This window comes from Halorubrum sp. B53 (assembly GCF_059752395.1).
Genome location: NZ_MWTH01000012.1, coordinates 199,822 through 254,638 on the forward strand (window position 1 = coordinate 199,822; position 54,817 = coordinate 254,638).

At 69.4% G+C, this 54,817-nt stretch carries 59 protein-coding genes and 1 tRNA gene (1 of these 60 cut by a window edge); 32 read left to right on the plus strand and 28 right to left on the minus strand.

Annotated features, from left to right (window positions below):
- Positions 1–11: 11 nt before the first annotated feature.
- Positions 12–194: an HVO_0416 family zinc finger protein gene (locus B4V06_RS10190; protein WP_092565639.1), complete on the minus strand. Its 183-nt coding sequence runs from the start codon at positions 192–194 to the stop codon at positions 12–14.
- Positions 195–581: 387 nt separating this feature from the next.
- A complete protein-coding gene (locus tag B4V06_RS10195) occupies positions 582–1,124 on the minus strand; it encodes a CDP-2,3-bis-(O-geranylgeranyl)-sn-glycerol synthase (protein WP_123113760.1) in 543 nt (180 codons plus the stop codon).
- Positions 1,125–1,266: 142 nt separating this feature from the next.
- Here B4V06_RS10195 and B4V06_RS10200 point away from each other — a divergent pair, with 142 nt between their 5' ends.
- The gene (locus B4V06_RS10200; RefSeq protein ID WP_123113761.1) at positions 1,267–2,106 is read left to right on the plus strand and encodes a proline dehydrogenase family protein; all 840 of its coding nucleotides are present in this window, start codon (positions 1,267–1,269) and stop codon (positions 2,104–2,106) included.
- Between the two features lie 128 nt (positions 2,107–2,234).
- Entirely contained in the window at positions 2,235–2,939 is a 705-nt protein-coding gene (locus tag B4V06_RS10205) for a DUF502 domain-containing protein (protein WP_123113762.1), read from the plus strand.
- A gap of 99 nt (positions 2,940–3,038) precedes the next feature.
- Here the strand turns inward: B4V06_RS10205 and B4V06_RS10210 are convergent, their stop codons facing one another.
- The 3 genes from B4V06_RS10210 to B4V06_RS10220 form a co-directional block, all read right to left on the minus strand.
- Positions 3,039–3,968, minus strand: a complete 930-nt coding sequence (locus B4V06_RS10210) for a branched-chain amino acid transaminase (protein WP_498169625.1) — start codon at positions 3,966–3,968, stop codon at positions 3,039–3,041.
- Between the two features lie 548 nt (positions 3,969–4,516).
- Positions 4,517–5,281 carry a 3,4-dihydroxy-2-butanone-4-phosphate synthase gene (gene ribB, locus B4V06_RS10215; protein WP_498169628.1) on the minus strand — a complete coding sequence of 255 codons (765 nt, stop codon included), beginning with the start codon at positions 5,279–5,281 and terminating at the stop codon, positions 4,517–4,519.
- Positions 5,281–6,060: a DUF120 domain-containing protein gene (locus tag B4V06_RS10220; RefSeq protein ID WP_498169631.1), complete on the minus strand. Its 780-nt coding sequence runs from the start codon at positions 6,058–6,060 to the stop codon at positions 5,281–5,283. The genes ribB and B4V06_RS10220 overlap by 1 nt, the downstream gene beginning before the upstream one ends.
- Before the next feature lie 246 nt (positions 6,061–6,306).
- On the opposite strand from B4V06_RS10220, the gene B4V06_RS10225 reads away from it, so the two are divergent.
- Positions 6,307–6,378 (plus strand) — tRNA-Ala (locus B4V06_RS10225).
- Between the two features lie 769 nt (positions 6,379–7,147).
- Here the strand turns inward: B4V06_RS10225 and B4V06_RS10230 are convergent.
- The gene (locus B4V06_RS10230) at positions 7,148–7,639 is read right to left on the minus strand and encodes a type IV pilin domain-containing protein (RefSeq protein WP_498169633.1); all 492 of its coding nucleotides are present in this window, start codon (positions 7,637–7,639) and stop codon (positions 7,148–7,150) included.
- 161 nt (positions 7,640–7,800) lie between these two features.
- Between B4V06_RS10230 and B4V06_RS10235 the strand changes: the two genes are divergently transcribed.
- The gene (locus tag B4V06_RS10235; protein ID WP_498169636.1) at positions 7,801–8,577 is read left to right on the plus strand and encodes a hypothetical protein; all 777 of its coding nucleotides are present in this window, start codon (positions 7,801–7,803) and stop codon (positions 8,575–8,577) included.
- A gap of 116 nt (positions 8,578–8,693) precedes the next feature.
- On the opposite strand, the gene B4V06_RS10240 is transcribed toward B4V06_RS10235, so the two are convergent.
- Both B4V06_RS10240 and B4V06_RS10245 read right to left on the minus strand, forming a co-directional pair.
- The gene (locus B4V06_RS10240; RefSeq protein ID WP_255212566.1) at positions 8,694–9,053 is read right to left on the minus strand and encodes a type II toxin-antitoxin system VapC family toxin; all 360 of its coding nucleotides are present in this window, start codon (positions 9,051–9,053) and stop codon (positions 8,694–8,696) included.
- A gap of 22 nt (positions 9,054–9,075) precedes the next feature.
- Complete coding sequence (locus B4V06_RS10245) at positions 9,076–9,324, minus strand: antitoxin VapB family protein (protein WP_123113802.1); 249 nt, start codon at positions 9,322–9,324, stop codon at positions 9,076–9,078.
- A gap of 183 nt (positions 9,325–9,507) precedes the next feature.
- Between B4V06_RS10245 and B4V06_RS10250 the strand changes: the two genes are divergently transcribed.
- From B4V06_RS10250 to B4V06_RS10265, 4 genes are all read left to right on the plus strand, one after another.
- Entirely contained in the window at positions 9,508–10,362 is an 855-nt protein-coding gene (locus B4V06_RS10250; protein ID WP_498169639.1) for a hypothetical protein, read from the plus strand.
- 103 nt (positions 10,363–10,465) lie between these two features.
- A complete protein-coding gene (locus B4V06_RS10255; protein ID WP_255212565.1) occupies positions 10,466–10,600 on the plus strand; it encodes a hypothetical protein in 135 nt (44 codons plus the stop codon).
- Positions 10,601–10,663: 63 nt separating this feature from the next.
- A complete protein-coding gene (locus B4V06_RS10260; protein WP_123113804.1) occupies positions 10,664–11,227 on the plus strand; it encodes a MaoC family dehydratase in 564 nt (187 codons plus the stop codon).
- An 85-nt stretch (positions 11,228–11,312) separates the two neighbouring features.
- A complete protein-coding gene (locus tag B4V06_RS10265; RefSeq protein WP_498169644.1) occupies positions 11,313–12,707 on the plus strand; it encodes an MFS transporter in 1,395 nt (464 codons plus the stop codon).
- A gap of 28 nt (positions 12,708–12,735) precedes the next feature.
- On the opposite strand, the gene B4V06_RS10270 is transcribed toward B4V06_RS10265, so the two are convergent.
- The 3 genes from B4V06_RS10270 to B4V06_RS10280 form a co-directional block, all read right to left on the minus strand.
- On the minus strand, positions 12,736–13,140 hold the full coding sequence (locus B4V06_RS10270; protein WP_498169647.1) for a hypothetical protein: 405 nt from the start codon (positions 13,138–13,140) through the stop codon (positions 12,736–12,738).
- 58 nt (positions 13,141–13,198) lie between these two features.
- Positions 13,199–14,500, minus strand: coding sequence for an RNB domain-containing ribonuclease (locus tag B4V06_RS10275; protein WP_498169650.1), 1,302 nt, complete (start codon positions 14,498–14,500; stop codon positions 13,199–13,201).
- Between the two features lie 71 nt (positions 14,501–14,571).
- Positions 14,572–14,922: a DUF7562 family protein gene (locus B4V06_RS10280; RefSeq protein ID WP_498169653.1), complete on the minus strand. Its 351-nt coding sequence runs from the start codon at positions 14,920–14,922 to the stop codon at positions 14,572–14,574.
- Between the two features lie 141 nt (positions 14,923–15,063).
- Between B4V06_RS10280 and B4V06_RS10285 the strand changes: the two genes are divergently transcribed.
- A complete protein-coding gene (locus B4V06_RS10285) occupies positions 15,064–15,543 on the plus strand; it encodes a cation:proton antiporter regulatory subunit (protein WP_498169655.1) in 480 nt (159 codons plus the stop codon).
- A 61-nt stretch (positions 15,544–15,604) separates the two neighbouring features.
- Positions 15,605–16,840 (plus strand): cation:proton antiporter, encoded by a 1,236-nt coding sequence (locus tag B4V06_RS10290; protein ID WP_498169658.1) that lies wholly within the window; start codon positions 15,605–15,607, stop codon positions 16,838–16,840.
- Between the two features lie 490 nt (positions 16,841–17,330).
- Here B4V06_RS10290 and B4V06_RS10295 read toward each other — a convergent pair whose 3' ends face one another.
- The 3 genes from B4V06_RS10295 to B4V06_RS10305 all read right to left on the minus strand — a co-directional run bounded on the left by B4V06_RS10295 (position 17,331) and on the right by B4V06_RS10305 (position 19,654).
- Positions 17,331–17,777: a DUF302 domain-containing protein gene (locus B4V06_RS10295; protein WP_123113811.1), complete on the minus strand. Its 447-nt coding sequence runs from the start codon at positions 17,775–17,777 to the stop codon at positions 17,331–17,333.
- Between the two features lie 51 nt (positions 17,778–17,828).
- On the minus strand, positions 17,829–18,116 hold the full coding sequence (locus tag B4V06_RS10300) for a DUF5789 family protein (RefSeq protein ID WP_123113812.1): 288 nt from the start codon (positions 18,114–18,116) through the stop codon (positions 17,829–17,831).
- 416 nt (positions 18,117–18,532) lie between these two features.
- Positions 18,533–19,654, minus strand: a complete 1,122-nt coding sequence (locus tag B4V06_RS10305) for an aminopeptidase P family protein (protein WP_498169661.1) — start codon at positions 19,652–19,654, stop codon at positions 18,533–18,535.
- Positions 19,655–19,750: 96 nt separating this feature from the next.
- Between B4V06_RS10305 and B4V06_RS10310 the strand changes: the two genes are divergently transcribed.
- Together B4V06_RS10310 and B4V06_RS10315 are read left to right on the plus strand one after the other, a co-directional pair.
- Positions 19,751–19,891: a hypothetical protein gene (locus B4V06_RS10310; protein ID WP_176329368.1), complete on the plus strand. Its 141-nt coding sequence runs from the start codon at positions 19,751–19,753 to the stop codon at positions 19,889–19,891.
- A 91-nt stretch (positions 19,892–19,982) separates the two neighbouring features.
- A complete protein-coding gene (locus B4V06_RS10315) occupies positions 19,983–20,213 on the plus strand; it encodes a DUF7543 family protein (protein ID WP_498169665.1) in 231 nt (76 codons plus the stop codon).
- A gap of 34 nt (positions 20,214–20,247) precedes the next feature.
- Here the strand turns inward: B4V06_RS10315 and B4V06_RS10320 are convergent, their stop codons facing one another.
- Positions 20,248–20,634, minus strand: coding sequence for a VOC family protein (locus B4V06_RS10320; RefSeq protein ID WP_498169668.1), 387 nt, complete (start codon positions 20,632–20,634; stop codon positions 20,248–20,250).
- A gap of 45 nt (positions 20,635–20,679) precedes the next feature.
- Complete coding sequence (locus tag B4V06_RS10325) at positions 20,680–22,173, minus strand: TiaS agmantine-binding domain-containing protein (RefSeq protein ID WP_498169671.1); 1,494 nt, start codon at positions 22,171–22,173, stop codon at positions 20,680–20,682.
- A gap of 196 nt (positions 22,174–22,369) precedes the next feature.
- Here B4V06_RS10325 and B4V06_RS10330 point away from each other — a divergent pair, with 196 nt between their 5' ends.
- Complete coding sequence (locus B4V06_RS10330) at positions 22,370–23,341, plus strand: transcriptional regulator (protein WP_123113817.1); 972 nt, start codon at positions 22,370–22,372, stop codon at positions 23,339–23,341.
- Positions 23,342–23,413: 72 nt separating this feature from the next.
- On the opposite strand, the gene B4V06_RS10335 is transcribed toward B4V06_RS10330, so the two are convergent.
- Entirely contained in the window at positions 23,414–24,901 is a 1,488-nt protein-coding gene (locus B4V06_RS10335; protein WP_123113818.1) for a nucleotide-binding protein, read from the minus strand.
- 154 nt (positions 24,902–25,055) lie between these two features.
- Between B4V06_RS10335 and ahaH the strand changes: the two genes are divergently transcribed.
- The 10 genes from ahaH to B4V06_RS10385 all read left to right on the plus strand — a co-directional run bounded on the left by ahaH (position 25,056) and on the right by B4V06_RS10385 (position 34,614).
- Entirely contained in the window at positions 25,056–25,412 is a 357-nt protein-coding gene (gene ahaH, locus B4V06_RS10340) for an ATP synthase archaeal subunit H (RefSeq protein WP_123113819.1), read from the plus strand.
- Between the two features lie 4 nt (positions 25,413–25,416).
- Positions 25,417–27,633 carry a V-type ATP synthase subunit I gene (locus tag B4V06_RS10345; RefSeq protein WP_123113820.1) on the plus strand — a complete coding sequence of 739 codons (2,217 nt, stop codon included), beginning with the start codon at positions 25,417–25,419 and terminating at the stop codon, positions 27,631–27,633.
- 258 nt (positions 27,634–27,891) lie between these two features.
- Entirely contained in the window at positions 27,892–28,143 is a 252-nt protein-coding gene (locus B4V06_RS10350; RefSeq protein WP_066412079.1) for an ATP synthase subunit C-like protein, read from the plus strand.
- 21 nt (positions 28,144–28,164) lie between these two features.
- The gene (locus tag B4V06_RS10355) at positions 28,165–28,740 is read left to right on the plus strand and encodes a V-type ATP synthase subunit E (protein ID WP_498169676.1); all 576 of its coding nucleotides are present in this window, start codon (positions 28,165–28,167) and stop codon (positions 28,738–28,740) included.
- The gene (locus B4V06_RS10360; RefSeq protein ID WP_123113822.1) at positions 28,737–29,783 is read left to right on the plus strand and encodes a V-type ATP synthase subunit C; all 1,047 of its coding nucleotides are present in this window, start codon (positions 28,737–28,739) and stop codon (positions 29,781–29,783) included. Before B4V06_RS10355 ends, B4V06_RS10360 begins: the two co-directional genes overlap by 4 nt.
- Positions 29,780–30,109, plus strand: a complete 330-nt coding sequence (locus B4V06_RS10365; protein ID WP_123113823.1) for a V-type ATP synthase subunit F — start codon at positions 29,780–29,782, stop codon at positions 30,107–30,109. Before B4V06_RS10360 ends, B4V06_RS10365 begins: the two co-directional genes overlap by 4 nt.
- A gap of 1 nt (position 30,110) precedes the next feature.
- Positions 30,111–31,889 (plus strand): ATP synthase subunit A, encoded by a 1,779-nt coding sequence (locus tag B4V06_RS10370; RefSeq protein ID WP_123113824.1) that lies wholly within the window; start codon positions 30,111–30,113, stop codon positions 31,887–31,889.
- A gap of 1 nt (position 31,890) precedes the next feature.
- On the plus strand, positions 31,891–33,312 hold the full coding sequence (locus B4V06_RS10375; protein ID WP_123113825.1) for a V-type ATP synthase subunit B: 1,422 nt from the start codon (positions 31,891–31,893) through the stop codon (positions 33,310–33,312).
- A 122-nt stretch (positions 33,313–33,434) separates the two neighbouring features.
- Positions 33,435–34,136 (plus strand): V-type ATP synthase subunit D, encoded by a 702-nt coding sequence (locus B4V06_RS10380; protein ID WP_123113826.1) that lies wholly within the window; start codon positions 33,435–33,437, stop codon positions 34,134–34,136.
- A gap of 73 nt (positions 34,137–34,209) precedes the next feature.
- Positions 34,210–34,614, plus strand: a complete 405-nt coding sequence (locus B4V06_RS10385; RefSeq protein WP_498169681.1) for a DUF6276 family protein — start codon at positions 34,210–34,212, stop codon at positions 34,612–34,614.
- 45 nt (positions 34,615–34,659) lie between these two features.
- Here B4V06_RS10385 and B4V06_RS10390 read toward each other — a convergent pair whose 3' ends face one another.
- Entirely contained in the window at positions 34,660–35,022 is a 363-nt protein-coding gene (locus tag B4V06_RS10390; RefSeq protein ID WP_498169683.1) for a hypothetical protein, read from the minus strand.
- A 123-nt stretch (positions 35,023–35,145) separates the two neighbouring features.
- Between B4V06_RS10390 and B4V06_RS10395 the strand changes: the two genes are divergently transcribed.
- From B4V06_RS10395 to B4V06_RS10410, 4 genes are all read left to right on the plus strand, one after another.
- Positions 35,146–36,531, plus strand: coding sequence for a cryptochrome/photolyase family protein (locus tag B4V06_RS10395; RefSeq protein ID WP_498169685.1), 1,386 nt, complete (start codon positions 35,146–35,148; stop codon positions 36,529–36,531).
- Positions 36,532–36,595: 64 nt separating this feature from the next.
- Complete coding sequence (gene ilvA, locus B4V06_RS10400; protein ID WP_498169688.1) at positions 36,596–37,867, plus strand: threonine ammonia-lyase; 1,272 nt, start codon at positions 36,596–36,598, stop codon at positions 37,865–37,867.
- 482 nt (positions 37,868–38,349) lie between these two features.
- The gene (gene cysS, locus B4V06_RS10405; protein ID WP_498169690.1) at positions 38,350–39,855 is read left to right on the plus strand and encodes a cysteine--tRNA ligase; all 1,506 of its coding nucleotides are present in this window, start codon (positions 38,350–38,352) and stop codon (positions 39,853–39,855) included.
- A gap of 102 nt (positions 39,856–39,957) precedes the next feature.
- The gene (locus tag B4V06_RS10410) at positions 39,958–40,941 is read left to right on the plus strand and encodes a hypothetical protein (protein WP_498169693.1); all 984 of its coding nucleotides are present in this window, start codon (positions 39,958–39,960) and stop codon (positions 40,939–40,941) included.
- Positions 40,942–41,036: 95 nt separating this feature from the next.
- On the opposite strand, the gene B4V06_RS10415 is transcribed toward B4V06_RS10410, so the two are convergent.
- From B4V06_RS10415 to B4V06_RS10435, 5 genes are all read right to left on the minus strand, one after another.
- A complete protein-coding gene (locus B4V06_RS10415; protein ID WP_123113833.1) occupies positions 41,037–41,318 on the minus strand; it encodes a DUF8036 family membrane protein in 282 nt (93 codons plus the stop codon).
- A gap of 55 nt (positions 41,319–41,373) precedes the next feature.
- Positions 41,374–41,649 (minus strand): ArsR/SmtB family transcription factor, encoded by a 276-nt coding sequence (locus tag B4V06_RS10420; RefSeq protein ID WP_123113834.1) that lies wholly within the window; start codon positions 41,647–41,649, stop codon positions 41,374–41,376.
- Positions 41,650–41,752: 103 nt separating this feature from the next.
- Complete coding sequence (locus B4V06_RS10425) at positions 41,753–42,247, minus strand: fasciclin domain-containing protein (protein ID WP_498169697.1); 495 nt, start codon at positions 42,245–42,247, stop codon at positions 41,753–41,755.
- A 197-nt stretch (positions 42,248–42,444) separates the two neighbouring features.
- Complete coding sequence (pheA, locus tag B4V06_RS10430; protein ID WP_123113836.1) at positions 42,445–43,251, minus strand: prephenate dehydratase; 807 nt, start codon at positions 43,249–43,251, stop codon at positions 42,445–42,447.
- A 42-nt stretch (positions 43,252–43,293) separates the two neighbouring features.
- Positions 43,294–43,845 carry a DUF7523 family protein gene (locus B4V06_RS10435; RefSeq protein ID WP_498169700.1) on the minus strand — a complete coding sequence of 184 codons (552 nt, stop codon included), beginning with the start codon at positions 43,843–43,845 and terminating at the stop codon, positions 43,294–43,296.
- A gap of 127 nt (positions 43,846–43,972) precedes the next feature.
- On the opposite strand from B4V06_RS10435, the gene B4V06_RS10440 reads away from it, so the two are divergent.
- The 4 genes from B4V06_RS10440 to B4V06_RS10455 all read left to right on the plus strand — a co-directional run bounded on the left by B4V06_RS10440 (position 43,973) and on the right by B4V06_RS10455 (position 50,332).
- Entirely contained in the window at positions 43,973–44,842 is an 870-nt protein-coding gene (locus B4V06_RS10440) for a CbiX/SirB N-terminal domain-containing protein (protein WP_123113837.1), read from the plus strand.
- A gap of 2 nt (positions 44,843–44,844) precedes the next feature.
- Positions 44,845–46,038: a DR2241 family protein gene (locus B4V06_RS10445; protein ID WP_123113838.1), complete on the plus strand. Its 1,194-nt coding sequence runs from the start codon at positions 44,845–44,847 to the stop codon at positions 46,036–46,038.
- Positions 46,039–46,167: 129 nt separating this feature from the next.
- The gene (locus B4V06_RS10450; protein ID WP_498169703.1) at positions 46,168–48,762 is read left to right on the plus strand and encodes a DNA topoisomerase I; all 2,595 of its coding nucleotides are present in this window, start codon (positions 46,168–46,170) and stop codon (positions 48,760–48,762) included.
- 70 nt (positions 48,763–48,832) lie between these two features.
- A complete protein-coding gene (locus tag B4V06_RS10455; RefSeq protein WP_498169706.1) occupies positions 48,833–50,332 on the plus strand; it encodes a PAS domain-containing sensor histidine kinase in 1,500 nt (499 codons plus the stop codon).
- Between the two features lie 30 nt (positions 50,333–50,362).
- On the opposite strand, the gene B4V06_RS10460 is transcribed toward B4V06_RS10455, so the two are convergent.
- The 5 genes from B4V06_RS10460 to B4V06_RS10480 form a co-directional block, all read right to left on the minus strand.
- Positions 50,363–50,821: a DUF192 domain-containing protein gene (locus tag B4V06_RS10460; RefSeq protein ID WP_498169708.1), complete on the minus strand. Its 459-nt coding sequence runs from the start codon at positions 50,819–50,821 to the stop codon at positions 50,363–50,365.
- A 105-nt stretch (positions 50,822–50,926) separates the two neighbouring features.
- Positions 50,927–51,181, minus strand: coding sequence for a glutathione S-transferase N-terminal domain-containing protein (locus B4V06_RS10465; protein WP_123113841.1), 255 nt, complete (start codon positions 51,179–51,181; stop codon positions 50,927–50,929).
- A gap of 74 nt (positions 51,182–51,255) precedes the next feature.
- Positions 51,256–52,635, minus strand: coding sequence for an NCS2 family permease (locus B4V06_RS10470; RefSeq protein ID WP_123113842.1), 1,380 nt, complete (start codon positions 52,633–52,635; stop codon positions 51,256–51,258).
- Positions 52,636–52,801: 166 nt separating this feature from the next.
- The gene (locus tag B4V06_RS10475) at positions 52,802–53,515 is read right to left on the minus strand and encodes a phosphoribosyltransferase family protein (RefSeq protein WP_123113843.1); all 714 of its coding nucleotides are present in this window, start codon (positions 53,513–53,515) and stop codon (positions 52,802–52,804) included.
- Positions 53,516–53,652: 137 nt separating this feature from the next.
- Complete coding sequence (locus tag B4V06_RS10480) at positions 53,653–54,111, minus strand: DUF7529 family protein (protein ID WP_123113844.1); 459 nt, start codon at positions 54,109–54,111, stop codon at positions 53,653–53,655.
- Positions 54,112–54,237: 126 nt separating this feature from the next.
- On the opposite strand from B4V06_RS10480, the gene B4V06_RS10485 reads away from it, so the two are divergent.
- Positions 54,238–54,817: the start of an ABC transporter substrate-binding protein gene (locus tag B4V06_RS10485; RefSeq protein WP_498169712.1), read on the plus strand. Its footprint extends 980 nt past the window's final position; 580 of the gene's 1,560 nt are visible here — the first part of the coding sequence; it begins with the start codon at positions 54,238–54,240; its stop codon lies beyond the right edge, outside the window.

A 54,817-nucleotide genomic window follows, 5' to 3' on the forward strand; every position in this document is an offset into this window, starting at 1 on the left:
CGTCGTCGGCGTCAGGTCGGGCGCCAGTCGCAGACGTCACACCGCGCCGTTCCCTCGGGGTGGAGTGCACCACACTCCGGACACTGAAGCTTGTTATAGGACCGCTCCCAGCGTACGATCTCGGTCTCGTGGCCGCGATCGGACAGGAACTCGTCGAGCACATCGTCGTCCGAGCTGGGTGCACTACTAGACATGCATGCTAATGAATGGCACGCGAGTATAAATATCTTCCCACCGTTCCCGTCGAATAGCGATCTCACCTACGGACGATCGGTTGTTCTGTCTGAAAGGTCACGAAACTCACACTCCTGCGGCATTCGTGAGTGGGTTGTGGCCGAGTCACACGATACGGCGCAAAATAACGCGGCGAGCAGTCGAATCAGACCTCGGGCGACAGGAGGCAGGAGGTGACAGCCGAGTTGTCGTCGACACCAACCGTCGGTCGGCCGGTCACCGCGGGGCGGTCCCCGCAGCGATCGACCGTTTCTCACGGCCACCGCGGGGCGGTTCCGGCGGTGACCGAACCGGCTCCCGCGGTCACTACGGAGTAGTTCTGACGTCGATCGTATCGGTTCCCGCGCCTACCACGGCTCGTTCTTCAGTCCGAGGGCGTAGGCGCCGGCGTTCGTGACCACGTGGAGGACGGGCGTCATCGCGAGGACGACGACGAGGACCGACGGCGTGAACGTCGCCAGCGCCCAGTCGGTGTCGACGACGAAGACGGCCAACAGGGCGCCGACGACGAAGTCGAGCTGGTCGAGCCCCGGGAACGCGGCGCCGCGCTCGCGGCCGGAGCGGCGCTTGAGGAAGGAGGCGCCGATGTCGCCGCACATCGCGCCGAACGCGAGCGCGACCGCCGCGGGGAGCGCGAACGTCGGGAGCTCGACGCCGAGGGCGGCGCTCGCGGGGTCGTTGACCGCGTTGAGCGCGAGCGCGAGGACGACGCCCACGAGGGTGCCGACCGCCGTGCCGCGCCACGTCTTCCCGTCGCCGAGCAGCCGCGCCCCGCGCCACTCGCGCCCGCCGTCGATGGGGCGGCCGCCCCCGGCGAGCACCGCGGCGTTGTTGGGCACGTACGCGGGCACCATCGCCCAGAACGCCGTCGCGACGAGCGAACCGATCATACGCGGTCCACTCCCGTCGGGGGGATATAAACCACGATCCGTTTCGCTCGCTGTCCGGCTCGCCCGGCGGTCGGCCCCGCCGGCGACCCCCGAGACCGCCCGCTTCGACAACAGTGAAGTCTCTGCCACCCTCATCGCCGGTATGATCCCTCCGATCGCGCGACGGTTCGTCGCCGGCGAGAGCGTCCCGGTGGCCCTCGACCACGTCCGAGCGTCCAACGAGGACGGGATCGCCGTCGCCGTCAACCTGCTCGGCGAGCACTACGACGACCCCGCCGACGCCCGCGCCGACGTCGACGCGTACCTCGGGCTGCTGGACGACATCGCCGACAGCGGCCTCGACGCCTGCGTCTCGGTGAAACCCTCCCAGATCGGCCTCGACGTGTCGCCGGAGCTGTTCGAGGAGCACTACCGCGAGATCGTCGCCCGCGCCCACGAGCTCGATGCCTTCGTCTGGTGTGACATGGAAGACGCCGACACCACCGACGCCACCCTCGACGCGTTCGAGTCGATCGCCGCGGAGTACCCGTGGAGCGTCGGGCAGTGCGTCCAGTCGAACCTCAAGCGCACCCGCGACGACCTCGAGCGCCTCGTCGACGTCCCCGGGAAGATCCGGCTCGTGAAGGGGGCGTACGACGAGCCGGCCTCGATCGCGTATCAGGAGCGGTCGCGCGTCGACGAGGCGTACCGCGAGGACCTCCGGTTCCTCTTCGATCGCCGGGACCGGGGGGTCGCCGTCGGCAGCCACGACCCGGCGATGATCTCGCTGGCGAACCGGCTGGCGACCGACCGCGGCGCCGACTACGAGGTCCAGATGCTGATGGGCGTGCGGGAGGACGCCCAGCGCGACCTCGCCGCGCAGGGCGTCGACGTGGTCCAGTACGCGCCGTACGGCGACCGGTGGCTCTCGTACTTCTACCGGCGCGTCCGCGAGCGCAGACAGAATCTGACGTTCGCCCTCCGGGCGGTCGCGGGCCGGTGACCGGGGTCGTCGGTGGCGACGCGCGGTCCGGACCGGTGACGACCCCCCACGCGCCGGCGACGGGCCACCGAGGTCGCCCGACGCGTAGAAGCCCTCTTAACGATCGCCGCCACATACTAACTCGATAGATGTCCACGTGGAAACGCGACTTCGCCAGCGGGCTCATCGTGTTGGCGCCCCTCCTAGTCCTCCTCTTAGTCCTCCAGTGGATCTACCAGTACATCGCCTCGATCCCGCTCATCGAAGGGCTCCAGCCGGCGATCATCCCGGCCCCGCTGGAGCCGATCTCCCGCGTGATCATCGCGCTCGCGGTGTTCGCCACCGTCGTCCTCGCTGTCGGCTACTTCATGCGGACGACGTTCGGCCGGCTGGCGGAGTCCGCCGTCGACGGCGCGATCAACCGGATCCCGGCGCTGCGCGTGGTGTACAACGCCTCCAAGCTCGCGATCGAGACGGCCGTCTCCGGGACGGACGAGCTCCAGAGCCCCGTCTACATCGAGACGTGGCCGGGGATCCGCATGACGGCGTTCCGGACCGGCAAGAAGACCCGCGACGGGAAGGTCGTCCTGTTCATGCCGACGGCGCCGAACATCACCACCGGCTTCGTCATCGAGGTCGAGCCGGAGCGCATCGAGGAGACCGGCGAGACGGTCGAGGAGGGGATGACCCGCGTCCTCTCGGCCGGCTTCGCCGAGTCGGCCCACCAGGTCCCCGTGCAGGAGGAGCGCCCGCCCGAGGGGACCGCGGGAGAGCCGGGCGGCGTCGGCGGCGTCCGCACCGACGGCACGCCCGGAGAGACGGACCGTCCCTCGGCGGACGGCGGCAACGACTGACGCGGCGCGCGAGGGGACCTCGATCGGAGTGTCGCGAGGACGTATTTAAAAAAAAAACGACGGCGGCGCGCTTCGTCGATCAGGGGCGCGGCGGACTCGTTATAGGTAGGTGAACCACTCGTCGTGGTCGTCCGTCCGGCGCTCGACCAGGTCGAAGAAGGCGCTCTGCAGCTCCTCGGTGACCGGGCCGCGGGTGCCGGCGCCGATCTCGGTGTCGTCGACGGAGCGGATCGGGGTGACCTCGGCCGCGGAGCCGGTGAAGAACAGCTCGTCGGCGGTGTACAGCTGCCCGCGCGAGATGACGGCCTCGTCGTGGACCTCGTAGCCGCGCTCCTCCGCCAGTTCGATGACGGTGTCGCGGGTGATCCCCTCGAGGATCGACTGGGCCGGCCCGGTGGTGTAGATCTCGCCGTCGTTCACCATGAAGACGTTCTCGCCCGGCCCCTCGGCGACGTTCCCCTCCTTGTTGAGGACGATGGCCTCGACGTAGCCGTTCCGGCGGGCCTCCTCGCCCGCGAGCATGGAGTTGACGTAGAGGCCGGTGGTCTTGACGTTCGTCGGCACCTGCGAGGAGGCGTGCTTCCGCCACGAGGAGACCATCACGTCGACGCCCTCTTCGAGGGCCTCCTCGCCGAGGTACGCGCCCCACGGCCACGCCGCGAGCACGAGGTCGGTCGGGCAGTCCTTCGGCGAGACGCCGAGCGAGTCGTAGCCGTAGTAGGCGATCGGGCGGATGTACGCGGAGTCGAGGTCCTGCCGGTCGAGGAGTTCGAGGGTGGCCTCGGTGATCTCCTCGCGGGAGTGCTCGATGTCCATGTCGTACATCTTCGCGGAGTCGAACAGCCGGTCGAGGTGCTCCTCCCACCGGAACACCGCCGGGCCCCGTTCCGTGTCGTAACAGCGGACGCCTTCGAACACGCCGCTCCCGTAGTGGAGCGCGTGGGTCAGAACGTGGGTCGTCGCGTCCTCCCAGTCGAGGAACTCCCCGTTCTTCCAGATCGTGTCGACGTCCATCTCGTCGAATCCCATGGTCGGAGGTTGCGGCCGTCGGTCTTAAATCTGCGACATGCGGAGAACGCGACTATTACGAGTCAACTGCTGCTGGAATCCTAGCCGTTCATTTATAACTGGATGACTGTAGACCGCCGGTGAACGCCTCCACAGAGCTCGTTGCTCGCTTATAACTGATTGATCGCGGAACGACGGTGAACCACTCCGAAGCCCCGGGCGCGAGGACGGCGCACGCTCGCTGCGGTCCTCAGTCGGTCGCTCACTTCGTTCGCTCCCTCCCTGCGGTCCTTTCGTCGTCATCAGAACGCGAAGCGTTCTGATTGGCTCACGAGAGCTTTGCTCTCGTGAACGCCTGCGCCGTCCTCGCGCCCGCCCCTTCGAGTCCCGCCCCACCGCACAGCACCGCACCTCACGCCTCCCCAGCCTCGTCGCTCACTTCGTCGCCGGCGCTTCGCGCCGGCTGCTCGTGGCGCTACGTGCCACGCCGTTCGCGACTCCCTCGCACGCGCCCCTCACGGCCGCCGGAGGCGGCCGTTCGGCGGCGCGCGCCGACAGCCCCCGGATCGTTATTTAAGCGCCTCGACGAGCGCGGCGCCCTCGACGTACGGGATCCCGCGCCGGCGGGCGTACGCCTCGGCGTCCGCGGGCGTCAGCGCCGCGCCCGTCTCGTCGTCGAGCATCTCGCAGACCACGGCGGCGGGGGCGGCGCCCACCGTCTCGGCCATCGCGAGGCCGAGCTCCGTGTGGCCGGTCCGGCCCTCCAGGCCGTCCCGGTCGCCCCGGAGCACGTGGACGTGGCCGGGCGCGCGGAACTCCGCCGCGAAGTCCTCGGGGCCGTACCCCGCGGGGTCGGCGTCGACGGCGGCGGCCGCGCCCGCGAGCTCGACGATCGTGCGGGCGCGGTCCTCGTCGGTGATCCCGGTGAACGTCTCGCGGTGGTTCACGGGAAGCGAGAACGAGGAGCGGTCGTCGTAGTCGGGGTCGTCGTCGACCGCGGGGTGGTCGAGCGCGTCCGCGAGGAACGGGAGCCCGAACGCGTCCGCGACGGGGTCCCCGACCGCGACGCAGATCAGCCCGCCGGCGTCGTTGCGCATGTGCGCGACGGCCGACTCGTCGACGGCGCCGGCCGGGTAGACGATGTCCGTCTCGCCCTCGCGGTCGGCGAAGTCGTGGACGCAGACCGGGTCGCCGGCGCGGAAGGCGTCGAGCGCGCGCGCCACCGACTCGGCCGCGTCGGTCGTCTCTCGGTCGGATCCCGCGTCGGCGGCCGCGCCGGCCTCGGCGTCGGGGGCGACCTCCGCGTCGCCGTCCGCGTCGACGTCGGTCCGCATCAGGCCACCTCCGTCCCGGGGGCGTCGCGGTCGCTCGCGTCCCCCTCCGCGTCGTCCTCGCCGGGCCGGTCCGCCCGGCTCGTCGCGGCCACGCGGACCTCGACCTCGTCGCCGTCGTCGAGCGCGAGCTCGTCGCGGAGGCGGTCGGGCGCGATCAGCTCCAGCTGGTCGTCGTCGTGGTGGGTCCGGTCGGGGACGATCGCGTGGACCTCCTCGTAGCGCTCGTCGCCGGCGACGAGGGTGACGCCGTAACACGAGGCCGCGCCGTAGGTCCGGTCCTCGTCCTCCCACGCGTCGATGGGCACGGCGTCGATGCCGGCCATCTCGCCGCGCCGCCGGACGCTCTCCTCGGTCAGGTCGACGTTGAGCGTGCCCGGGAACGGCTCGTAGCCGAGCCGCGACCGGAACTGCTCGGCGTAGCCGGGCAGGGTGATGTAGTGGCGTCCCTCGCCCATCCCGCCGGTGACGGCGCCGCGGAGGACGAGCTCGACGTCGCTCTCGAACAGGCGGCGGTAGTCGGCGTACTCGGCGCGGAGGGCCGCCTCGCCCGCGTCGGTGACGCGCACCCACTGGCCGTCGCCGACCACGTCGCGCTCGATGTAGCCCGCGGATTCGAGGGTCTGCAGCCGCCGCGAGGCGGTCTGTGTCGAGGCGTCGAGCCGGTCGCCCAGGGCCGCGCACGACACCTTCGTCTCGGTCAGGCCGCCGACGAGCCCGACGTGTTTCAGGGCCGCGATCGCGGCCGGGTCGGGGTCCGTCGTCGCCGTCGCTTCTGCCATGTCCGGATCTGAGTCGCGCGCACGCAAAAGTGTAACGAATGTGGGATGCGTCTCAAAAACGTTAAACACGTTAAGTCTATTAAATACTCTGCCTGCTTCGAGTGAACGTCGCAGGGGAGGCCACCTAATCCCGTCGGTACCGGCGCCCGTCGTCGCGAGCTCGGGGCCGTCGTCGCCTGCGAACCACCCGCGTGCGGGTCGTCGAAAGGTAAGGTACAAATACGAACGGCGATTGGTTTCGGGTGCGGGCTCGTAGATCAGCGGCAGATCGCTTCCTTCGCAAGGAAGAGGCCCGGGGTTCAAATCCCCGCGAGTCCATGTTTTCGCGCCGCGAGCAATATCGCGAGCGGCGCGAAACTGTACCGAGCGGGGTTTGAACCCTGCCAGTCGCGCGCAGCGAACGGAGTGAGCGAGCACGTCTGGCTCTGGTTCAAATCCCCGCAAGTCCACCTAAATTTACTCTACTCCTCGGGATCGATAAATCAAGTCTCGTCTGTTCTATGTTTGAGCTTGTACTCTGATTATTTATTTGCGAGCGGAACTGGTGAGGCCGTTCGTCGCGAGTTCCGTAGCGGTCCGACTCCGGCGAGAGTGAACAGGGTCTCACCGAAGGCGACGTCGAATTGGGTGAACGTCGTGATCCCTCCGAGTATGAAGATCCTTGCGAGATCGACGACGATTAACGGTGTGTTGGTCGCGTCTATTCCCGTATCCGCCAACTGCGAATGCGTCACGGCGACTGTGATTAAACTTCGGATTGTGGGTGTGCTGCGGATAGGCCGGTGGCATTTGTACCCCACTACGCCTGCGAGAGTCTATCGTCACTACGTAAGCTTGTGTATCGCGATAGAACGCTCCGGGGACGCTTGACAAGAGCGAGATTGTCGCGAGATTTCATGACAACCCACCTATGAGAGTGGTAATTGATGCTGCACTTATAGCTAGTTGAGAGTGAAAGAATATTCGAAATGCTCGCATAAAGCATGATTTTGAAACTATTCAAAACCTGTATAAATATTGATGATTGAACTTGTTCCTCAGAGTATAATTAAAATAAGAGGAAATGATACGAGAACGCGTGTTCTAATTAGTTGAATGTGAGGTCGCCAGTACTATTGACCCCATCAAGATCGCTGACTTCGATTGTCTGATCAACGATGATGGAGTCACTCGGAACGTGGATGACTCGGACAGTAATATCTGTATTATTCCCGCTCCCGTCACCGCTCACATCAAATTGCCCAGACTGGGAATCGCCAACGCTGAAGCGGTCGCTAAATTCATTAGCTGAATCTAGCTGATCTCCATTTTCATCCGAGACGATGACACGAAGGGATTCGGAATCAATAGTATCCCCACCATCATGGGAAATTGTCACATTCCGCGTGTCAGCAGCTTCGTCTGTGATATCAACGCTTAGCTGCGCCGTCGGCTGACTGTCGCCGAGCGAGTCACCCAGTCCGAGCACGAACGTCCCGATGACGGCGGCCAGAATCACGGTAATTGCGACCATGAGAATGACCCCGATAACGGGACTCACGGCACGGTCGTCCGAATTGAACAGGTTGCTTGGTTTCATAGTTTGAACCCAGCGATCCACCGATGAACGGTCGCTCCGTTCCGATCGGTTAGCTGGTTATTACTCGCTAGGTAGGCCTGGCTTATGTAGTTAGTGCCATAAATATCAACGGAGAAAATTAGATGCACAAGGTCAAATCCGTTGCTGTGTAAACGATAGCCATGCAGCCCACGGCCCAAGCTCTCGCCCGCACCTACAGCGATCGAGAGTATCCGGACCCGTGGGAGAAGGTCCTCGACTACCGACGCGTACAGGAGTACGCCGCGGAACACCCGAAACACGGTCGAACTCGCGTCGGCAACGCCCTCGATCTACCGCCGTCGCGCGTTCGCGGCTGGCTCAACGACGGGATCCCCGACCCGGTCCGCGGGATCCATACCGCGATCGACTACGGATGGCTCGATCCCGATCCCGACGGCGACACCGCCGCGGGGCTCGTCGAGCTCCTCGCCCACATCCTCGCCGGTGGTAGCATCACGAATCAGACGTTTGTCCCCGCGGTGGCGACCGGCCAACGCGTGGGAGTTGACGAGATTGAGGCGGCGTTCGAGCGAGTCGGTGTCGAGACGACCGTTCGACACGGGACCACCGACGGCCGCGCCACCGAGGTGATTCCCGTGGCCGACGGTTCAGTACTCGGGCGGTGCCTCGTCACGATGGGCGCACCGGCCGGCGACAAAGTGACTCTCGATAGCTTCCCGTCGACTGTTTGGGATGCCCCCGAGTCGGTTCAGCGGTCGTTCGCCCGGATCTATATTGACCACCGAGCGAGGATCTATCCGGAGAAACGGACGATGGTGATTCAGGAGAAGCGGTCGAGAGACTATCTCGAAGGACTCCGTGAGTTCCTGTCGACAGTGACCGACGAGTCGGTGACGCTCGGCGACCGCAACGTGACGATCTCGGCGGACGCGGTCCGCGAGCTGGGTATTGCGTAGCTACTCCAGATCGTCCGCGGTGAGTCCGCCGGCGAGGTACGCGCGACCGAATTCCGTGATCCGGTAGTACCGCGAGTCCACGTTTTTGCATCGCGAGCAACGTCGCGGGCGCCGTTTCAGTACTCGCGAACGTCCACGTCCGGAATTCGATTGAAATCCTTCGGATTCCCGGTGATGACCGGCTCGTCGTGACGTATCGCAGTCGCAGCGATCCTGACGTCGCCCTGCCCGATGCGACTGCCCTCGCGTCGGAGCCGCCCATCGAGGCGCCCGGCGCGTTTCGCGATGTCCTCGGTGAAGTCGATGACTGGGCGCGACTCCAGCACCGATCGGATGCTCTCGACTTCCCGAGCGGCGTTCTCAGAGTAGCCGACGCCGACGTATAGCTCGTACACGACCTGTGCCGGAACCTTCTGGGGAACGCTGCTCGCCTCGATCTCGCGTGCGGCTTCCACCGCCGCGTCGTCGCCGTTCATCAGATCGATGAGAAACGACGAATCAAGTATCATCGTCACCGTCGAACCGGTCGACCAACTCATCGATCTCCCGCGCGCCCGCCTCGTCGGATTCGTCGATAGCGCGCCGGAACTCGTCGGCCGCCTCGTCGCTTAAGATTCCGGCCAGTTCGAGCAGGGACGACCCGCCGATCAGCCGTTCCACGGCCTCGGAGAACGTCTCGTCCGGCCGCTTCTCGCTTTTGATCCGCTCGTACACGTCCTCGTCGAGCCGGACGTTGCGAGTCCCCATACGTATACGTCGTATACGAGCGCTCTTGAAGCTTCCTCCGAGGCGGAATCGGATGAACGCTCCGCCAGCGATCGACAGGCAGCGGTGTGGCTACTTGTCGATCAACGCATCGGCGATCCCGACCTTTTCGCCGACCCCCTCCAACCGCAACGCTTTCGGTATCTGTGGTTGTCACTTTCACACATGTACCGCCGCCAGGTCCTCGCGACCGGAACCGCCCTCCTCTCCGTCTCCCTCGCCGGGTGCGGCCACCCCGCCGTCGTCCTCGACTTCGAGGCGGCGACGACGGAGACGATCGCGGACTCGGTGTCGACGGCCCCGGAGCCCGGCTCCGAAGCGTACGAGGTCGTCGCGTCGGCCCGCGACAACGGCTCGGCCACGCGAAGCGGCCGGTCCGCGCTGTTCGACCGTGTCGACGCGGCCCGGGTCGACGGGCGCGTCTACGAGGTGAGCGAGACGCAGGTCGGGAGCGGCGAGGTGACCGTCTACACGGTCACGGTCGAGGCGGCCGGCGACGACGCGACCGACGGGCTCCGCGAGGTCGCCTACGAGGACCTCCCCGAGACCGACCGCGAGCGGCTCCGCCCGATCCTATCGGGGGACGACCCGCCGGACCCCGACACGGCCGTCGGGATCGACTACGGGACCGCCGCGGAGGTGGGAAACGACTCGGCGTTCGTCCCGGACCAGCGGTACGACGCGGTCGTTCGCGACGGGGAGCGGTACCGCGTCGAGGTCGACTCGCGCACCGCGACGGAGCGCGAGTACCGGTACGAGGTGACCGAGGTCGCGCCCGACGTCGAGGCGTTCGCCGACCGGGTGCGAGACCGGTACCTGTTCGCGCTCTCGGGGCTCTCCGACGCCGAGCGCGCCGTCGTCGAGGAGGCGATCGAGGGCGCGTACTTCGAGGACGACGAGGCGTTCCGGTCGGTGATCGACCGGATCCGGGACCGCGACGGGGTCGACGTACACGACTCCTACGGCACGTGGCTCCTCGCGTACGAGGGGACCGACTACCTCGCGTACGCCGAGTGGTAGCCGGCGCTCGCGGCCGCCATCGGCCGACGGACGGGGAGTCCGCGAGCGCGGCGGCGTCGCACTCTTGGAAGCCATTAAATACTCTCGGCGAATCGGTCGGGACATGGGCGTTTCCGAGATCCTCGAGGGACAGAACCTCTCGCATCGCCAGATGGGCGCGATCATGATCGGCTGGCTGGTGCTGGTCACCGTCGTCTCCGTCGGGCTGCTGCTGTACACGTCGTTCAACTTCGCGTAGCGGCGGGCGTCGACCCCCGCGAACGCACCCCCTTTTTCACGGCCGTCGTCGTCGGTACTCGGTATGACTCGCGACACCGAGACGCGCGACCGCCGGCTCGTCGGCGGCTGGGAGGGACGGTACTACGAGGACTTCGCGGTCGGCGACGTCTACAAACACCCCTACGGGCGGACGGTGACGGAGACGGACAACGTCTGGTTCACCAACCTCACGATGAACGTCAACCCGATGCACTTCAACGAGGCGTACGCCGCCGAGACGGAGTTCGGCGAGCGCCTCGTCGACGGCACCTTCGTCATCGCGCTCGCGGTCGGGATGAGCGTCGCCGACGTGAGCGCTAACGCCACGGCGAACCTCGGCTACGACGAGATCCGCCACCACGCCCCCGTCTTCCACGGCGACACGCTGTTCGCCGAGTCGGAGGTCCTCGACAAGCGCGAGTCCGACTCCCGCGACCACGTCGGCATCGTCACCACCGAGCTGCGCGCGTACAACCAGGACGACGAGCTCGTGCTCTCCTTAGAGCGCACCCCCATGGTGTTGAAGCGCTCGCACGCCGAGCCCACCGCGGCGCGGCCGACGGGCTGGCCCGAGGGGGTCGGGACCCAGCCCGAGGACCTGGACTGAATCGACCGACGCCGTCGCCCGCGGCTCGCGGCAACCCCGGCGGCTACCCCCGAACCTATGCCGCGACACCGCGAACGCCGGCGTAATGGATGCCGCCGAGCGACGGATCGTGGCCTTCACCGCCGGCTCGCACGGGCTCGTCCACACCTACGAGCTCTCGATCCCGATCCTGCTGACGGTGTGGATCGCGGAGTTCTCGACGACCGCGGCCACGCTCGGACTCATCTCCACGGTCGGCTACGGGCTGTTCGGGGTCGGCGCGCTCCCGGGCGGCATCCTTGTCGACCGCTTCGGCTCCAAGGCGCTCATCCTCGCCTGTCTCGGGGGGATGGCGGCGTCGTTCCTCCTCGTGAGCGTCGCCCCGACCCTCCCCGCGCTCGGGCTCGCGATCGCCGTGTGGGGCGTCACCGCGAGCGTCTACCACCCCGCGGGGCTGTCGCTGATCTCCAAGTCGGTCGACCGCCGCGGCACCGCCCTCGGCTACCACGGGATCGGCGGGAACCTCGGGATCGCGCTCGGTCCGCTGGCGACCGCGCTGCTCCTCTTGGCGTTCGACTGGCGGATCGTCGCGGTCGCGCTCACGGTCCCGGCGGTCGTCGTCGCCGCCTACGGAGCCACCGTCGACGTCGACGCGGCGCTCCCGGAGTCCGCGGTCGCCGACGGCGGCGATGGGGGCGGGGGCGGCGACAGCGCCGGCGACAGCAACGGCGCCGGCGACGACAGCGACGGCGACGACGGCGGGGGCGGCGACAGCGCCGGCGACAGCAACGGCGCCGGCGACGACAGCGACGGCGACGACGGCGGCAGCGCCCCCGACGCCGCCAAAGGCGAGGTGTCGCCGTCGACGATCGTCGACGACACCCGGGTCCTCCTCGCTGGCGGGTTCCTGATCGTGTTCGCGTTCGTCACGTTCAGCGGGCTCTACTACCGGACGTTCCTCACGTTCCTGCCGGACCTGCTCGGGGACGCGCTCGGCGGGCTGGTCGACGTCCGGCTGATCGACCCCGACAGCCCGTACGCCGAGGAGTTCGACCTCGCGCGGTACCTGTACGTCGCCGTCCTCATGGTCGGCGTGCTCGGGCAGTACCTCGGTGGACGGATCGCCGACCGGATCCCCCCGGAGCGAGGACTGATGATCCTCATGGCCGTGTTGGCGGCACTCGCGCTGCTTTTCGTTCCCGCCGGCGCGACCACCGCGTCGTTCCTCGCGGTGTCGCTCGCGCTCGGGGTGGCGCTGTTCACGGTCCAGCCGCTCTCGCAGGCGACGGTCGCGGCCTACTCGCCGAGCGAGGCGCGCGGCATCTCGTTCGGCTACACGTACCTCGGTATCTTCGGCGTCGGCTCGCTCGGCGCCGCGCTCGCGGGGTGGGTTCTCACCCGCGCCGGTCCCCGCGAACTGTTCTTCGTGCTCGCGGGAATCGCGGCTATGGGCGCGCTCTCGGCGGCCGCGATAGCCCGGTTCGCGACTCGGCGGGACTGACGACGGGGGTCGCGCGCCCCGACCCGCGTCACTCCTCGGGCTGGTGGTCGTCGGCCTCGCCGCCTTCGCCGTCCTCGTCGGCCTCTTCGCCGACCTCGATCCGCACCGGTCCCCCGTCTCCGGGACCGTCGCCGCCGTCGTCCCCCGACGCGTGGCCCGGCCCGTCGCCGGTCGCGTAGTCGTCGAGCGTGGTCTCGTGGGGGTCGCCGCGATCCCCCTCCAGTTCGCTCAGCGCGTAGCCCACGGCGTAGCCGGTCGATCCCCCGAGGAAGGCGCCGATTCCGGCGCCGATCGGACCGCCGCGGGCGCCGAGGACCGCCCCCGTGAAGCCGCCGACCGTGGCGGCCCGCTCCGCCTCCCGTTCGGCCCGCGAGCGGTCTCGGTCGGCGATCCGATCGGCGGCGCGGCTCTCGTCGCTGTCGTGGTGGGTCATGTCTGCGGGTAGGGGCTCCGGCGGTCTATACGCTTCGCCGAGGGCGGCGAGGGAGCGCTTACGCCGTGTGTTTCGCTTCCTCGGCGTCGTCGACGACCTCGATCCCGCGGTTGTTCACCGCGTGGGGGTCGAGCCCCTGCTCCTGGAGGAACTGCTTGTAGAGTCGCTCGACAGTCTCGCCGTCCTTCTGTCGGTCGCTGGCGTGGTCGCACAGCTCCACGAGATTCTCCGGCACGTCGTTCTCGTGGACGATCCAGTGGTTGATCGTGTCCGAGAGCCGCCGGATAGGCGAGGTGAAGTGGCCGTAGATGTCGAAGTTGAGCGCGTGGTGGCCGCCGAACGGGTCGTTCATGTACTTCGCGCGGGGCATCACCTTCAGCACAGCGCGCTGGATCTTGTTGAGCTGCCGCCCGGGCGATTCCTCTAAGGCGGCGTTGACCGCCTTGCGGGGGTCGTCGCCCCACGCGTCGCCGGGGATGGAGACGCCGTCGAGGTCCTGGATCTCTTTGAGCGCCTCGCTCCACTGGTCGGGCGTCGGCTGCGGGTGGACGCGGTACATCGCCTCGACGCCGCGGTCCCACATCAGGGTGTGCGTCACCGCCTTGTTCGCCTTCAGCATCGACTCCTCGATGATGGTGTGCGCGCGGTCGCGGCGCGGGTTCAACACGAGCGAGCCGTCCTCCTTGCGCTGCTCGTGCATCCGGTCGGCGAGCTCGAAGGCGAGTTCGTTCTCCTCGCCGAGCGGGAGAGAGGGGTCCTCCAGCCGCTCCTCGCACTGCTTGTAGGTGAGCCGCTCGTCGGAGTTGATGACGGACTTGTAGATGTCGATGTCCTCGAACGAGAGCGTCTCGTCGTCGATCTCCATCTCGACGGTGTGCGCGAGCCGGTCCTCGTTGGGGACGAGCGAGCAGACGGTCTCGGCGAGCACCGGCGGGAGCATGTGGATCGTGTAGTCGGGCAGGTAGACGGTGTTCGACCGCTTCACGGCCTCCTCCCACATCGCGGTGTCCGGGGTGACGTAGTGGGTGACGTCGGCGATGTGGACCCACAGCCGGTAGGCGCCCTCCTCGCGCTCGATGGAGATCGCGTCGTCGAAGTCCTGCGCGTCGACCGGGTCGGTGGTCCACGTCGTCAGCTCGCGGAGGTCCTCGCGCTCGTCGATCTCGGCTTCGATCTCCTCGTACACGTCCTCGGTCCGGGTCTCGGCCTCGCGGAGGACCTCGTTCGGGAACTCGTCGGGGATCTCGAACTCCTCGAACAGGTCCGCCCGCTTCTCCGCGAGGCGGTCCGCCAGCTCCGCCGTGATCGTCACGGGGCCTTGGTCCTCGGCGGACCCGGGTTTCGGCTCGTCGTCTGACATACCGGGACCAACGCGGGTCCGTTAGAAAGGCCTGTCGGGGGGCGGACCGAGGCCGCCGAAACGACGGCGCGCTACCGGTCGCGGTCCGACGGGTCCCCGTCGCGGTCGGACCGGCCGCGGGACCCGGTCGCGTCGGCGCCGTCGCGCTCGTCGGTCCCGACCGCGTCGGCGTACCGGCCGAGGAACTCCTCGCGCGAGAGGCCGTCGGCCTCGATGGAACAGATCAGCGACTCGAGCCCGTCGCGGGGCTGGTGGCAGAGCTCGTCGTCGCAGTCGGTACAGAGGTACTCGAACTCCTTGTCGCGCCGGTTCCAGCGGTCGCCCTCCTTGTCGTACTCGCGCGCCTCCTCGCGCAGCAGCGAGTCCCCGCACGCGATGCAGGTCACCGTCCGCCGATCCCGGCTTTTCCGGGAGCGCCACATATCCGCTACCTCGGACCCACCCCACTTAGCGTTTGGTGCGCGGCGGTCGCGCCTCGGGCGGCGACTGGGTCACTGCCGGCCGCCGCCCGAGACGCGGGTCCGACGTGTAAACCTATAACGCTGGCACCGCTCCTCCCCGGTATGACGATCCGCGAATCCGACCTCCCGGGGGTCGGAAAGAAGTTCGAGATCGACCTCGACGACGGCGAGATGGTCGTCGTCATCCATAACACGGGGAAACGCGAGGTGTTCCGGCGGCCCGACCCGGACGCCGACTCGGAGAAGGTGTTCGAGTTCAGCGACGACCTCGCGCGGACGATCGGCTCGATAATCGAGGGCGCGTACTTCCAGCCGGTCGAGCCCGACACGCAGGAGACGACCCTGCCCGGCGGTATCCTCCTGGAGTGGTACGAGCTCCAGCCGGGCTCGCCGCTGATCGGCGAGACGCTGGAGAGCGCCGATATCGGCAACCGGACCGGGCTCGTCGTCGTCGCGGTGCAGCGCGGCGACGAGGTCGTCGAGAGCCCGAGCGCCGACACCACGCTCCGCGAGGGCGACACGGTCATCGGCGTCGGGACGCCCGAGGACTGCGCGGCGTTCGAGGAGCTTCTCACCGGATGAGCGGCCGGTCAGACGCGGTCGGGGCGGCCTCTCGACTCGCCCGTTTCGGAGGTGACCGGTAGTGGCGCTGCTCGACGTCGGCGTCATGTTCGCCGCGGTCGCGGTCGCCGGCTGGCTCGCGAACCGCCTCGGCCAGTCCGTGATCCCCTTCTACATCGTCGCCGGGATGCTGCTCGGGGAGTTCGTCCTCGGGCGGCTCGCGCTGCCGACGGTCGGGACCGTCTACGTCCCCGAGACGGAGTTCATCGCGCTCGGCGCGGAGCTCGGGATCGTCTTCCTCCTGTTTTTCCTCGGGCTGGAGTTCAACCTCGACCGCCTGCTCGCCCGACGGCGCCAGATCGGGACCGCCGGGACGATCGACCTCGCGAACTTCGGCGCCGGGCTCGTCCTCGGCTGGCTCGTCTTCGGCGCGCTCCTCCCGGCGTTCCTGTTCGCCGGCATCGTCTACATCTCCTCGTCGGCGGTGATCACGAAGTCGCTCATCGACCTCGGCTGGATCGCCGACGACGAGGCGGAGCCGCTGCTCGGTACCCTCGTCTACGAGGACCTGTTCATCGCCGTCTACCTCGCGGTGGCCTCGGCGCTCGTGCTCGGCGGCGGCGACGTGGCCGCGGCCGCGACCGACGTCGGCATCGCGGTCGCGTTCATCCTCGTGCTGCTGGCCGCGGTCCAGTTCGGCACGCCCGCGTTCGACCGGCTGGTGGCGACGAGCAACCCGGAGTTCGTCGCGCTCCGGTCGATCGCGACCGTGGTGCTCGTCGCCGGCGCGGCGCTCGCGCTCGGCGTCAGCGAGGCGGTCGCCGCCTTCTTCGTCGGGATGGCGTTCGCCTCGACGGAGTACGCCCACGAGATCGAGACGCTGCTCGAACCCGTCCGCGACACGTTCGCGGCGGTGTTCTTCTTCTGGATCGGGCTCGTCACCGACCCGCTGCTGTTCGGCGGCGTGGCGGCGCTGATCGCGCTCGCGGTGGTCGTGACGACGCCGACGAAGCTCGTCACCGGCTTCCTCGCCGGGCGGGCCTTCGACCTCGACACCAAGCGGTCGACCCGCGTCGCGCTCGGGATGACGACCCGCGGGGAGTTCTCGCTGATCATCGCGACGGTCGCCGTGACCGGGGCTCAGGCGGGGACGTTCGACCCGGCGCTCGCACAGACGATCAACGCGTTCGCGGTCGGCTACGTGCTCGTGATGGCGATCCTCGGGACGACGCTGATGCAGTACTCCGCGCCGTTCGAGTCGATCGCCGTCTCGTGGCTGGATCGCGGCGTGGATAGCGGCGGGACGGACCGGCTGTGATCGATCGACTCGGGACCGTCGGCGGGGACATCTGCCGGTCCGGTCGCTCCTTTATAAATAGCCGAGAGCACACGAACGCAAACGACCTCCAAACCACCAGTCGTTCGGCTGTACGTGATCCGTTCCTCCGCGACGACGACCTCCAAAGCCCCAACCGTGAGCGGGGGACACGCTCGCTGCGGTCCTCAGTCGGTCGCTACCGCTCCCTCCTTGCGGTCCTTACGTCGTCATCAGAACGCAAAGCGTTCTGATTGGCTCACGAGAGCTCCGCTCTCGTGAACGCCTGCCCCCCGCTCACGGCTGCCCCTTTGAGTCCCACCCCGCACGGCACCGCACCTCACGCCTCCCCAGCCTCGTCAGTCGCCTCCGCTTCGCTCCGGCGACTGACTCCCTCGCGGGCTCCTTCGCGGCCGCCGATGGCGGCCGCTCGGAGGCGCGCCACCGCACCGGCTATTTATAAATGAAGTCGCGGAGACGCCTTCTCCGTCGGCTACTCCGCCAGCTCCTCGAACACGGCGTCGACCATCTCGCCGGTGTCGGCGATGATCTCGTCCATCGCCTCGTCGTCGACGGGCATGCCGAGGAGGCGCGCGATCTTCATGATCGAGACGTGGTAGACGACCTGTTCGCCGGGCGACTCCTCCCAGATAATCATGTTGCAGGGGAACAGCCCCCCGATGCGCTTGTCGGTCGCGTCGAGCGCGCGGTCCGCCATCGACGGGTTGCAGGCGCCGAGCACGTAGTACGGGTCGCGGTCGGCGTCGACCTTCTCGTTGAGCATGTCGGACGGGGAGAACTCGACCGGGATGCCGAAGCCGGCGTCGAGGCACACCTCGCGGACGCGCTCGACGGCCGACTCGTGGTCGGTCGACAGCGTCGTCCGCGTCTCGCCGTACTCCTCGGGGTCCAGCTCGTGCGGATCGAAGGGGATCGCCATACGTCGACTCCGCGCCGACGGGGCAAAAAGGCCGCGACGGGGGGGACGCGGCTACTCGGTGGCGACCGGGCCGCGCCCGACGAGCTCCTCGACCTCCGCGACGAACTCGCTGCGGCTCTCGAACAGCGGCACCTCGGACTCCGCGAGCACGTCGTCGAGGTCGCGGGGGCCGTCCGGGCTCCGGACCGCGGCGTCGCCCTCCTGTGCCACCACGTCGCTGCGCTTCGCGGGCCACGTGAGCCGGGACGCGACGCGGGCGATCGGCTCGCCCGCCACGTCCGGTCCCTCGCCGAGCTCGACGGCCGGTTCGCTCTCCTCGGCCTCCTCGTTGTCGCTCATGCCCCGCGGTTCCGCTCCGGTGACACTAATGGTTTCGATGCGGGCCGGCCGCCGCCGCGTTCCGCGGTGACCCGCCTCGGATCCGACCGCTCGATCGATTTCCGCGCTCGCCAGCCGCGATCGGCGGCGAACCGTTCGGATCCCCCTGCCGCCGAGGCCGACCCGAGGACCGAAATAATTCGGTGTCACAACTATACGATTCGACACTAACGTTCTATTGCGGAGTAGGCACACGACTCCCGCATCTCGCGTCGGACGTCCGACGCGCCGGTTCTTCGGGGATTCCCGTCAGAGTCCCCCTCCCGTTCCCCCTTTCCGTCTCCTCTTCGGACGCTTTCGTTTCAACGCCGACCGCGTCGCGGCGCCGCGGCCGGACGAACGCGGACGCAGCCGGTCGCGGTCACAGCTAGCCGCGGTCACCGCCAGTCGCGGTCGGTGTCGTTCAGCCGCTCGCGGCCGTCCGCCGTGACGACGACGAGGTCCTCGATCCGACAGCCGAACCGCCCGTCGAGGTAGACCCCCGGCTCGACGGAGAAGACCATCCCCGGTTCGAGCTCCCGGTCGTTCCCGGCGACGACGTACGGCGCCTCGTGGACGTCGAGCCCCACCCCGTGGCCGGTCCGGTGGACGAAGGCGTCGCCGTACCCCTTCGCCTCGATCACCTCCCGCGCGGCCCTGTCGACCGCCGCGGCCGTGACGCCCGGCTCCACGGCGTCGACCGCGGCGGCCTGCGCCTCCCGGACCGCCTCGTGGACTCGCTCGTACTCCGCCGGGGGGTCGCCGTCGAACACGAGCGTCCGCGTCTGGTCGGAGGGGTAGCCGTCGACGCGCGTCCCGAAGTCGAGCACGACGGGCTCGCCCGCCCGGATCTCGCGGTCCCCGTGGCCGTGGTGCGGCTTCGCGCCGTTCGGACCAGCGGCCACGATCGTCTCGAACGAGACGCCGGTCCCCCCGTGCGCGGCAAGCCGGTCGGCGATCCAGTCGGCGAGTTCGCGCTCGGTCATCCCGACCGCGTCGGCGCCCAGGTCGCGGAGGTCGCGCACGGTCGCGTCCGCGGCGGCGGCCGCCTCGCGCAGCGCCGCCAGCTCGGCGTCGTCCTTCCGGACCCGCATGTCGGCGAGGACCTCGCTCGCGAGCCCCCACGTCGCGTCCGGCGCCGCCGCCCGGAGGTCCTGCGTGAACGTCGCCCACATCGTGTCGTCGACGAGGAGGCGTCCGTCCCGAAGCCCGAGGTCGGCGAGCAGATCGCGAGCGGCCGCGACCGGGTCCTCGCCGTCGGCCCACGTCCGGACGTCGGCGACGGTCGTCTCCTCGCGCACCTGCGTCTCGTACAGCGACGGGACGAGGAGCGTCGCCGGGTCCGCTCCGCCGCCCGCCGCCGGCACCGCGAGCAGGAAGTGCCGCTCGCCGGGCTCCTCGTCGAAGCCGGTGAGGTACTGGAGGTTCCGGCTCGGGAAACAGACCAGCCCGTCGGCGCCCGCGTCCCGGAGCCGCGCGGCGGCGCGCCGCCGTCGGTCCGCGTGGATGTCGTCGGCCATGGGCGACCTCGGCCCGGCGGTCGCTTATAAGTAAGGAGTCGTTGACGGGGCGGCAAGCGCCGCGTAACCATATGGGTCGCCGCGCTACGGAGAGACATGAGCATCGATAACGGGTCCACGTTCGACTGCCCGGAGTGCGACGTGACCGCCCCCTCGGCGTCAGTCCCGTACGACACCCTCGGCTACGCGGTCTGTCCGGTCTGCTCGCACGTGACGAGACCGGTCGACGAGGAGTGACTCGTCGACGACGGGGAGTGGCCCGTCGAGTCCGTTCCGGCTTCCGCGGTCGAACCGGGCCGTTTTAGCCGCCGCGCCCGCCCCGTGAGGTATGAGCTGGTCACTTGGACGCGAGGACGAGACGATCACCGAGTGGGAGCGCTCCGACGGCTACGCGACGGTCCGGGTTCGCGAGCGCACCGACGGCCGGTTCGTCGTCCGCCTCGACGTGATGGAACAGGCCGCCGACGAGTCGGCCTACGAGCGCGAGCGCTTCGACGACCGCGAGGCCGCGCTCGACCGCGCCGCCGAGTGGCGCGAGGAGCGGACCGTCGAGGAATGACCGCGGGAAGCGCCGCGCTCCGTCCGCCCTCAATTTAAACGGACGGCACGTCGTCGGCGAGGAACGCCTGACACTCGACGGTCCGTCCGTCGGGGTCCTCGGCGAAGCACTGATAGATGTCGTACCGCTCGTTCTCGCGCGGGTCCTCGACCGCGCCCGGCGCGCTCGCGGCGTCGCGGCGGTCGCTCGCCTCGGCGAGGCGCTCCCGGACTTCGTCGACCGCGTCGCGGTCGGGGTAGACGAACGTGAGCGTCCCGCACGTCTCGGTCTCGTCGCGGTCGCAGAAGCCGAACAGGAAGTTGTCGTAGCGGAGGATCGTGCAGTCCGGCTGTTCGAGCCACGTCTCGGCGCGCAGCTCCTCGCGGTAGAAGTCGACGACGCCGCCCCTGTTCTCCGTCCCGTAGAAGACGATCCCGGACATGCCCGACGGGTCGCGCCCCGACCACTTCACCGCTCCGGGCGGGACTCACCGCTCCGGGTGGACCGGCGCGTCGAACCCGCCCCTGACGAGCGGCTTCGCCACGTGGCGGCGGGCGCTCGGGGGCACCTCGTACCAGCCGGGCTCCAGCTCGCGGTCGACCTCGCGGTCGACCTTCTCGGGCGCGGCGGTCCCGCAGTCGCGGCAGCGGTACCCCTGATCGCTCCCCGCCGACGACATCGACCGCCCGCAGTCCGGACAGGTCGGCACGGCCGGCTCGGTCCGCACGAGGTCGCGCACGGCGAACTTCTCGAGCTTGAGGGTCGACGCCGGTACCTGCGTCCTCTCGCCCCCGCCGTCGGACTCCCGGACCTCGTGTTCGCCGCACAGCGTCACCCGGTCGCCGGGTCGGAGGGCGCGCACGCGGTCGCGGAACCGCCCGGTCGGCGCGAACGCGACGCAGCGGAGGCGGGCCGCGCCGTTCTCCTCATCCTTCTCGTCCTTCTCGTCACCCTCGTCATCCTTGTCACCCTCGTCACCCTCGTCACCCTCGTCACCCTCGTCGCCCGCCGCGACCTCGACGTGGACGTGGCCCCCCCGTTTCGTCTCCGGCTCGCTCGCGACCGCGCCGGCGACCCGGTACCCCGTGCCGTCGCGGAGGTCGCCGATCCGGCCGGGCGCGAGGTGGGCGTCGGTGCCCTGGTTCGTGAGGAACGTCGCGGCGCGTTCCACGGGCTCGCTCTCGATGGCCTCGGCCACGTCCCGACACGTCGCCGGGTCGTCGCCGCGGATCCCGTGGAGGATCGGGCCGGGGGCGTTGGGGACGCAGACCGCCGCGCCAGTCTCCCGGTCGACGGTGTCCCAGACCGTCGGGTACCCCGCGTCGGCCGCGGCGAAGACGCTCTCGATGTCGACCTCGCGAGGCGTCCCGCAGCGATCCAGCTCGCGGTACGAGATCCGCTCCGCCGTCCAGTCGTCGAACGCGGCCGGCGCGCCGACCGCCGCGAGCGCGCCGATCCTCCCGCGGCCGACGACGGCCGACTCCGCCGTCTCCCCGCCGGTCCCGAACGCGGCGTGCCGGTAGCCGTGCGCCTCGGCGAGCGACAGCGCCTCGTCGAGGTCGAGGCGGTGCCGGAGCGCGCGGCGAGCGAAGTCGGCCACGTCGTCTGGGATCCGCGCCGCCGACGCGTCGCCGTCGCCCGAGGACGCGGGGAGCGCTCCCGGCGCGAACGGGTCCCCGGCGACGTCGACGTCGGCGACGACGAGGCCCGGAGACGTTCGCGGGTCGTCGTCGGCGGCAAACTCGCGCACGGCCTCCGCGGCGAGGTCGAACGCCGCCGCCGCGTCGACGCCGGAGACGTGGACCGCGACGGCGGCGTTCCCCCGCGTCTTGTGCTTCACGGCGGGGTTCAGTCGAACGAGGAGCCGTCGGCGGACCCGCCCGCCGGCCGATTCGAGCCGCTCGGCGAGCCGCGCGCCGACGTACGTCGTGCACATCCCCCGCTCGCGGGAGTCGGTGTCGTCGACGGCGACGATTGGCATACGCGCCCTTGCCCGTTCCCGGACAAACCGGTTTCGCCCGGCCGTCCGGAACCGATCGCGGCGGCCGGCCCCCGCCGACTCGGACTCGGTATTTAACCGCTCCGCCGGCTCCGTCGGGAAAACCGCAAGCGGGCGGCGGTTTCGCGCGGATACAAGTGACACAACGCATATATACGGTGAACTGCTTGTTTCTGGTATGTCCCGGACTGCGCTGATCGAAAACGTCACCGCGATGCTCGAGGACGCGGGCTTCCTCGTCAGCGACCGGTGTGCGGTCCGGCCCAAGAGCTTCGACGTGGCGGCCCGGCGCGACGAGGACCTCCTCCTCTTGAAAATACTCGGCAACGTCGACGCGCTGGACGCGGAGACCGGCGCGGAGATGCGCCGGCTCGGCGAGTACCTGCACGCGACGCCGATGGTGATCGGAATCCGGACCCGCGACGAGGAGCTGAAGCCCGGCGTGGTCTACTTCCGGCACGGCGTCCCGGTGATCAACCCCGACACGGGGTACGACCTGTTCGTCGAGGGGATGCCGCCGCTCATCTACGCGGCGCCCGGCGGGCTCTACGTCAGCCTCGACGGCGACCTCCTCGCCGACGAGCGCGAGGAGCGCGGCTGGTCGCTCGGGCGGCTCGCGACCGAGCTCGGCGTCTCCCGGCGCACCGTCTCGAAGTACGAGGACGGGATGAACGCCTCCATCGAGGTCGCGGTCCAACTCGAGGACCTGTTCGACGAGCCGTTCTCCAGCCCGGTCGACGTGCTGGGCGGCGCGGACGAGGTGCGCGACGCCGATCCGACCCCCTCGGCGCCCGAGACCGACCCCGACGACGAGCACGTCCTCCACGTGCTTACCAACGCCGGCTTCACGGTCCACCCGACCGCCCGCGCGCCGTTCAAGGCGGTCTCCGAGGACGACCAGCGCGCCGAGACCCGGGTGCTCACCGGCCACTCGGCGTTCACCCCCGCCGCGGAGAAGCGCGCGCGGATCATGTCCTCGATCGGCGAGGTCGCCCGGACGCGCTCCGTCTACTTCACGGAGGAGGACGAGAAGCGCGAGTCGGTCGACGGCACCGCCCTGGTCTCCTGCGAGGAGCTCGCCGGCATCACTGACCCCGAGGAAATCCGCGAGCTCATCCGCGATCGGGCGGCGGCGCCCTCCGAGGCCTAGGCCGGAGATCCGCGACCGCAGCCCCTCTCTCTACCGTCCGAACGCCGCTTTCAACCGCCCGAACGCCGCCTCTTAGCGTCCGAACAACCGGCTGAAGAAGCCGCCGCTCTTCTCTTCTCCCCCCTCCTCGTCGTCCGTCTCCGCCGCGTCCTCCGGTTCCTCCGCCTCCTCCGCTTCTTCCGTCTCCTCCGCGTCCTCGGCGCCCTCCGAGAGGACGGTGTTCATGCCGGTGTCGTCGTCGCGGAACGGGACGCTCCCCGCCAGCTCGTCGTCGGGGTCGGCGGTCGGTTCCTCGGCGGCCGCAGCGCCGTCGTCCGGCTCGGGTTCGTCCGCGGCCGTCTTCGGGGGGCTCTCCGCGTCGTCTATCTGCACACCCTCGCTCTCCGCGTCGTCGATCGTCTCCGCGTCGTCGGGTGCTTCCGCCTCGTCGAACGCCTCCGGATCGTCGACATCGTCCTCGATCATCGCCTCGAGGTCGTCGCCGTCGACGTGCTCTTCGCCGACCGTCTCCGTCTCCCCGGTCGTCTCCGCCTCCCCGTCGCCTTCCGCGGCGGGGTCCTCGTCGGCGACGATAATGTCCTCCTCGTCGCCCGGGTCGCTCAGTCCCCCCGCCTCGGCGTCGGCGACGATGATGTCCTCCTCGTCCGTGTCGACGCGCTCGACCGTCTCCGCCTCGCTGGTCGTCCCCGCCTCCGTGCCTTCTCCGACGGGGTTCTCGTCACTCCCGGAGGTCGCCCCGGCCGCCGCGGTCTCAGCCTCGTCCGGTTCGGCGTCGTCAGCGTCGTCGTCCGCATCTGGTTCGGTGTCGTCGGCCTCCGCGTCGTCGCCCTCGCTGGTCCCGGCCCCCTCGATATCGACGTCCGTCAGCGCTCGCGTGAGGTCCCGGTAGGCCCGGGTGGCGGGCGCGTCCGGCGCGAACGTCGGAAGCGGGCGGTTCGCGGTCGCCGCCCGCACCACGGCGTCGTCCTCCGGGATCCGGCCGAGAATTGCCGCGTCGAGGACGTCGGCGGCGAGCCCGTCGACGCCGACCTCGTCGGCGTCGGGGTCGACGCGGGTGATCGCGGCGCCGGCGACGTCGCCGCCGAGCCGCTCCGCGAGCTGCCGCGTCTTCTCGGTGTCGCCGAGGGCGCTCCGCTCGGCGGTCGAGACGAGCAGGGTCTCGTCGGCGATCGCTAGCGGGAGGCTGGAGTCGTGCGAGAGCCCCGCCCCGGCGTCGACGAGCACGTAGTCGGCGTCCTCGAAGGCCGCGACGACGTCCGCGAGCCCGGCCGGATCCGCCGACGCGTAGGCGTCGAGGTCCTCCGAGCCGGGGACGACGCGGAGCCCCTCCGGCCCCTCGTGGACCGCGTCGAGCGGGTCGGCCCGCCCCGCGAGCACGTCGTGGAGCGTCGGCTCGTCGGGCGTCACGCCCAGCGCGCCCGCGAGGTTCGCCATGCCGATGTCGGCGTCGATCGCGACGACGTCGGCGCCGGAGCCCGCCAGGACCGTCGCTATCGCCGCGGTCGTGGTGGTCTTCCCGACCCCACCTTTCGCCGACGCGACCGCATACACCGTTGCCATACGGTGACGGTCCGGCGACTGGTACTTAAATGTAGGCGGCAGGCGGTCGATCAGACCCCCGTCGCCGCCGATTCCCGCCGCTATCGGGAGCAAGGCCCGCGTACTTTCGCAAACACCTTATACGTCGCTTGTAGAGTTTCAGGCGATTAGTAGCATGGCGAGACCAGAGGTGCTCGACCGGATCAAGGAGGCTGAACGGGAGGCGGACGAGATCATCGCGACGGCGGAATCGGACGCCGACGAGCGCCTCGCCGAGGCTCGAGAGCGCGCGGACGAGATCCGCGCCGAGGCCGAGGAGGAGGCGGAGTCCGAGGCCGCGGAGCGGCTCGAGGCGGCCCGCGAGGAGATCGAGGAACGGAAGGAGGAGATCCTCGAGGCGGGCCGGTCCGACCGCGACGAGCTCGAACGCGAGGCCCGCGAGCGCGTGGACTCGGCCGTCGACTACGCAGTCGAACGGTTCGAGGAAGCGGTGAACCAACAGGCCGAGGAGGCGGTGGATGCTCAGGCCTGAGCGGATGAGCAAGGTGTCGGTGACGGGCTCGAAGCGCGTCATCGACGACGTCATCGAGGCGGCGTACGCCCACCACTCGCTGCACGTCACGGACTACGACGAGCGCTACGAGGGGTTCGCGCCCGGCGAGTCGCTCGAGGGCGCCGAGACGGTGAACGAGCAGCTCGTCACCGTCCGCGCGCTCGAGAGCGTCCTCGACGTCGAGGGCGACGAGCTCGACGCGGCCCGCGCCATCGACGACGAGGAGCTCGAACGCGAGCTCGCCGACGTCCGCGAGCGCGTCAACGCCCTCAACGACCGGCGAGACGAGCTCCAGGCCGAGATCCGCGATCGGGCGGAGGCGATCGATCGGATGGAGCCGTTCGCGGACCTCGGCATCGAACTCGACCTGCTTCGCGGCTACGACTCGCTCGAGGTCGTCGTCGGCGAGGCCAAGCCCGACGCCGTCGAGGAGACGCTCGCCGACGCCGACGGGCTCGACGCCTACGAGGTGTTCGCCGGCAGCGACGTCGTGGCGATCTTCGCGAAGCCCGCCGACGGCGCCGAGGAGGGCGTCCTGCAGGACTCGCTCGTCGGCGTCGACATCGCGCTGCTGGAGGTGCCGGAGGCCGACGCCGGCCCCGCCGAATACGTTGCGGAGCTTGAGCGCGAACGCGAGGAGCTGCGGGCCGATCTCGAGGAGATCGAGGCCGATCTCGCCGACGTGAAGGGGGAGGCGGCCGGCTTCCTGCTCCGCGCCGAGGAGCAGCTCACCATCGAAGCCGAGAAGAAGGAGGCGCCGCTCTCGTTCGCGACCACGGAGAACGCGTTCGTCGCCGAGGGGTGGATCCCCACGGACACCTACCCCGACTTCGAGGCGAGCATCGCCGACGCAGTCGGTGACCACGCCGAGGTCGAGGAGCTCGAACGCGCCTCGTTCACGCCCGACGGCGACCACCACACCGAAGCGGTCGCGGACGGCGGCTCCGCGGGCGGCGCCGACGCCGCGACCGCGGCCACGGGAGACGACGCCGACCGCGAGGCCGCCACCGACGGCGGCCACGCGACGCACGGCGACGACGACCCGCCGGTCGTCCAGGACAACGGGAGCGCGGCGGGCCCCTTCGAACTGCTCGTGCAGGGGTTCGGCCGGCCGAAGTACTCGGAGTTCGACCCGACGCTCCTCGTCTTCCTCACGTTCCCGCTCATGTTCGGCTTCATGATCGGCGACGTCGGCTACGGCGTCCTCTACGCCGGGATCGGCGCCTTCCTGTACAGCCGGTACGACGGGACGTTCCGGGAGCTCGGCGCCGTCGCGATGTGGGCCGGCGGCTTCACGATCCTGTTCGGGATCTACTTCGGGATCGACGTGTTCGGCTACCACGCCTACCAGCTGCTGCCCGGTGACATCCACTGGCCCGTCGACGGGAAGGGGCTCTCGCCGGCCGACATCGACTGGGCGCTGTCGTTCCTCGTCGCGAGCGTGCTGTTCGGGCTCGCCCACCTGAACGTGGGTCACGTCCTCTCGTTCGTGAGCAACTACCAGCAGCACGACCTCAAGCACGCGCTGTACGAGGGCGGCTCGTGGCTGCTGATCCTCAACGGCGCGTGGATCTGGATCTTCAGCCAGCACCTCCCCGGTCCGAAGCCCGACTTCCTCTTCGAGTCGTTCTCGATCCTCACCTTCGGGGCGGTGTCGTTCGGCGGCTTCCCGGTCGCGGTCGGGTACGCCGCCATCGCGGCCATCCTCGCGGGCGTCGTCCTGCTCGCCATCGGTGAGCCCCCGGAGCTCGCCGAGGTGCTCTCCCCGATCGTCAACGTCATCTCGTACGCCCGGATCATGGCGGTGCTGCTCGCGAAGGGCGGCATGGCGCTCGCCGTGAACCTGCTCGCGTTCGGCGCGTACATCGACGAGAGCGGCGAGGGGAGCTTCCACTTCATCTTCAGCGCCGACTACCTCCAGTACGTCCGGAGCCACCCCGAGGACTACGAGCTCGTCTTCGCGGGGATGACGACCGCCTTCGACCCGGCCTCGATCGGCGCGGTCGGCGTCGTCGCGCTCGTCGGCGGGATCATCGTCGCGGTCGTCGGCCACATCGTCGTCCTCGCGCTCGGGATCACCTCCGCCGGCATTCAGGCGGTGCGCCTCGAGTACGTGGAGTTCTTCGGGAACTTCTACGAGGGCGGCGGCGACAGCTACCTGCCGTTCGGCTACGACCGGCAGTACACCACCGAGGAGTAGCCGGCGCCCGCCTCGCCGGCCGCCTGCCGACTCCGTTCGCCTCGACTCGGTCGGCGCGCTCGCCGCGATCCGATTCACCGCCGTCCGCATCGGCCCGACTCCGGCCGTCGACGGCGCGTCGATTCGGGTCAACCGACGCGTTTAGCCGTGTCTCTATCCCCGACTACGGCCGCTCTATTCGGTCGTTTTGGGAAGCTTTATGACTACTGTGGCGGCAACTACCTACCGTTCGGAGACGAGCAACCGGAACTACTACCAATGCTTGAAGCTACCAACGCACTCGGGAACGCCGTACTGTCCACCGGAGGAACCCTCACCGACCCCAGCGCCGCAGCGGCGCTCGCCGTCGGGCTCGCCGCCCTCGGTGCGGGATACGCCGAGCGTGGTATCGGTTCGGCCGCCGTCGGCGCGATGGCCGAGGACGACGACCTCTTCGTCAACGGGCTCATCCTGACGGTGCTTCCCGAGACGATCGTTATCCTCGCACTCGTCGTCGTCTTCATCGTCTGAGCGGCACTTCCTTTCACACCAATGAGTTTGGACACTGTCGTTGAGGACGTTCGAGACGAAGCCCGCGCGCGTGCAGAGGAGATCCGCGAAGCGGCGGAGTCCGAGGCGGACGAGATCGTCGCCGAGGCGGAGACCGACGCCGAGCGCATCCGCGAGGAGCGCCTCGCCGAGGTCGACCGCCAGATCGATCAGGAGCGCGAGCAGGCGCTCTCGTCGGCCAAGCTCGAGGCCAAGCAGGAGCGGCTCGGCGCCCGTCGGGACGTCCTCGAAGACGTCCGCGACGACGTCGAGGCCGCCATCGAGGGGCTCGACGACGACCGTCGTCGCGAGCTCACCGAGACGCTGCTCGACGCGAGCCTCGCGGAGTACGACGACGAGGACGTCGCCGTCTACACCCGCGCCGAGGACGTCGAGCTCCTCGAGGAGCTCGTCGCCGACCGCAACGCCGAGGTCGACGGCGAGGTCGACTGTCTCGGCGGCGTGGTCGCCGAGAGCGACACCTCTCGCGTTCGCGTGAACAACACGTTCGACTCGGTCCTGGAGTCCGTCTGGGACGACGAGTTGAAGAACATCTCGGAGCGACTGTTCGACCAATGAGCGCCGTCGGGAGCTCGAACCCAGAGTACGTCGTCGCGCGGGTTCGTGCCCGCCGCGGCAGCCTCTACGGGGACGAGGAGTACCGGAAGCTGACCCGCATGAGCCCGGCGGAGATCGCCCGGTTCATGGAGGAGTCGAGCTACGGCCGGGAGATCAACGCCCTCGGGAGCCGCCACGGCGGCGTGGACCTCATCGAGTACGCGTTGAACCGGAACCTCGCCGCGCAGTTCGAGGGGATCTTGGACTGGAGCGAGGGGTCGCTGTACGACCTCATCGCCCGGTACCTCCGCAAGTTCGACGCGTGGAACGTGAAGACGGTCATCCGCGGCGTCTACACCGACGCGGACCAGTCCGCCGTCGAGGTCGACCTGATCCGCGCCGGCGAGTTCGACGACCGGCGGATCCGCCGCCTGTTGGAGGCCGACTCGATCGACGCCGTCGTCGAGGTGCTGGAGGACACGATCTACGGGCCGCCGCTCCGCGAGGCGTACGCCGAGTACGAGGAGACGGACGTGCTGGTGCCGCTGGAGAACGCCGTCGACCGCGCGTTCTACGAGCGGCTCCTGTCGGGGCTCGGCGGCGACGAGCCGACCCGGCAGTACGAGGCGTTCCTCAAGGCGGAGGTCGACTTCCGGAACGCGACCAACGCCCTCCGGCTCGCCCGGTCGGGCGCGGACATCGACCCCGCCGAGTACTTCATCGAGGGCGGCGAGCTGTTCACCCGCGAGTCGCTCGCGCGGCTCGCGCGGAACCTCGACGAGCTCGTGGAGTACATCGCGGACAGCCAGTACGGCGAGGAACTCGGCCCGGCGCTGCGCGACCTCGAGGAGGCGGACAGCCTCATCGCGTTCGAGCACGCGACCGACGCCGCGCTGCTGGCGTACGGCGACCGGCTCGGGACGGTCCACCCCGTGTCGATCACCCCGATCATCTCCTACATCCTCGCGAAGGAGCGCGAGGTGGAGAACATCCGGGCGATCGCCCGCGGGAAGGAGGCCGGGTTGCCGGTCGACCAGATCGAATCGGAGCTGGTGATAACATGAGCCAGGAGATCGCCGTCGTCGGCAGCCCCGAGTTCACCACCGGGTTCCGGCTCGCCGGCGTGCGGAAGTTCGAGAACGTACCGGACGACGAGAAGGACGAGCGGCTCGACGACGCCGTCGAACGGACCCTCGACGACGAGGACACCGGCATCATCGTGATGCACGACGACGACCTCGACCACCTCTCGCGGGGGACCCGCGAGTCGGTGGAGGGGAGCATCGAGCCCGTGCTCGTCACGCTCGGCGGCGCCGGCGCCGGCAGCGGCGGGCTGCGCGACCAGATCAAACGAGCCATCGGGATCGACCTGATGGAGGAGGACGACTAATATGAGTAAAGCAGAATCCACGGAGACCACCCCAACCGAAGACGGTGTTATCCAAAGCGTGAGCGGTCCGGTCGTGAGCGCCCGCGATCTCGACGCCCGCATGAACGACGTCGTCTACGTCGGCGACGAAGGCCTCATGGGGGAAGTGATCGAGATCGAAGGCGACATCACGACCATTCAGGTGTACGAGGAGACCTCCGGGGTCGCCCCCGGCGAACCCGTCGAGAACACGGGCGAGCCGCTGTCGGTCGACCTTGGTCCGGGCATGCTGGACGCCATCTACGACGGCGTCCAGCGCCCCCTGGACGTGCTGGAGGGCAAGATGGGCAGTCCGTACCTCGACCGCGGGGTCGACGCGCCCGGTATCGACCTCGAGCAGGAGTGGGAGTTCGAGCCGACCGTCGAGGTCGGCGACGAGGTCGGCCGCGGCGACGTCGTCGGCGTCGTCGAGGAGACGGTCACCATCGACCACAAGGTGATGGTGCCGCCGGACGCCCTCGAGGAGGGCGAGACCACCGAGGTCACCGCCGTCGAGTCGGGCTCGTTCGACGTCACCGAGACGGTGGCCGAGCTCGCCAACGGGACGGACGTCTCGATGCACCAGGAGTGGCCCGTCCGCGAGGCGCGCCCCTCCGCGAACAAGAAGACGCCCCGGACGCCGCTGGTGTCCGGCCAGCGCATCCTCGACGGCCTCTTCCCCATCGCGAAGGGCGGGACGGCCGCGATCCCGGGCCCGTTCGGCTCCGGGAAGACGGTCACCCAGCACCAGCTCGCGAAGTACGCAGACGCGGACATCATCGTCTACGTCGGCTGCGGCGAGCGCGGCAACGAGATGACCGAGGTCATCGAGGACTTCCCCGAGCTGGAGGACCCGGCCAACGGCAACCCGCTGATGGCCCGCACCTCGCTCATCGCGAACACCTCGAACATGCCCGTCGCGGCGCGTGAGTCCTGCATCTACACCGGGATCACGATCGCCGAGTACTACCGCGACATGGGGTACGACGTCGCGCTGATGGCCGACTCCACCTCGCGGTGGGCGGAGGCGATGCGCGAGATCTCCTCCCGGCTGGAGGAGATGCCCGGCGAGGAGGGGTACCCCGCGTACCTCGCCGCCCGGCTCGCGCAGTTCTACGAGCGCGCCGGCTACTTCGAGAACGTCAACGGGACGGAGGGCTCCGTCTCGGCGATCGGCGCGGTGTCGCCGCCCGGCGGCGACTTCTCCGAGCCGGTCACCCAGAACACGCTGCGCATCGTGAAGACGTTCTGGGCGCTCGACGCGGACTTAGCGGAGCGACGCCACTTCCCGTCGATCAACTGGAACGAGTCGTACTCGCTGTACAAAGACCAGCTCGACCCGTGGTTCGAAGCGGAGGTCGCCGACGACTGGGCGGAGAAGCGCCAGTGGGCGGTCGACGTGCTCGACGAGGAGACCGAGCTGCAGGAGATCGTGCAGCTCGTCGGGAAGGACGCCCTGCCCGACGACCAGCAGCTCACCCTGGAGGTCGCCCGCTACCTGCGCGAGGCGTACCTCCAGCAGAACGCGTTCCACCCGGTGGACACGTTCTGTCCGCCGGAGAAGACGTACCTCATGCTGACGACGATCGAGACGTTCAACGACGAGGCGTTCAAGGCGCTCGAAGCGGGCGTCCCCGTCGAGGAGATCGTCGACACCGAGGCCGCCCCGCAGATCAACCGGATCGGCGTCCAGGAGAACTACGAGGAGTACGTCGAGGAGCTCAAAGCGGAGATCACCGAGGAACTCCGGAGCCTCTACTAACATGAAAGAGTATCAGACAATCACCGAGATCAGCGGCCCCCTCGTGTACGCCGAGGTCGATGAGGCGATCGGCTACGACGAGATCGTCGAAATCGAGACGGCACAGGGGGAGACGCTGCGCGGACAGGTGCTCGAATCCTCGGAGGGCGTCGTCGCCATCCAGGTGTTCGAGGGCACCTCCGGTATCGACCAGAACGCGTCCGTCCGCTTCCTGGGCGAGACGATGAAGATGCCCGTCACCGAGGACCTCCTCGGGCGGGTCCTCGACGGCTCCGGCCGCCCGATCGACGACGGCCCGGAGATCGTCCCCGAGGAGCGGCAGGACATCGTCGGCGCGGCGATCAACCCCTACTCCCGGGAGTACCCCGAGGAGTTCATCGAAACGGGCGTCTCCGCGATCGACGGGATGAACACCCTCGTTCGCGGCCAGAAGCTCCCGATCTTCTCCAGCTCCGGCCAGCCGCACAGCGAGCTGGCGATGCAGATCGCGCGGCAGGCGAGCGTGCCGGAAGAGGAGGAGGGCGACGACGAGGAGAGCTCCGAGTTCGCCGTCATCTTCGGCGCGATGGGGATCACGCAGGAGGAGGCCAACGAGTTCATGCAGGACTTCGAGCGCACCGGCGCGCTGGAGCGCTCCGTCGTCTTCATGAACCTCGCGGACGACCCCGCCGTCGAGCGGACGGTCACCCCGCGCATGGTGCTCACCACGGCCGAGTACCTCGCCTTCGAGAAGGACTACCACGTCCTCGTCATCCTGACGGACATGACCAACTACTGCGAGGCGCTCCGCGAGATCGGGGCGGCCCGCGAGGAGGTTCCGGGTCGACGCGGGTACCCCGGGTACATGTACACCGACCTGGCGCAGCTGTACGAGCGCGCCGGGCGGATCCAGGGCCGTGAGGGGTCGGTGACGCAGATCCCGATCCTCACGATGCCGGGCGACGACGACACCCACCCGATCCCGGACCTGACCGGGTACATCACGGAGGGGCAGATCTACGTCGACCCCGACCTGAACAGCCAGGGCCTCCAGCCCCCGATCAACGTGCTTCCCAGCCTGTCGCGGCTGATGGACGACGGGATCGGCGAGGGGCTCACCCGCGAGGACCACGCCGACGTGAAAGACCAGATGTTCGCGGCGTACGCGGAGGGCGAGGACCTGCGCGACCTCGTGAACATCGTCGGTCGCGAGGCGCTCTCGGAGCTCGACAACAAGTACCTCGACTTCGCGGACGCCTTCGAGTCGGAGTTCGTCGACCAGGGCTTCGACCAGAACCGCGACATCGAGGAGACGCTCTCCATCGGCTGGGACCTGCTCTCGATGCTCCCGAAGGACGCCCTCAACCGGATCGACGAGGAGTTCATCGAGGAGCACTACCGCGAGGACGACTCCGAGCGCAAGGTCGTCGAAGCGGCAGACTGACGCGGCTCTCTTTCCGCTTTTTCGCCTTCGATCAGCGGCGGCGCCGGTCGGCGCCGATCGCTCGCGACACGTCACGACTGAAAAGAATTATCCGCCTCGGAGCGGAACGTTCCCCCAATAAGATGGCCAAGGACGTCAAACCGACGCGGAAGAACCTGATGGCGATCGAGGACCGCATCGAGCTCTCCGAGCGCGGTCACGACACCCTCGAACAGAAGCGTGACGGCCTCATCATGGAGTTCATGGACATCCTCGACCAGGCGCAGGACGTCCGCTCCGACGTGTCAGAGACGTACGACACGGCCCAGCGCAAGATCGACATGGCCCGGGCGATGGAGGGCGACGTCGCCGTCCGCGGCGCGGCCGCGGCGCTGAAAGAGCACCCGGAGATCACCACCCAGTCGAAGAACATCATGGGCGTGGTCGTCCCGCAGATCGAGTCCTCGAAGGTGAAGAAGAGCCTCGACGAGCGCGGCTACGGGCTGCTCGGCTCCTCCGCCCGGATCGACGAAGCGGCCGACGCCTACGAGGAGCTGTTAGAGAAGATCATCCTCGCGGCCGAGGTCGAGACGGCCATGAAAAAGATGCTCACGGAGATCGAGACCACCAAGCGCCGCGTGAACGCCCTGGAGTTCACGCTCCTCCCGGGCCTGTACGAGAACCAGGAGTATATCGAGCAGAAGCTCGAAGAGCAGGAGCGCGAGGAGATCTTCCGCATGAAGAAGATCAAGGCCAAGAAGGAAGAAGAGGAGAAAGAGGAAGAGGAGGCGGCCGCGGCCGAGGCCGCCGCGGCCGAGACCGAGGAGCCGGAGCCCGCGGACTGACTGCCCGCCGACCGACCGCTTCCACCGTCCCGCGCCGTCTCACCGATCGGCCGTCTCATCCATCTCGCTTCGCATGTCCTGTCCCCGCTGTGATGCCGACCTCGTCGCCTTCGACGTGCCGCCCGCCCTCCGCGAGCACGCGCCGGCCGCGACGGCGGCGATCTGCACCCGCTGTCTGCGGACGTTCGCCGTCGGCGAGGACGATACCGCCGTCGCCGACATCGGCACGGAATCGGTTGCCGACCCCGACTTCTCCGCGGTCGACCCCGCGTTTCCCGACGGCGAGGCGGGCGTGGCGCTCGCGCTCGTCTGCGGGCTGTTGGAGTCGTTCGCGCTCAACCGCGCCTCGATCGAGGCGCTCGTCGAGCACGCGGAGCTGTCGGGCGCCGACGCCTTCGCCTTCTTCGAACGGCTCGACGCCGCGGAGGCCGCCTTCGACCTCGACCGGCGGCGGGCGGCGCTGCTCGACGTGCTGTGAGGCTCCCGTCGGCCGCGGACGACCGCCGAGGCTCGCGGCCGACGTTCAGTTCTCGTCGAGGTCGACGCCCGGCGGGTCGTCCCACTCGTCGCCGTCGTCCTCGTCGTCGTCGGCCTCGGTCCCTGCCGGCCCGAGCGGCTTCTCGCCGCGCCGCCGCTCGTGGACGGCGAGGCCGGCCTTGCGCGCGTCGCTCCCGCCGGCGTACGGGTCCTCTGACGGGTCGTACGACTGCTCGTCGCGCTCGAAGAGGTACGCGAAGAGGCCGAACAGCGGGACGACGAAGGCGATGAGCGCCCACTTCTCGCGGTTCATCCCGTGTTTCGGCGCGTCGACGTAGACGTACGCGGCGAAGCCGACGAGCCACGCGAGCGGGACGCCGACGAGGATGGCGATAACGAGCGGTTCCATACCTTCGCTTCGGGCTCGTCGGCTTAAGCGCACGGGTGGATTTCGGGTGGAGCGCTGTCGCGGCGGCGCCGGGACGCGGTCCCCGGCCGAAGGACACTATCCGGTCGAGCCCGTACCAGTCTCATGCAGCTGTTCTGGCACCGACGCGACCCGCGCACCCGTGACAACGCCGGGCTCGCGGCGGCCGCACGCGCGGGGACTGTCGTCCCCGTTTTCGTCTACGACGACGACCTGTTCGGCACGGTGGGGGCGCGCCAGCGCGCCTTCTTCCTCCGCCACGTGAAGCGGTTGGAGGCCCGCTACCGGGAGCTCGGCAGCGACCTCGTCGTCCGCGCGGGCGACCCCGAGGACGTCCTGGTCGGTCTCGCCGACGAGCACGGCGCCGAGACCGTCTTTTATAATGAGTACTACCGCCCGGCCCGACGCAATCGGCAGCGGGCGGTCGAGGACGCGCTCGCGGACGCCGGGGTGGCGACAGACGCGCGGACCGACGCCGTCTTGGTCGATCCCGGACGCTTGGCGGAGCGCTACGCCAACCACAGCCGGTTCCACGACGACTGGGAAGCCGTCCCCAAGTCCGGCCCCTACCCGGAGCCCGACCCCGAGTCGCTCGCGGCCGTACGCGACGGGAAGACGGTCCCCGAGCCGGACGCCGATATCGACCTCCCGGCGGCGGGGTACGAGGCCGCCCGCGATCGGTTCGACGACTTCCTCGAGCACGGGATCGCGTCGTACAACGACACCCGCGACGACCTCCGGCGCGCCGTGGCGGCGCCCACCCACGCGGTCTCCCGGCTGTCTCCGTACCTCGCGACCGGCGCGATCGGGATCCGCGAGGTGTGGGCCGGCGCGAGCGACGCCTCCGAGGCCGTGACCGGCGGCGACCGACGCAACGTCGACAAGTACCTGTACGAGCTGTCGTGGCGCGAGCAGATGTACCACCTGCTCTACTACAACCCCGACCTGGGAGTGTCGAACTACAAGTCGTTCCCGAACGAGATCACGTGGCGCGACGACGACGCGGCGTTCGAGGCGTGGACGCGCGGCGAGACCGGCTACCCGCTCGTCGACGCCGGGATGCGCCAGCTGAACGCGGAGGGGTACGTTCACAACCGGCCGCGACAGGTCGTCGCGAGCTTCCTCACCAAACACCTCCTGATCGACTGGCGGCGGGGGGCGCGCTACTTCACCAAGCAGCTGATCGACCACGACTACGCCTCGAACCACGGCGCGTGGCAGTGGACCGCGTCCACCGGCACCGACTCGGTCGACGTGCGGATCTTCGACCCGGTGAGCCAGATGAGCAAGTACGACGACGGGGCGCACTTCGTGAAGGAGTACGTCCCCGAACTTCGCGACGTGCCCGCCGGGAAGGTCGTCGACTGGCCGACGCTCTCGCACGGCGAGCGGGAGCGACTCGCGCCCGACTACCCGCACCCGATCGTCGACCGGAACGAGGGGTACGAGCGCGCGCAGCGCGTCTTCGAGGAGGCGCTCGGGAAGCGGTAGCGACCGCCGATATCGGCGTTCCCCATCCGAGTCCTTTTGAGCCGGTCTCGCGAACACCGCCGTCATGTCCTCCGTCACGATCACGGACGTCGAGGCCGCCGCGGACCGGACCGGCGCGACCGATATCGTCCAGCGGACGCCGGTCGAGCGGAGCCGGTCGCTGAGCGAGCGGTGCGGCGCCGACGTCCGGCTGAAGATGGAACACCTCCAGCGCACCGGCTCGTTCAAGCCCCGCGGCGCGTACAACGCGATCTCGCTGGCGGTCGCCGGGGCCGCCTCGGGCGAGGACGCCGGCGACGCCTCCGGGATCGACCGCGTGGTGGCCGCGAGCGCGGGCAACCACGCGCAGGGGGTCGCCCTCGCCGCGGCCGACGCGGGGATCGACGCGACGATCGTGATGCCGGAGTCGGCGCCGGCGGCGAAGATCGAGGCGACCCGCGGGTACGGCGCCGAGGTCGTGCTTCGCGGGAGCGCGTTCCCGGAGGCGATGTCGCACGCCCGGACCTTGGTCGACGAGCCGGGGGTCCGGTTCGTCCACGCGTTCGACGACCCGGACGTCGTCGCCGGCCAGGGCACGCTCGGGCTGGAGGTGCTCGACCAGGTGCCCGCGGTCGACACCGTCCTCGTCCCGGTCGGTGGCGGCGGGCTCGCGGGCGGGGTCGCCACCGCAGTCAAGGCTCGCTCGCCGGAGACGCGGGTGGTCGGCGTCCAGACCGCGGGCGCGTCGACGCTCTCGGAGAGCCTGCGGGCGGGCGAGCTCGTGACGCGCGAGGAGCCGGACACCATCGCGGACGGGATCGCGACCGGCGGGCTGAGCGAGCTCACCTTCGGGCTCTTACGGGAGCATCTCGACGACGTGGTCGTCGTCAGCGACGACGACGTGGCGAACGCCATCCTGCTCCTCTTAGAGCGCGCGAAGCAGCTGATCGAGGGCGCGGGCGCGACCGCGGCGGCCGCCCTCCTCGACGACGACGTCGTCGCCGAACTCGATCTGGCCGGTGAGACGGTGGTGCCGCTGCTCTGCGGCGGCAACATCGACGTCACGACGCTGAAGGAGGTGGTGACTCACGCGCTGGTCGACCGCAATCAGCTGATCGAGCTGTCCGTCCGGATCGACGACACCCCGGGGACGATGGGGGAGATCGCCACCCTGATCGGCGCGGAGCGCGCGAACATCCGGACGGTGCGCCACGAGCGCAGCCGGCCGGACCTGCCGGTCGGCGACGCCGACCTCGTGTTCGAGGTGGAGACCAACGGCCCGGCCCACGTCGACCGCGTCCTGAAGTCGGTTCGCGATGCGGGGTACGAGGTCGAGTGGACGACGCCGGAAGGGTGAGGTTGGATCGTCGTTTATAAATCGAACTGCGGTGGCGCGCGCCTCCGAGCGCCCTGATAAGGGCGCGAGGAGCGCGTGCGAGGGAGTCGAGAGCGAAGCGGGCGACCGAAGGGAGCCCCGAGCGAGCGACGAGGTTGGGGAGGCGTGAGGTGCGGTGCTGTGCGGGGCGGGACTCAAAGGGGCAGTCGCGAGGACGACGTAGGCGACGCAAGCACTGGAACGCGGGAGCGAACGAAGTGAGCGACCGAGTGAAGCGCGCAGCGAGCGTACGTCGTCCTCGCGGCTGGGGCTTTGGCGGTGTTCTCCGTTGGTCCGCAGGTAACGACGTACAGCCGAGCGGCTGGGGCTTTGGCGGTGTTCGCTGGCGGTCCGTCGTTAATGCCGATTATTTATAAACGAATACGGGACCACTCAGTGTGCTCGTCACCGTACCCTCGCGCGATCCGACGATTTAAAACTCTCACCCCGGCAATCACCCGCTAATGAGTCTCGTCGTTACCGACACCCTGGCAGACGAGCGCGTCGAGTTCACGGCCGACGGCGACGTCACGCTGTACGTCTGCGGCCTGACGGTGTCGGACGACCCTCACCTCGGGCACGCGCGGCTCTGGTTCCACGCCGACGTCCTCCACCGGTGGCTCGACCACCTCGGCTACGACGTGCGCCACGTCGAGAACGTCACCGACGTCAACGAGAAGATCACGGCCCGCGTCGGCGAGCGCGACGAGTGGACCGCCGAGCGCGACGTGGCCGAGGCGTTCACCGCGACCACGTTCGACGCGATGCGCGGACTGAACCTCCTGCGCGCGGAGGTGTATCCCCGCGTCACCGAACACGTCCCGGAGATCCGCCAGCTGGTCGAGACCCTCGTCGAGAAGGGGTACGCCTACGAGTCGAACGGCTCCGTCTACTTCGACGTCACGAGGTTCGAGGCGTACGGCAAGCTCTCGAACCAGGACGTCGACGAGCTGGAGGCGCAGGGCGAACCGGACGAGCGGTCGGAGAAGCGCAACCCGTCGGATTTCGCGCTGTGGAAGGCGGACGGCGTGAGCGAGACCGCCGCCCGCGAGCACGCGAAACACGACCACGGCGACGCGGTCCCCGAGGGCGAGACGTGGGAGTCGCCGTGGAGCGAGGGGCGCCCGGGGTGGCACGTCGAGTGCTCGGCGATGTCGACGACGCACCTCGGAGACACACTGGATATCCACATGGGCGGGCGCGACCTCGTCTTCCCCCACCACGAGAACGAGATCGCGCAGTCGGAGGCGGCGACCGGGGAGACGTTCGCCCGCCACTGGCTCCACGTCGGCCTCCTCGAGATGGAGGGCGAGAAGATGTCCTCCTCGATCGGCAACTTCTGGACCGTCCCGGACGCCCTCGACGAGCTCGGCGTCAACGTGATCCGCACGTTCTACGCCGGCGCCGCCTACCGCTCCGAGCAGGCGCTCACCGAGGAGACGATCGCGGAGGCCGAGGAGCGCTGGGAGCGACTCTCCCGGACCTACGACCGCGCCGTCGACGCGCTCGACTCCGTCGACGCCCGCGCGAAGGCGACCGACGACGAGCTCCGCGCGGCGGTCGAGACGGCCCGCGACGACTTCGCCGCGGCGATGAACGACGACCTGAACCTCCGGGAGGCGACCGCCGCGCTGCTGGAGCTCACCGACGCGGTGAACCGGCACGTGGACGGAGCGAGCGACGACGCGGGCGGCCGAGACGACGACGCCGCCTACGACTACCGCGCGCTCCGCGAGGCGGTCGAGGCGTTCGAGGCGCTCGGCGGCGACGTGCTCGGGCTCCAGTTCGAGACCGAGACCGACGGCGACGTGGAGCTGGCCGGCGAACTGGTCGAGCTGGTGCTGGACGTGCGCGAGGCCGAGCGCGACGCCGGCAACTACGAGCGCGCCGACGACCTCCGCGACGCGCTCCGCGAGGTCGGCGTCGAGATCGAGGACGGGCCGGACGGGGCGACGTACCGGTTCGAGTAGTTGTCCGGTCGAGTCGTCGACGGTATCGCGACTACGACGGTCCGCCGAAGTTTTATAAAGTGTATTGTCAAATGTCAACATACACCAAGGAAGGCGATCCGTATGAACCGGCTCAAACGCTACTACTGGTACGTCAAGAGTCAGCTCCGGACGATAGCGCTGTACTTCCTCGCGTACCTGTTCGGCGGCGGGCTGATCGTGTCCGTCCTGGACGCCATCGGGGGAGGCGACGTCATCAAGAGCATCGCGACGGTCGTGTTGTCCGTAGGGTTCCTGGCGCTGACGGGACGCACACTGTACTCGCGCGAGCCGCCGGGGGAACTGGAGATGCTGGCGAAACGCGAGGACTCGCCGAATGCGACGAGGATCGTCGAGCTGCTCGAGGGAAACCCGTCGGTCGATCGGGAGACAGCGGGGACGCTGGTCGACAGCCTGTTCGACGCGACCAGGAACCCGGGGAGGCGAAGCAGCTTCTGGTCGCAGCTCGACTGCGGGGACGGGGAGCTGTACGAGCGCCTGTTCGGCCTCTACTCGCAACACCGGAAGGAACGCCTGCTGCTCGTCGTCGAGCGATTGGCGCGTGACGCCCCGCTCGAAGCCAGGGCGTACGAGGAGACGCTGTTGGGGGAACTGGACCCGGACCGCGAGAGGGAGGCCGTCGCGCTCGACGACTGGCGGCCGCGACACCAGTACTTCTGGACGATCCCGGCCCTCGTCCTGGCGCACGTCAGTCGGGAGCTTCCCGGAAGCGCGGAGCGATACGCCCCGAGGGTCGTCGAGATGCTCGACCCGCAAGGGGACGAGTCAGAGCTGTGGGGAGTGCTCGCGTTGGGGGAACTCGCCGCCAACGATGGGCGCGCGAAGGAGGCGGTCCGGGACCTCCGCGACTCGAGGGTGGGGGCGCTGCGGAACGCGGCCGGCGAGATCCTGTCTCACTACGAAGAGACCGACCGGCCGTATCCGGCCGGCCGACGTCTCGACGAGTTCGACGTCGAGCACGAGGAGAAGTATCAGGAGTGGAGAAAGGAGGCGAACCGGGCCAGAGCCGACTCCGGACCGGACGAGTGGTGGGAGGACGACTGGTGAGGACGAGCGGGCCGTCGGCCGGTCGGGCACGAACCGGTTCGCCCGGACACGCGTCGGATCGAGACGGTGGACGGCGACGATCGACCGTGCGTGACTCAGTCCCAGGTCACGTAGACGAGGAAGGCGATCCCGACGAACTCGAGGATCTGGAGGTACATCATCGCCCGGACCGCCGGCGTCGACATCTGCGGCGGGTTGAGGTAGTAGAACAGCGCCAGCGCGTTCTCGGCCAGCAGGAAGAGCGCGAACACCGCCGATCCGAGCGTGTGCTTCGACCGGATCTCGAGGTAGTTCCGCCCCCAGATGCCGACGAGGACGAGCAGCAGCAGGATGTTCACCGCCGCGGCGACTCGCGCCACGTCGAGCGTGAGGGTCATTCCGCGCCCCCGTCGATTCCGCCGTCAGTCGTTGCGTTCCAGGTTCGAGTCATGCTCACTCCACTTGATCGACGATCTCCTCGACGGTCTCCCAGTGATCGCGGGTGCGGTCGGTCGGGAGGTACACCGCACCGTAGCTCTGTTCGGTGCTCTCGACGACGTCGTTCTCCTCGAGGACCTCGAGGTGGTGTCTGACGGTCTTGTACGCGAGGTCGAGGTCCTCGGCGAGCTGGTTGGCGTTCCGCGGCCGTTCGTCGAGCGCCCGGAGCAGGCGGGCCCGATTGGGTCCACCGCGGGTCCCGGCCAACACCTGCCAGAGCACCGGCTCCATCGACTGAAGGCAACGACGGTGTGGCATATAAACGCGTGGATACCCGTACTGAGCGGTCGGAGGGGACGTAACGTCGGCGGGGACCATCTGGTGCGTCGACCCGCTACGGCAGCAGCACGCCGTCGATGACGTGGATGATGCCGTTCGACGCCTCGATGTTCGTGTCGACGATATCGGCCTGGTCGCCGTTGAGGTCGGTTCCCGCCACGTCGATTTTCTCGCCGTTTAGCGTCGGCAGCTCGTCCGCGTTGACGACCGAGCTCTCCTTTCGACGACCGGGCGTGACGTGATAAGTGAGGACGTCGAGCAGGAACTCGTCGTCCACTTCGTCCACGTTGTCGACCGTGATGCCGGCAGCGTTGAACGCGTCGTCCGTCGGCGCGAACACGGTCAACTGCCGGTTCCCGCTCAGCGCGTCGACGAGGCCCGCCTCCTGCACCGCGGCGACGAGCACGTCGAAGCCGTCGGCCGCGACGGCCACATCGACGATGGTGTCGCCCTGACTCGGCGGCTTGGCCGCTCCCGTGCCGACTCCACCGAGCAACGCTACTGTTCCCGCGCCGACGCCCTTCAGTACCGTCCGTCTGTTAGCGTTCATGGGATGTACCCACCGCTATAGATGTTTCAATATGTATTTACTTATTTGGTGAAAGTAACCATACTTCCGCATCAAAGAGGCCCGAATTAGCCCGCATTTCGTCGCGAGTCGAACGTCGACGTGCCCCGGCAGTGCGGGGGGAGCTCAAGACCGGTTCCGGGGCGTCTGGGGGCTTCCGAGACCCGGTGGGAGATCCCCTACTCCAGCACGTGCTCGGTGTCGTACGAGCCGAGCACCTTCACCCACCCGTTGTCGGCGATCGCCTCGACGTCCCCGACGGCGGCCGCCATGTGGTCCTCGTAGAGCCCGGCGTCGACGTCGAAGTGGAACAGGTAGTCGCCGAGGCGCTCGCCGCTCGGCCGCGACTCGATCCGCGAGAGGTTGAGGTTGCGGTCGGCGAACGCCTCCAGCAGTTCCAGCAGGAGCCCGGGGTAGTTCGCGTTCGGGTAGACGATGAGGGTCGTCTTCCCGCCGGCGTCGGAGCGCGCGGACTCGGGGGCGACGACGAGGAAGCGGGTCGCGTTGGAGGTGCGGTCCTGGATGTCCTCGGCGAGGATCTCGAGGTCGTCGCCGGCGTTGTCCGGGTGCCCGATCCCGGCGATTCGGGAGTCCTCGCGGGCGCGCTCGACCCCGCGGGCGGTGGAGGCGACCGCTTCGAGGCCGGCGTTCGGGTAGTTGGCCTCCAGCCAGTTGCGGCACTGCGCGAGCGCCTGCGAGTGGCTGGCGACGACCTCGAACTCCGACCCCTGCGCGAGGAGGGCGTGCCGGATCGGGGTGACGACTTCGCGGGTGACCGCGACGTCGAAGTCCGCCAGCGCGTCGAGACTCTCCGTGACGGAGCCCTCGATGCTGTTCTCGATGGGGACCACCCCCCGCTCGAACTCGCCGGCTGCGACGGCGTCGACGATGGCGGTGACCGACTCGCGGAACGACACCTCGGCGGCGACGGCCCGCGCCGCACGGTGTGAGTACGTGCCGGCGGGACCGAGGGTGACGGCGTTCATCGACTCTACCTATCAGACGATATTAAAAAAGCATGCGGGGTCTCATCCGTCCGCGCCGCCGGCTCCGTCGGTCGGCACCGCCGCCAGCGCCGCCTCGACGACCCGGACGGCGGTCGCCCCGTCGCGCCGGCCCACGACGACGGCGATCGCGTCCCCGGCGACCCCCGCGGCCGCGACGGCGACGCCGACGGCGTCGAGGCGGCGGAGGACGACTGCGAGCGCCCCGGCGTCGACGTCGCCGGTCGCGAGTATCGCCGTGTCGCGCCCCTCGGAGACGACCGCCGCGCCGCCGACGCGGAGGAGTGGGTCGGCGTCGACGGAGTCGTCGTCCTCGGGACCTTCGACCACCCCGACCCCGCTCCGCATCGACACGCTCGCGGCGCGCTCGGCGGTCGCGTACGCCGGGAGCTCCTCGCGGAATCGGCGGAGCGCGGTCGCGATCGCGTCGGTGTCGGCGTCGCCGTCGCCACCGAGGTCGGCCTCCTCCGCGAGCCACTCGGCGGCGGCGCTGTGGTTCAACGCGCCCGCGCGGAGCGCGTCGAGGACGAACGGGCGGGCCCGGGCCGCTTCGCGGGTGTCGGCTGCCAGCGACATGGTCCGGACTGCGGCGCGGGCCGGCATGGCGATTTCGGTCGGCGGGCGAGGCGGGCGAGACGCGGTCGGCTTCCCGCGAACCCGTACGCTCCGAAGTCCCTAAGAGCGGCGCGCCCCCAGCATGGGTATGCAGTCGCTCGTCATCGTCGCACACGGCTCGCACCTCAATCCGGAGTCGAGCGCGCCGACGTACGACCACGCGGACACCATCCGCGCGACCGGCGCGTTCGACGAGGTGAAGACCGGCTTCTGGAAAGAGGAACCGCACTTCCGGGAGGTGCTCCGCACCGTCGAAGGCGATGAGATCTACGTCGTCCCGCTGTTCGTCTCGGAGGGGTACTTCACCGAGCAGGTGATCCCCCGCGAGCTCCGGCTCGACGGCTGGGACGTCTCCGAGTGGGGATCCGACGGCCTCTCCGCGGATCAGGCCACGCTCGTCGCCGAGGACATCGGGCGGGAGGTCCACTACTGCGGCCCCGTGGGGACCCACCGCGCGATGACCGACGTGATCGTCCGACGCGCGGAGTCGGTCACCGGCGACCCCGACGTGGGCGAGGAGTTCGGGCTCGCCGTCGTCGGCCACGGCACCGAGCGCAACGAGAACTCGGCGAAGGCGATCGAGTACCACGCCGACCGGATCGCCGAGCGCGACCGGTTCGACGAGGTGCAGGCGCTGTACATGGACGAGGACCCCGAGGTCGACGACCTCCCGGAGTTCTTCGAGAGCGACGACGTCGTCCTCGTCCCGCTGTTCATCGCCGACGGCTACCACACGCAGGAGGACATCCCGGAGGACGTCGGGCTCTGCGAGGACCACACGGAGGGGTACGACGTCCCGACCGAGGTGGACGGCACCCGGGTCTGGTACGCGGGCGCCGTGGGCACCGAGCCTCTGATGGCCGACGTCGTCTTGGAGCGCGCGGCCGACGCCGGCGCCGACCTCGGGACCGCGCTCGACGACGTGCGCGAGACCACCCGCGTCGCCACGGGGGACTGACCGTGGCCGACCCCGCCGCGGATCCGGCAGCGCTCGCCGCCGAGTCAGAAGTTCCCGACATCGACCTGCCGAGCGACGCCTTCGACGCGGTCATCGACGCGCTCGGCGACCACACCCCCGGGGATCCGCTCCGGTTCGAGGGGTTCAGCGTGGCCCCGGACCTCCGGGGCGACATCGACGAGGACCGGTACGTCCTCGCCGACGGCGACCGTCGCACCGGGCTGACGGAGGGCGAACTCCACGAGGCGCTCGCCGAGCGCGCCCCCGCGGTCACGGACTGGTACGTCTTCGCGCGCGTCGTCGGCGAGTTCGGCCCCCGTCGGGCGTTCCTGCGCTGGCTGGAGGACGCCGACGGCGCGACGGTGGCGACCCGATACGCCGCGCTCGCGGAGGGGATCGAGCGCGCGTGGGGCGAGCTGCGGATTACGGCCACTCTCACCGACCGCGGCGAGCGCCGGTACGACGTACGCCACACCGACGACGCCGGCGTCCCGGTCGACGAGCTCGACGCCCACGAGGAGCCGCTCGACGCCCGCGATCTGGTCACGTACGACGAACAGGGACGGTACCGCCCCCTCAAGACCGCGCCGTCGCTCGCGGGCGGGTGGGTCTTCCCCGACCTCGGCCCGCGGGACGCCTACGAGGCGGTCGAGACGATCTACCCCGCGACGGTCGCCAACTGGCACCGCGAGCGCGAGGGCGAGCTCGACGTGAACCACTGGAGCGAGACGATGGAGCGCCAGTCGGGCATCTACGGCGTCGTGAAGACGTGGGACCGCGGGGAGGGGCACGAGCACGTCGACTGGGTCGCGGAGGCGTGCTGTGACGACTCGCAGTGCCTGAAGCGCCGCGAGTGGGAGTACGACGACGAGACCGACCTCGACGTCGACGGCGGCGACGGCGTCTTCCCCTGCCGCGAGCCCTGCTCGGTCGTCGTCTCGGCCGCCCGCAAGTGGACGCGACTGGAGAGCGAGGAGCCCCGAACGTACGAGTTCGACCTGACGCCGAGCGAGAAGGAGCAGGTGGAGGACATCATCGAGGCGGTGGCCGACGGGCGGGTCGACGAGATCCGCGAGGCCGACACGAAGGAGGGCGCGAACCGCTACCGCGCGCGGTTCCTCCGCGCCAAGCTGTTCGACGAGGACGGGAACCTCGGCGGCGTGCCGACGGAACCGGACGAGGACGACGAGGAGTAGGGCGCGCTCGACGAGCGGTCCGTCTCCGCGACCGGCCCGGCTCGACGACCGGCCAATACAGTACGCGCGCGGGCGATCTTAAGTTGTGTCACGAAACCTTTAGACGGGAGAGCGGCCTACCGCAGGGCAATGAGTCGCGGCCCCGAACTGATAATCACGGAGAAGGACAACGCGGCGCGCCGGATCGCCGAGATCCTGAGCGGCGAGTCCGCGACGACGGAGCGGCAGAACGACGTCAACGTGTACAAGTGGGGCGGCAAGCGTTGTATCGGCCTCTCGGGCCACGTGGTCGGCGTCGACTTCCCGGCCGAGTACAACGACTGGCGCGACGTCGAGCCGGTCGAGCTGATCGACGCGCCGGTCACCAAAGCGCCCACGCAGGAGGGGATCGTCGCGGCGCTCCGCAAGCTGGCCCGAAACGCCTCCCGGGTCGTCATCGCGACCGACTACGACCGCGAGGGCGAGCTGATCGGCAAGGAGGCGTACGAGCTGGTGCGCGAGGTGAACGAGGACGCCCCGATCGAGCGCGTCCGCTTCTCCTCGATCACCGACAACGAGGTCAACGAGGCGTTCGCGAACCCCGACGAGCTCGACTTCGATTTAGCGGCCGCGGGCGAGGCCCGCCAGGTGATCGACCTCACGTGGGGCGCGGCGCTCACCCGCTTCCTCTCTTTATCCGCCCGCCAGCTCGGCGACGACTTCATCTCGGTCGGCCGGGTGCAGGGCCCGACCCTCAAGCTGATCGTCGACCGCGAGCGCGAGATCCAGGCGTTCGACCCCGAGTCGTACTGGGAGCTGTACGGGAAGCTGACGAAGTCCGGCGGCGACCCGTTCGAGGCGCGCTACTTCTACTTAAACGACGAGGGCAACGAGGCCGAGCGCGTCTGGGACGGCGACGTCGCCGAGGTGCTCACGGAGGCGCTGGCGGCGGCCGACGAGGCCGTCGTCGACGACGTGCGCCGCCGGACCCGCACCGACGACCCGCCGACTCCGTTCAACACCACGGCGTTCATCCGCGCGGCGGGCTCGCTCGGCTACTCCGCCCAGCGCGCCATGTCGCTCGCGGAGGACCTGTACACCGCCGGCTACGTCACCTACCCGCGGACGGACAACACGGTGTACCCCGAGGACTTGGAGCCCCGCGAGCTGATCGAGGAGCTGTCGGCCGCCTCGACGTTCGGGGCGGACGCGAAGAGCCTCCTCGACCGGGCGGAGATCGAGCCCACCGAGGGCGACGAGGAGACGACCGACCACCCGCCGATCCACCCGACCGGCGAGCTTCCCTCGGCCTCTGACCTCTCGGAGGACGAGTGGGAGGTGTACGAGCTCATCGTCCGCCGCTTCCTCGCGACCTGCGCCGAGCCGGCGACGTGGGAGCGGCTCCGCGTCGTCGCGCTCGCGAACGGCGAGGCGACCGACATCGCCCGCCGCGCGGACGGGACCGCCGCCCTCCGGAACCCGGACGAGGCGAGCGGCCCGGCCGACCTCGCCGCGGACGGCGGGCTCCGACTGAAGGCGAACGGGAAGCGCCTGCTGGAGGCGGGCTACCACGACGTCTACCCGTACCGCTCCAGCGACGAGCGGATCGTCCCCGACGTCGAGGTCGGCGAGACGCTCGCGCTCGACGGCCGCCGCACGGACGCGAAGGAGACGCAGCCTCCGCGCCGCTACGGCCAGTCCCGGCTCATCGAGGAGATGGAGAAGCGCGGCGTCGGCACGAAGGCGACCCGCCACCGCACCCTCGAGAAGCTGTACGACCGCAACTACATCGAGAGCGACCCGCCGCGGCCGACCCGGCTCGCGGAGGCGGTCGTCGAGGCGGCCGAGGAGTTCGCCGAGCACATCGTCAGCGAGGAGATGACCGCCCAGCTGGAGCGCGACATGCAGGCGATCGCGGCCGGCGAGAAGGGGTACGACGAGGTGACCGAGGAGTCCCGCGAGCTGCTCGACCGCGTGTTCGAGGACCTCACCGAGTCCCGCGAGGCCGTCGGCGATCACCTCCAGCAGTCGCTGAAGGCGGACAAGACCCTCGGCCCCTGTCCCGAGTGCGGCTCGGACCTGCTCGTCCGGAAGTCCCGGCAGGGCTCGTACTTCGTCGGTTGCGACGGCTACCCCGACTGCGAGCACACCCTCCCGCTCCCCTCCACGGGCAAGCCGCTCATCTTAGACGAGACCTGCGAGGAGCACGACCTCCGCCACGTGAAGATGCTCGCCGGCCGGAAGACGTTCGTCCACGGCTGCCCGCAGTGCAAGGCCGACGAGGCCGACGACCAGGAGGACGAGGTGATCGGCGTCTGTCCCGAGTGCGGCGAGGAGCACGGGGGAGAACTCGCCATCAAACGGCTCCGCTCCGGCTCTCGGCTCGTCGGCTGCACGCGCTACCCCGACTGCGACTACTCGCTGCCGCTCCCCCGCCGCGGCGAGATCGAGGTCACCGACGAGACCTGCGAGGAGCACGGCCTCCCGCACCTCCGGGTCCACTCCGGCGACGAGCCGTGGGAGCTCGGCTGTCCGATCTGCAACTACCGCGAGTTCACCGCCCGGCAGGAGGGGTCGGAGCTCCAGACGGTCGAGGGGATCGGCGAGAAGACCGCCGCGAAGCTGCAGGACGCCGGCGTCGACGGCGTCGACGCGCTCAAGTCCGCCGACCCGGACGACCTCGCGGCCGACGTCGACGGTGTCGGCGCCGACACCGTCCGCGACTGGCAGGCGAAGGCAGACTGAGACGGCCGCGCTCGCCTCCGAGGCGCGACCCACAGGCACATAAACGCGGGACGCGTCAGGTGATTTACGTATGGGTCGCGATAGCGAGGAGAAGCGGAGCGCGGAGGGTGACCGCGCGGCCGGGGAGGGCCGCCCGACCGAGGAGGGGTCGCTGACCGCTCCCGACGGCGACGCGGTTCCGCCAGTCCTTCGCTCGTTCGTCGACGCGATCCCGACGCCGACGCTCGCGTGCGACCCGGAGAGCCGCGCGATCCGCGCGGCCAACCCCCCCGCTTCCGACCTGCTCGACCGCGACCGCGGCACGCTGACGCTGATGGGCCTCGACGACCTCGGCGAGGCGGAGACGACGGTCGCCGGCGAGCCGGTCGGCGCGGCCGCCGCCGCCGCGCACGACGCCGAGGGCGTCACCCGCTTCGAGTGGACCGTCGCGAGCGCCCCGACGCGGCGCCTCGAACTCGCCGTCCGGGAAGCGACGGTCGCCGGCCGCGAGTGGCTGATCGTCGGCCTGACCGACGTCACCGACCGAGTCACCGCCGAGGAGCGGCTCCGGTCGCAGCTCCGGACTGTCGACGCGATCGCGTCGACGGTCCCGGCCGCCCTGTTCCAGTGCACCGCGCGGGGCACCCTCTCGCGGTGGAACGACCGGTTCGCCGCGGACGCCGGATACGAGGGCGGGGAGCTCTCCGGGGCCGCGCTCACGTCGCTGTTCGACGACGAGACCCGCGACGCCGTCGCCGACGCGCTCCAGTCCGTCTACGGGGACGGGGCGGGCGCCGAGTGCGAGGCGACGCTCGTCACCCGCTCGGGCGAGCGCGTCCCGTACCGGCTCTCGCTCGGTCCCGTCACCGACGGCGACGAGGTGGTCGGCGCGGTCGGGATCGGCGAGGACGTCACCGAGGCGTCGCTGCGGGAGGAGCGGCTCGCCGTGTTGACCCGGGTGCTCCGGCACAACTTCCGGAACGACCTCAACGTCGTCACGGGGTTCACGGAGCGGGCGATCGCGGAGGTCGATGACCCGGAGCTCGCCGCCGAACTCCAGCGCGTCGTCGACACCGCGGAGCGGCTGTTGCGCGTCGGGGAGACCTCCCGCCGGGTCGAGCGGCTGCTCGCCGACCGGCCGACCCCACGGCCGACGGACCTCGCGACCGCGGTCGACGAGGCGCTGGCGGGGCTTCCGCCGGAGCTCCGCGAGCGCGCCGACATCGAGGTCGACGTCCCGGACGGGATCACGGTGTCGGCGGTCGGCTACCTCGCCGAGGCGATCGGGGAGCTCGTCGACAACGCGGTCCGCCACAGCGACGCGGCCCGCCCTTCCGTGACCGTCGCGGCCGCCGAGCTCCCGAGCGAGTCGTGGACGTCGCTCGTCGTCGCCGACGACGGGCCGGGGATCCCGCCCGCCGAGCGCGCGGTGCTCACCGGCGAGGAGACGCCGCTGGAGCACGCGAGCGGACTGGGGCTCTGGTACGTCAACTGGATCGTCACCGCCGGCGGCGGCAGCTTCGACATCAGCTCCGCGTCGACCGGCGGCACGCGGATCGAGATCGAGCTCCGGACGCCCGACGAGGAGTAGGATTCGACCCGTTCAGGGCCGTCGATCCCCTCACTCGACGAGCCGGACCTCGTCGCCGACGCTGACGCCGTCGGCGGCGCCCGCGGGGAGCTCGACGACCGTGTCCGCCCGCCCGCGTCCCAGCCCGACGAACGGGGCGAGCCGCTTCCGCTTCCGCACCTCGCCGTCGACGAGCCACAGCGCGTCGATCGCGAACGGGACGAACAGCATGTGGAGCCACTGCGTGTCGGCCCCGTCGAACGGGAACACGAGGGCGTAGCCGTCGGGGACGGAGCGCCTGAACATCAGGCCGCGGCCCTGTTCGAGCGTCGACCGGGCGACCTCGACGTCGGCGGCGAGGACGGTCGGCTCGCGGTCGGCGTCGGCGGTCGCCTCGGTGGCGTCACCGACTCCCGAGCCGTCACCGACTCCCGAGCCGTCACCGACCTCCGAGCCCTCTTCGACCCCCGAGCCGTCTTCGAGCCGCTCACTGCGGTGGACGAGTCGCACGCTGGGCACGTGGCGACCGCCGGATAAATAGCCTCGCGATCGGGACCGCAGACCGCCGTCTGAGAGCCGACTGCCCCCGCCCGACGGCGGTCCGTCGCTCCCGCCTCAGCTCGCGTTTCCGTACGTCTCGTCCAGGTACTCGACGATGTCGTCGCTCTCGGACATCCCCTCGATCCCGTTGGCCTCGTCGACGAGGACGGGCACGCCGGTCTGGCCGCTGACCGCCTCGACCTCGGTGCGCTCGCCGTGCGAGCGCGGCACCATCACCGACTCGTACTCGAGGTCGAGCTCGGCGAGCTTGGTCTTCACTTTCGCGCAGTACGGGCAGCCCTCCAGTTCGTAGAGCGTCAGATCCGTCATCACCCTCCCTTAGGCGTAGACGCGTAAAGAAGTACGGCGGACGGTGCGCGCGGCGCGCACGGGCGGCGTTCGGCCTACAGAATGACGCCGCGCGTCTGCAGCACGTAGTAGAGCACCAGCAGCGCCGCGATGACGTACTGGCCGAGCGCGACCTCGTCGTACTCGCCGACCGCGACCTTGATCAGCGGGTAGGCGACGATGCCGGCCGCCAGTCCGTCGGCGATCGAGTACGCGAACGGCATCACGGTGACCGTGAGCCCCGCGGAGACCGCCCACGCCGGGTCCGACCAGTCGACCTCGACGAGCCCCTGCAGCATCATCACGCCGACGACGATCAGCGCGATGAAGGAGGCGTACTCCGGGATGGCGGCGACGACCGGGATCACCGCGAGCGACGCGACGAACAGCAGCGCGACGACGAGCGCGGTCAGGCCGGTGCGGCCGCCCTCCTCGACGCCGGTCGACGACTCGATGTACGTCGTCACCGTGGAGGTGCCGAGCATCGCGCCGGCGGTCGTCCCCACCGCGTCGGCCATCAGCGGCTTGTCCATGTCAGGGAGGTCGCCGTCCTCGTCGAGGAAGTCGCCGAACTGCGAGACGCCGATGAGCGTCCCGGCGGTGTCGAAGAAGTCGACGAAGAAGAACGTGAACACGACCAGGACGAACGTGAGCGGTTCGATCTGCCCCAATCCCTCGACGAACGCCCCCGCGAGCGGCGAGATGTCGTACTGGGCGCTCGGGAGCGTCTCCGGCGTGACCGTGCCGCGCTCGAAGAATCCGGCGAAGGTGAGCCCCCAGCCCACGACGGAGGTCGTCAGGATGCCGATCACGATCGAGCCCGTGACCCCGCGCGCCCAGAGGCCGAAGGTGAACACGAGCCCGAGGAGCCCTAAGATCGCCCACGGGTTCCCGAAGATCCCGCCGAGCGTGACGAGCGTCGCGTCGTCGGGGACGACGATCTGGAGCTCCTGGAAGCCGATGAACAGGAGGAACAGGCCGATACCCGCCCCGACAGAGCGCTTCACCGGCTCGGGGAACAGCCGGATGACGTACTCGCGGGCGCCGACCGCGGTGAGGAGCATGAACAGAACCCCTTCCACGAACACTGCGGCGAGGGCCGTCTGCCACGGGATCCCCAGCCCGAGCACGACGGTGAACGCGAAGAAGGCGTTGAGCCCGAGCCCGGGCGCGAGCCCGAACGGGCGGTTGGCGTACAGCGCCATCACCAGCGTTGCGAGGGCGGACGAGAGGATCGTCGCGATGGCGATCATCTGGACCACCTCGAAGAACTCGTAGCCGGGGATCTGGATCGCCTCGGCGAGGATGAACGGGTTCACGACGATGATGTACGACATCGCGAGGAAGGTGGTGAGCCCCGCGACCAGCTCCGTACGGACGTCGGAGTCGTGCGCCGCCACGTCGAACCGGGCAGCCAGCGTGTCTGTAAGCCCCATTGAACAGGTGTGGCTACCTCGCGATCGAGTAATAAGCCTTGCTGAACGCCCGCGAGAAATATACACGCATGTGTATGAATACGCCGAAAAAGCAGTCAATAGTCCGAGTAAAATGCGCGAACGTGCCTACTCGTCGCGCGAACGCTCGCTCACCGGCGGTGCGCGCCTACTCGAACGTCGTCAGCGCGCCGACCGGGGCGTCGGTGATCTCCCGCGCGCGTTCCATCCCCTCGTCGCCGACGGCGATGAGGGTGAACACGCCGGTGACGTGGGCGTCGGCTTGGAGGGCGATGTCGAGGAGGAGCTCCTGCGTTTCGCCCGACCGGATCAGGTCGTCGACGACGAGGACGGTGTCGCCGGCGTCGATCGCGCTGGCGGGGAGGTAGTAGGTGAGCTCGATCCCGGAGGCGAGCCGCTGGCGCGACTCGATGAACTCCTCGACCGCGGTCTCCTTCGACTTCTTGGCGTAGGCGAGCCGGGCGTCGAAGAAGGAGGCCATCGCCGCGCCGAGGGTGATCCCGTCGGTGGCGGCAGTGAGGACGACGTCGGGCGACTCGAACTCGAACGTCTCCGCGGCGACCGGAGCGACCAGGTCGAGGAACGACTGGTCGAAGACGACGCCGGAGTTGTCGACGTACCCCTCCTCGTCGAACTCGACGCGGGCGACCAGCTCGTCGGCGAGCGCTTCGCGTCCGACCGCCTCGACGACCTCGCTCGCCCGGTCGGCGCCGGGCAGGACGTGCCCGTTCACGTACCGGTTTAAATCGCCCGACGGGAGCCCGGTCACCTCAGAGAGCTCCTCGTACGTTCGCGTCTCTTTTAGCATCCGCAACACGGCGACCGCCTGCAGCTGGAGGGCCGCCTTCTCTGCTCGGTTCATGACGATGATCGTGATCGCACAAGTATGAATACGTCGAAGTGTTCTCACTCCGAAATACACATGTGTGTGGTTGACACGCTCGTGACGAGAAGGTGGATACCGATTCCGACCCGGTCGCCGGGCCGGGCGGAACGAACTCAGGCGTCGGCCGGCTCGTCGAAGAAGACCGCCGGGTCGGTCACGTCGATCTCGACGACATCCCGGTCGTCGAGCGGGCGGAGCCGGACCGTGAGTGCGCCCGCGGCGTCGGCCGCCGCCCGGAGGACCTCGAACTCGTCGGTGCCGAGGTACGTCGGCACGCAGACGGCGACCGCAGCGTCGTCGTCCTCCGCGACGACGAGGCGGTACTCGACCCCCTCGCCCGCGGCGGCGTACACCCGGACCGCGTCGATCTCCGCGTCGCCGACGAGCGCGTTCGCCTCCTCGAACTCCGAGCCGGGGAGCAGCACGTCGACCCGCGCCGCGTCGGCGACCGGGTTCACGTCGCCGGGGTGGGCGGCGACCGCCGTCCAGCCCCGGTCGCGGTACTCCGCCGCCGTCGCGTCGCTGTCGGCGACCACGTCACCCCAGCGCTCGCCCGGATCCGTCCGTCGCATGTCCCCGTGGACCCGTTCGCCTCGTAAATACTTGTCCAGTCACCGTGACAGAAATCGGGAGGCGTGACGGCCGACGGCGGGGTTCGCGTCGTTAGGTTCATAACGATCCCTCGTATGAGATAGCCTATGAGTCCTGACAACGACACTCACGTCAACAGGCGGACGATGCTCACGTACGCCGGCACCGCGGCCGCGGTCGGCCTCGCCGGCTGTGCCGGCGGGGGCGACGGCGGAGACGGTGGCGGCGACCCCTTCGAGCTCGGCGTCACCATGGGCCAGATGGACTCCGGGCTCGACCCGCAGGACCACGCGGAGACGAACACGGAGATCATCGTCGGCCAGGTGTACGAGGGGCTGCTCGACCGCGACAAGGAAGGCGGCATCATCGCCGGGCTCGCCACCGACTGGGAGCGCACCGAAGACGGCAGCGTCCGGTTCACGCTCCGGGACGCCACCTTCCACAACGGCGACCCAGTAACCTCTGAGGACGTCCGGTTCAGCATCCGTCGGATCGTCTTCGAGGACGTCGGCATCGCCAGCCCGCAGTCGAACGACCTCGGGTCGGTCACCGAGGTCGTCGCCGGTGACGGCGAGGTGACGGTCTCGTTCGAGGGGTTCAATCCGATCGCCTTCCAGCTGTTCGCGACGAACGGTCCGGTCATGCAGCAGTCGTGGGTCGAGGAGAACGACGGCAACTACATCAACC

Coding starts and splice junctions, on each gene's coding strand:
- B4V06_RS10190 (WP_092565639.1), bottom strand. CDS start 194: ATGTCTAGTAGTGCACCCAGCTCGGACGACGATGTGCTCGACGAGTTC.
- B4V06_RS10195 (WP_123113760.1), bottom strand. CDS start 1,124: ATGATCGGTTCGCTCGTCGCGACGGCGTTCTGGGCGATGGTGCCCGCG.
- B4V06_RS10200 (WP_123113761.1), top strand. CDS start 1,267: ATGATCCCTCCGATCGCGCGACGGTTCGTCGCCGGCGAGAGCGTCCCG.
- B4V06_RS10205 (WP_123113762.1), top strand. CDS start 2,235: ATGTCCACGTGGAAACGCGACTTCGCCAGCGGGCTCATCGTGTTGGCG.
- B4V06_RS10210 (WP_498169625.1), bottom strand. CDS start 3,968: ATGGGATTCGACGAGATGGACGTCGACACGATCTGGAAGAACGGGGAG.
- ribB (WP_498169628.1), bottom strand. CDS start 5,281: ATGCGGACCGACGTCGACGCGGACGGCGACGCGGAGGTCGCCCCCGAC.
- B4V06_RS10220 (WP_498169631.1), bottom strand. CDS start 6,060: ATGGCAGAAGCGACGGCGACGACGGACCCCGACCCGGCCGCGATCGCG.
- B4V06_RS10230 (WP_498169633.1), bottom strand. CDS start 7,639: ATGAAACCAAGCAACCTGTTCAATTCGGACGACCGTGCCGTGAGTCCC.
- B4V06_RS10235 (WP_498169636.1), top strand. CDS start 7,801: ATGCAGCCCACGGCCCAAGCTCTCGCCCGCACCTACAGCGATCGAGAG.
- B4V06_RS10240 (WP_255212566.1), bottom strand. CDS start 9,053: ATGAACGGCGACGACGCGGCGGTGGAAGCCGCACGCGAGATCGAGGCG.
- B4V06_RS10245 (WP_123113802.1), bottom strand. CDS start 9,324: ATGGGGACTCGCAACGTCCGGCTCGACGAGGACGTGTACGAGCGGATC.
- B4V06_RS10250 (WP_498169639.1), top strand. CDS start 9,508: ATGTACCGCCGCCAGGTCCTCGCGACCGGAACCGCCCTCCTCTCCGTC.
- B4V06_RS10255 (WP_255212565.1), top strand. CDS start 10,466: ATGGGCGTTTCCGAGATCCTCGAGGGACAGAACCTCTCGCATCGCCAG.
- B4V06_RS10260 (WP_123113804.1), top strand. CDS start 10,664: ATGACTCGCGACACCGAGACGCGCGACCGCCGGCTCGTCGGCGGCTGG.
- B4V06_RS10265 (WP_498169644.1), top strand. CDS start 11,313: ATGGATGCCGCCGAGCGACGGATCGTGGCCTTCACCGCCGGCTCGCAC.
- B4V06_RS10270 (WP_498169647.1), bottom strand. CDS start 13,140: ATGACCCACCACGACAGCGACGAGAGCCGCGCCGCCGATCGGATCGCC.
- B4V06_RS10275 (WP_498169650.1), bottom strand. CDS start 14,500: ATGTCAGACGACGAGCCGAAACCCGGGTCCGCCGAGGACCAAGGCCCC.
- B4V06_RS10280 (WP_498169653.1), bottom strand. CDS start 14,922: ATGTGGCGCTCCCGGAAAAGCCGGGATCGGCGGACGGTGACCTGCATC.
- B4V06_RS10285 (WP_498169655.1), top strand. CDS start 15,064: ATGACGATCCGCGAATCCGACCTCCCGGGGGTCGGAAAGAAGTTCGAG.
- B4V06_RS10295 (WP_123113811.1), bottom strand. CDS start 17,777: ATGGCGATCCCCTTCGATCCGCACGAGCTGGACCCCGAGGAGTACGGC.
- B4V06_RS10300 (WP_123113812.1), bottom strand. CDS start 18,116: ATGAGCGACAACGAGGAGGCCGAGGAGAGCGAACCGGCCGTCGAGCTC.
- B4V06_RS10305 (WP_498169661.1), bottom strand. CDS start 19,654: ATGGCCGACGACATCCACGCGGACCGACGGCGGCGCGCCGCCGCGCGG.
- B4V06_RS10310 (WP_176329368.1), top strand. CDS start 19,751: ATGAGCATCGATAACGGGTCCACGTTCGACTGCCCGGAGTGCGACGTG.
- B4V06_RS10315 (WP_498169665.1), top strand. CDS start 19,983: ATGAGCTGGTCACTTGGACGCGAGGACGAGACGATCACCGAGTGGGAG.
- B4V06_RS10320 (WP_498169668.1), bottom strand. CDS start 20,634: ATGTCCGGGATCGTCTTCTACGGGACGGAGAACAGGGGCGGCGTCGTC.
- B4V06_RS10325 (WP_498169671.1), bottom strand. CDS start 22,173: ATGCCAATCGTCGCCGTCGACGACACCGACTCCCGCGAGCGGGGGATG.
- B4V06_RS10330 (WP_123113817.1), top strand. CDS start 22,370: ATGTCCCGGACTGCGCTGATCGAAAACGTCACCGCGATGCTCGAGGAC.
- B4V06_RS10335 (WP_123113818.1), bottom strand. CDS start 24,901: ATGGCAACGGTGTATGCGGTCGCGTCGGCGAAAGGTGGGGTCGGGAAG.
- ahaH (WP_123113819.1), top strand. CDS start 25,056: ATGGCGAGACCAGAGGTGCTCGACCGGATCAAGGAGGCTGAACGGGAG.
- B4V06_RS10345 (WP_123113820.1), top strand. CDS start 25,417: ATGAGCAAGGTGTCGGTGACGGGCTCGAAGCGCGTCATCGACGACGTC.
- B4V06_RS10350 (WP_066412079.1), top strand. CDS start 27,892: ATGCTTGAAGCTACCAACGCACTCGGGAACGCCGTACTGTCCACCGGA.
- B4V06_RS10355 (WP_498169676.1), top strand. CDS start 28,165: ATGAGTTTGGACACTGTCGTTGAGGACGTTCGAGACGAAGCCCGCGCG.
- B4V06_RS10360 (WP_123113822.1), top strand. CDS start 28,737: ATGAGCGCCGTCGGGAGCTCGAACCCAGAGTACGTCGTCGCGCGGGTT.
- B4V06_RS10365 (WP_123113823.1), top strand. CDS start 29,780: ATGAGCCAGGAGATCGCCGTCGTCGGCAGCCCCGAGTTCACCACCGGG.
- B4V06_RS10370 (WP_123113824.1), top strand. CDS start 30,111: ATGAGTAAAGCAGAATCCACGGAGACCACCCCAACCGAAGACGGTGTT.
- B4V06_RS10375 (WP_123113825.1), top strand. CDS start 31,891: ATGAAAGAGTATCAGACAATCACCGAGATCAGCGGCCCCCTCGTGTAC.
- B4V06_RS10380 (WP_123113826.1), top strand. CDS start 33,435: ATGGCCAAGGACGTCAAACCGACGCGGAAGAACCTGATGGCGATCGAG.
- B4V06_RS10385 (WP_498169681.1), top strand. CDS start 34,210: ATGTCCTGTCCCCGCTGTGATGCCGACCTCGTCGCCTTCGACGTGCCG.
- B4V06_RS10390 (WP_498169683.1), bottom strand. CDS start 35,022: ATGGAACCGCTCGTTATCGCCATCCTCGTCGGCGTCCCGCTCGCGTGG.
- B4V06_RS10395 (WP_498169685.1), top strand. CDS start 35,146: ATGCAGCTGTTCTGGCACCGACGCGACCCGCGCACCCGTGACAACGCC.
- ilvA (WP_498169688.1), top strand. CDS start 36,596: ATGTCCTCCGTCACGATCACGGACGTCGAGGCCGCCGCGGACCGGACC.
- cysS (WP_498169690.1), top strand. CDS start 38,350: ATGAGTCTCGTCGTTACCGACACCCTGGCAGACGAGCGCGTCGAGTTC.
- B4V06_RS10410 (WP_498169693.1), top strand. CDS start 39,958: ATGAACCGGCTCAAACGCTACTACTGGTACGTCAAGAGTCAGCTCCGG.
- B4V06_RS10415 (WP_123113833.1), bottom strand. CDS start 41,318: ATGACCCTCACGCTCGACGTGGCGCGAGTCGCCGCGGCGGTGAACATC.
- B4V06_RS10420 (WP_123113834.1), bottom strand. CDS start 41,649: ATGGAGCCGGTGCTCTGGCAGGTGTTGGCCGGGACCCGCGGTGGACCC.
- B4V06_RS10425 (WP_498169697.1), bottom strand. CDS start 42,247: ATGAACGCTAACAGACGGACGGTACTGAAGGGCGTCGGCGCGGGAACA.
- pheA (WP_123113836.1), bottom strand. CDS start 43,251: ATGAACGCCGTCACCCTCGGTCCCGCCGGCACGTACTCACACCGTGCG.
- B4V06_RS10435 (WP_498169700.1), bottom strand. CDS start 43,845: ATGTCGCTGGCAGCCGACACCCGCGAAGCGGCCCGGGCCCGCCCGTTC.
- B4V06_RS10440 (WP_123113837.1), top strand. CDS start 43,973: ATGCAGTCGCTCGTCATCGTCGCACACGGCTCGCACCTCAATCCGGAG.
- B4V06_RS10450 (WP_498169703.1), top strand. CDS start 46,168: ATGAGTCGCGGCCCCGAACTGATAATCACGGAGAAGGACAACGCGGCG.
- B4V06_RS10455 (WP_498169706.1), top strand. CDS start 48,833: ATGGGTCGCGATAGCGAGGAGAAGCGGAGCGCGGAGGGTGACCGCGCG.
- B4V06_RS10465 (WP_123113841.1), bottom strand. CDS start 51,181: ATGACGGATCTGACGCTCTACGAACTGGAGGGCTGCCCGTACTGCGCG.
- B4V06_RS10470 (WP_123113842.1), bottom strand. CDS start 52,635: ATGGGGCTTACAGACACGCTGGCTGCCCGGTTCGACGTGGCGGCGCAC.
- B4V06_RS10475 (WP_123113843.1), bottom strand. CDS start 53,515: ATGAACCGAGCAGAGAAGGCGGCCCTCCAGCTGCAGGCGGTCGCCGTG.
- B4V06_RS10480 (WP_123113844.1), bottom strand. CDS start 54,111: ATGCGACGGACGGATCCGGGCGAGCGCTGGGGTGACGTGGTCGCCGAC.